At 65.9% G+C, this 56,964-nt stretch carries 49 protein-coding genes (2 of these 49 cut by a window edge); 18 read left to right on the top strand and 31 right to left on the bottom strand.

Features of this window, described 5'->3' with window-relative positions; all coding sequences use genetic code 11:
* The 3 genes in view from AC07U1_RS19035 to AC07U1_RS19025 are tightly spaced (at most 58 nt apart) and all read right to left on the bottom strand, a layout consistent with a single transcriptional unit that may run on beyond the window.
* On the bottom strand, nt 1–73 hold the 5' end (the start) of the coding sequence (locus AC07U1_RS19035; protein WP_495177891.1) for a flavin-containing monooxygenase. Its footprint begins 1,532 nt before the window's first position; 73 of the gene's 1,605 nt are visible here — the first part of the coding sequence; its start codon is at nt 71–73; the stop codon falls past the left edge of the window.
* Nucleotides 74–131: 58 nt separating this feature from the next.
* A complete protein-coding gene (locus AC07U1_RS19030; RefSeq protein ID WP_495177892.1) occupies nt 132–1,718 on the bottom strand; it encodes an AMP-binding protein in 1,587 nt (528 codons plus the stop codon).
* A 14-nt stretch (nt 1,719–1,732) separates the two neighbouring features.
* On the bottom strand, nt 1,733–2,497 hold the full coding sequence (locus tag AC07U1_RS19025; protein ID WP_056350400.1) for an enoyl-CoA hydratase/isomerase family protein: 765 nt from the start codon (nt 2,495–2,497) through the stop codon (nt 1,733–1,735).
* Nucleotides 2,498–2,791: 294 nt separating this feature from the next.
* On the opposite strand from AC07U1_RS19025, the gene AC07U1_RS19020 reads away from it, so the two are divergent.
* Both AC07U1_RS19020 and AC07U1_RS19015 read left to right on the top strand, forming a co-directional pair.
* Nucleotides 2,792–4,960, top strand: coding sequence for a TonB-dependent receptor (locus tag AC07U1_RS19020; RefSeq protein ID WP_495177893.1), 2,169 nt, complete (start codon nt 2,792–2,794; stop codon nt 4,958–4,960).
* A gap of 56 nt (nt 4,961–5,016) precedes the next feature.
* Nucleotides 5,017–5,775, top strand: coding sequence for an SDR family NAD(P)-dependent oxidoreductase (locus tag AC07U1_RS19015; RefSeq protein WP_495177894.1), 759 nt, complete (start codon nt 5,017–5,019; stop codon nt 5,773–5,775).
* Nucleotides 5,776–5,862: 87 nt separating this feature from the next.
* Here AC07U1_RS19015 and AC07U1_RS19010 read toward each other — a convergent pair whose 3' ends face one another.
* From AC07U1_RS19010 to AC07U1_RS19000, 3 genes are all read right to left on the bottom strand, one after another.
* A complete protein-coding gene (locus AC07U1_RS19010; protein ID WP_495177895.1) occupies nt 5,863–6,729 on the bottom strand; it encodes an SMP-30/gluconolactonase/LRE family protein in 867 nt (288 codons plus the stop codon).
* Nucleotides 6,730–6,824: 95 nt separating this feature from the next.
* Nucleotides 6,825–7,637, bottom strand: coding sequence for an IclR family transcriptional regulator (locus AC07U1_RS19005; RefSeq protein WP_187140389.1), 813 nt, complete (start codon nt 7,635–7,637; stop codon nt 6,825–6,827).
* Between the two features lie 161 nt (nt 7,638–7,798).
* Entirely contained in the window at nt 7,799–8,683 is an 885-nt protein-coding gene (locus AC07U1_RS19000) for an alpha/beta fold hydrolase (RefSeq protein ID WP_495177896.1), read from the bottom strand.
* 187 nt (nt 8,684–8,870) lie between these two features.
* On the opposite strand from AC07U1_RS19000, the gene AC07U1_RS18995 reads away from it, so the two are divergent.
* Nucleotides 8,871–10,199: a spinster family MFS transporter gene (locus AC07U1_RS18995; protein WP_495177897.1), complete on the top strand. Its 1,329-nt coding sequence runs from the start codon at nt 8,871–8,873 to the stop codon at nt 10,197–10,199.
* Nucleotides 10,200–10,333: 134 nt separating this feature from the next.
* Here the strand turns inward: AC07U1_RS18995 and AC07U1_RS18990 are convergent, their stop codons facing one another.
* Nucleotides 10,334–11,446 carry an acyl-CoA dehydrogenase family protein gene (locus AC07U1_RS18990; RefSeq protein ID WP_495177898.1) on the bottom strand — a complete coding sequence of 371 codons (1,113 nt, stop codon included), beginning with the start codon at nt 11,444–11,446 and terminating at the stop codon, nt 10,334–10,336.
* Nucleotides 11,447–11,458: 12 nt separating this feature from the next.
* On the bottom strand, nt 11,459–12,640 hold the full coding sequence (locus AC07U1_RS18985) for an acyl-CoA dehydrogenase family protein (protein WP_495177899.1): 1,182 nt from the start codon (nt 12,638–12,640) through the stop codon (nt 11,459–11,461).
* Between the two features lie 183 nt (nt 12,641–12,823).
* Here AC07U1_RS18985 and AC07U1_RS18980 point away from each other — a divergent pair, with 183 nt between their 5' ends.
* Nucleotides 12,824–14,476 carry a long-chain fatty acid--CoA ligase gene (locus tag AC07U1_RS18980; protein ID WP_495177900.1) on the top strand — a complete coding sequence of 551 codons (1,653 nt, stop codon included), beginning with the start codon at nt 12,824–12,826 and terminating at the stop codon, nt 14,474–14,476.
* Here the strand turns inward: AC07U1_RS18980 and AC07U1_RS18975 are convergent.
* A complete protein-coding gene (locus tag AC07U1_RS18975; protein ID WP_492743028.1) occupies nt 14,469–14,936 on the bottom strand; it encodes a DUF3237 domain-containing protein in 468 nt (155 codons plus the stop codon). The genes AC07U1_RS18980 and AC07U1_RS18975 overlap by 8 nt on opposite strands.
* Nucleotides 14,936–15,472, bottom strand: a complete 537-nt coding sequence (locus AC07U1_RS18970; protein WP_495177901.1) for a nuclear transport factor 2 family protein — start codon at nt 15,470–15,472, stop codon at nt 14,936–14,938. The genes AC07U1_RS18975 and AC07U1_RS18970 overlap by 1 nt, the downstream gene beginning before the upstream one ends.
* A 209-nt stretch (nt 15,473–15,681) precedes the next feature.
* Here AC07U1_RS18970 and AC07U1_RS18965 point away from each other — a divergent pair, with 209 nt between their 5' ends.
* Nucleotides 15,682–16,587 carry an alpha/beta hydrolase gene (locus AC07U1_RS18965; protein ID WP_495177902.1) on the top strand — a complete coding sequence of 302 codons (906 nt, stop codon included), beginning with the start codon at nt 15,682–15,684 and terminating at the stop codon, nt 16,585–16,587.
* A 27-nt stretch (nt 16,588–16,614) separates the two neighbouring features.
* Complete coding sequence (locus tag AC07U1_RS18960; protein ID WP_495177903.1) at nt 16,615–17,616, top strand: LacI family DNA-binding transcriptional regulator; 1,002 nt, start codon at nt 16,615–16,617, stop codon at nt 17,614–17,616.
* Between the two features lie 4 nt (nt 17,617–17,620).
* Here AC07U1_RS18960 and AC07U1_RS18955 read toward each other — a convergent pair whose 3' ends face one another.
* Complete coding sequence (locus AC07U1_RS18955) at nt 17,621–18,550, bottom strand: alpha/beta hydrolase (protein WP_495177904.1); 930 nt, start codon at nt 18,548–18,550, stop codon at nt 17,621–17,623.
* A gap of 154 nt (nt 18,551–18,704) precedes the next feature.
* Here AC07U1_RS18955 and AC07U1_RS18950 point away from each other — a divergent pair, with 154 nt between their 5' ends.
* Genes AC07U1_RS18950 through AC07U1_RS18935 form a run of 4 tightly spaced genes read left to right on the top strand, consistent with a single transcriptional unit; the run spans nt 18,705 to nt 25,091 of the window.
* Nucleotides 18,705–21,011 (top strand): TonB-dependent receptor, encoded by a 2,307-nt coding sequence (locus AC07U1_RS18950; protein ID WP_495197780.1) that lies wholly within the window; start codon nt 18,705–18,707, stop codon nt 21,009–21,011.
* A 4-nt stretch (nt 21,012–21,015) separates the two neighbouring features.
* The gene (locus AC07U1_RS18945) at nt 21,016–21,972 is read left to right on the top strand and encodes an alpha/beta hydrolase fold domain-containing protein (RefSeq protein WP_495177906.1); all 957 of its coding nucleotides are present in this window, start codon (nt 21,016–21,018) and stop codon (nt 21,970–21,972) included.
* An 18-nt stretch (nt 21,973–21,990) separates the two neighbouring features.
* Nucleotides 21,991–23,484 carry an alpha,alpha-trehalase TreF gene (gene treF, locus AC07U1_RS18940; RefSeq protein ID WP_495177907.1) on the top strand — a complete coding sequence of 498 codons (1,494 nt, stop codon included), beginning with the start codon at nt 21,991–21,993 and terminating at the stop codon, nt 23,482–23,484.
* Nucleotides 23,485–23,507: 23 nt separating this feature from the next.
* A complete protein-coding gene (locus AC07U1_RS18935; RefSeq protein WP_495177908.1) occupies nt 23,508–25,091 on the top strand; it encodes a long-chain fatty acid--CoA ligase in 1,584 nt (527 codons plus the stop codon).
* Between the two features lie 158 nt (nt 25,092–25,249).
* On the opposite strand, the gene AC07U1_RS18930 is transcribed toward AC07U1_RS18935, so the two are convergent.
* The 16 genes from AC07U1_RS18930 to AC07U1_RS18855 all read right to left on the bottom strand — a co-directional run bounded on the left by AC07U1_RS18930 (nt 25,250) and on the right by AC07U1_RS18855 (nt 41,365).
* The gene (locus AC07U1_RS18930) at nt 25,250–26,263 is read right to left on the bottom strand and encodes an alpha/beta hydrolase (protein WP_495197779.1); all 1,014 of its coding nucleotides are present in this window, start codon (nt 26,261–26,263) and stop codon (nt 25,250–25,252) included.
* On the bottom strand, nt 26,263–27,492 hold the full coding sequence (locus AC07U1_RS18925; RefSeq protein WP_495177910.1) for an MFS transporter: 1,230 nt from the start codon (nt 27,490–27,492) through the stop codon (nt 26,263–26,265). Before AC07U1_RS18925 ends, AC07U1_RS18930 begins: the two co-directional genes overlap by 1 nt.
* Nucleotides 27,493–27,859: 367 nt before the next feature.
* Nucleotides 27,860–29,200, bottom strand: coding sequence for a protoporphyrinogen/coproporphyrinogen oxidase (locus tag AC07U1_RS18920; RefSeq protein ID WP_495177911.1), 1,341 nt, complete (start codon nt 29,198–29,200; stop codon nt 27,860–27,862).
* A gap of 155 nt (nt 29,201–29,355) precedes the next feature.
* Complete coding sequence (locus AC07U1_RS18915; RefSeq protein WP_495177912.1) at nt 29,356–29,583, bottom strand: helix-turn-helix domain-containing protein; 228 nt, start codon at nt 29,581–29,583, stop codon at nt 29,356–29,358.
* On the bottom strand, nt 29,580–29,792 hold the full coding sequence (locus AC07U1_RS18910) for a DUF2274 domain-containing protein (protein WP_495177913.1): 213 nt from the start codon (nt 29,790–29,792) through the stop codon (nt 29,580–29,582). The genes AC07U1_RS18915 and AC07U1_RS18910 overlap by 4 nt, the downstream gene beginning before the upstream one ends.
* Nucleotides 29,789–31,030, bottom strand: coding sequence for a TraB/TrbI/VirB10 family type IV secretion system protein (locus tag AC07U1_RS18905; protein WP_495177914.1), 1,242 nt, complete (start codon nt 31,028–31,030; stop codon nt 29,789–29,791). The genes AC07U1_RS18910 and AC07U1_RS18905 overlap by 4 nt, the downstream gene beginning before the upstream one ends.
* Nucleotides 31,023–31,856 (bottom strand): P-type conjugative transfer protein TrbG, encoded by an 834-nt coding sequence (gene trbG / locus AC07U1_RS18900; protein WP_495177915.1) that lies wholly within the window; start codon nt 31,854–31,856, stop codon nt 31,023–31,025. The genes AC07U1_RS18905 and trbG overlap by 8 nt, the downstream gene beginning before the upstream one ends.
* Entirely contained in the window at nt 31,853–32,689 is an 837-nt protein-coding gene (gene trbF, locus AC07U1_RS18895; RefSeq protein WP_495177916.1) for a conjugal transfer protein TrbF, read from the bottom strand. The genes trbG and trbF overlap by 4 nt, the downstream gene beginning before the upstream one ends.
* Nucleotides 32,690–32,692: 3 nt before the next feature.
* On the bottom strand, nt 32,693–33,994 hold the full coding sequence (trbL, locus tag AC07U1_RS18890) for a P-type conjugative transfer protein TrbL (protein ID WP_495177917.1): 1,302 nt from the start codon (nt 33,992–33,994) through the stop codon (nt 32,693–32,695).
* Between the two features lie 126 nt (nt 33,995–34,120).
* Nucleotides 34,121–34,846 carry a P-type conjugative transfer protein TrbJ gene (gene trbJ / locus AC07U1_RS18885; protein ID WP_495177918.1) on the bottom strand — a complete coding sequence of 242 codons (726 nt, stop codon included), beginning with the start codon at nt 34,844–34,846 and terminating at the stop codon, nt 34,121–34,123.
* The gene (trbE, locus tag AC07U1_RS18880) at nt 34,843–37,326 is read right to left on the bottom strand and encodes a conjugal transfer protein TrbE (RefSeq protein ID WP_495177919.1); all 2,484 of its coding nucleotides are present in this window, start codon (nt 37,324–37,326) and stop codon (nt 34,843–34,845) included. The genes trbJ and trbE overlap by 4 nt, the downstream gene beginning before the upstream one ends.
* Nucleotides 37,320–37,589, bottom strand: coding sequence for a VirB3 family type IV secretion system protein (locus AC07U1_RS18875; RefSeq protein WP_495178465.1), 270 nt, complete (start codon nt 37,587–37,589; stop codon nt 37,320–37,322). Before AC07U1_RS18875 ends, trbE begins: the two co-directional genes overlap by 7 nt.
* Nucleotides 37,589–37,924 carry a TrbC/VirB2 family type IV secretion system protein gene (locus AC07U1_RS18870; protein ID WP_495177920.1) on the bottom strand — a complete coding sequence of 112 codons (336 nt, stop codon included), beginning with the start codon at nt 37,922–37,924 and terminating at the stop codon, nt 37,589–37,591. Before AC07U1_RS18870 ends, AC07U1_RS18875 begins: the two co-directional genes overlap by 1 nt.
* A 1-nt stretch (nt 37,925) precedes the next feature.
* Complete coding sequence (gene trbB, locus AC07U1_RS18865) at nt 37,926–38,945, bottom strand: P-type conjugative transfer ATPase TrbB (protein WP_495177921.1); 1,020 nt, start codon at nt 38,943–38,945, stop codon at nt 37,926–37,928.
* A complete protein-coding gene (locus AC07U1_RS18860) occupies nt 38,942–39,343 on the bottom strand; it encodes a CopG family transcriptional regulator (protein ID WP_495177922.1) in 402 nt (133 codons plus the stop codon). Before AC07U1_RS18860 ends, trbB begins: the two co-directional genes overlap by 4 nt.
* Nucleotides 39,344–39,346: 3 nt before the next feature.
* The gene (locus AC07U1_RS18855) at nt 39,347–41,365 is read right to left on the bottom strand and encodes a conjugal transfer protein TraG (protein WP_495177923.1); all 2,019 of its coding nucleotides are present in this window, start codon (nt 41,363–41,365) and stop codon (nt 39,347–39,349) included.
* Between AC07U1_RS18855 and AC07U1_RS18850 the strand changes: the two genes are divergently transcribed.
* The 8 genes from AC07U1_RS18850 to AC07U1_RS18815 all read left to right on the top strand — a co-directional run bounded on the left by AC07U1_RS18850 (nt 41,343) and on the right by AC07U1_RS18815 (nt 51,886).
* A complete protein-coding gene (locus AC07U1_RS18850; RefSeq protein ID WP_495197778.1) occupies nt 41,343–42,530 on the top strand; it encodes a DeoR/GlpR family DNA-binding transcription regulator in 1,188 nt (395 codons plus the stop codon). The genes AC07U1_RS18855 and AC07U1_RS18850 overlap by 23 nt on opposite strands.
* 98 nt (nt 42,531–42,628) lie before the next feature.
* Nucleotides 42,629–44,812: a TonB-dependent receptor gene (locus tag AC07U1_RS18845; RefSeq protein WP_495177925.1), complete on the top strand. Its 2,184-nt coding sequence runs from the start codon at nt 42,629–42,631 to the stop codon at nt 44,810–44,812.
* Nucleotides 44,813–44,844: 32 nt separating this feature from the next.
* Nucleotides 44,845–45,729, top strand: a complete 885-nt coding sequence (locus AC07U1_RS18840; RefSeq protein ID WP_495177926.1) for an alpha/beta fold hydrolase — start codon at nt 44,845–44,847, stop codon at nt 45,727–45,729.
* A 1-nt stretch (nt 45,730) separates the two neighbouring features.
* Entirely contained in the window at nt 45,731–47,191 is a 1,461-nt protein-coding gene (gene glpD / locus AC07U1_RS18835) for a glycerol-3-phosphate dehydrogenase (protein ID WP_495177927.1), read from the top strand.
* Nucleotides 47,188–48,690, top strand: coding sequence for a glycerol kinase GlpK (gene glpK / locus AC07U1_RS18830; RefSeq protein WP_495177928.1), 1,503 nt, complete (start codon nt 47,188–47,190; stop codon nt 48,688–48,690). Before glpD ends, glpK begins: the two co-directional genes overlap by 4 nt.
* Nucleotides 48,687–50,234, top strand: a complete 1,548-nt coding sequence (locus AC07U1_RS18825) for a class I adenylate-forming enzyme family protein (RefSeq protein WP_495177929.1) — start codon at nt 48,687–48,689, stop codon at nt 50,232–50,234. Before glpK ends, AC07U1_RS18825 begins: the two co-directional genes overlap by 4 nt.
* Before the next feature lie 11 nt (nt 50,235–50,245).
* On the top strand, nt 50,246–50,920 hold the full coding sequence (locus tag AC07U1_RS18820; RefSeq protein ID WP_495177930.1) for a TetR/AcrR family transcriptional regulator: 675 nt from the start codon (nt 50,246–50,248) through the stop codon (nt 50,918–50,920).
* 66 nt (nt 50,921–50,986) lie between these two features.
* On the top strand, nt 50,987–51,886 hold the full coding sequence (locus tag AC07U1_RS18815) for an SDR family oxidoreductase (RefSeq protein ID WP_495177931.1): 900 nt from the start codon (nt 50,987–50,989) through the stop codon (nt 51,884–51,886).
* A 167-nt stretch (nt 51,887–52,053) separates the two neighbouring features.
* On the opposite strand, the gene rlxS is transcribed toward AC07U1_RS18815, so the two are convergent.
* From rlxS to AC07U1_RS18795, 4 genes are all read right to left on the bottom strand, one after another.
* Nucleotides 52,054–54,039: a relaxase/mobilization nuclease RlxS gene (gene rlxS / locus AC07U1_RS18810; protein WP_495177932.1), complete on the bottom strand. Its 1,986-nt coding sequence runs from the start codon at nt 54,037–54,039 to the stop codon at nt 52,054–52,056.
* Between the two features lie 335 nt (nt 54,040–54,374).
* A complete protein-coding gene (locus AC07U1_RS18805; RefSeq protein WP_495177933.1) occupies nt 54,375–54,536 on the bottom strand; it encodes a hypothetical protein in 162 nt (53 codons plus the stop codon).
* 358 nt (nt 54,537–54,894) lie between these two features.
* Nucleotides 54,895–56,652 (bottom strand): ParB/RepB/Spo0J family partition protein, encoded by a 1,758-nt coding sequence (locus tag AC07U1_RS18800; protein ID WP_495177934.1) that lies wholly within the window; start codon nt 56,650–56,652, stop codon nt 54,895–54,897.
* Nucleotides 56,653–56,734: 82 nt separating this feature from the next.
* Nucleotides 56,735–56,964, bottom strand: the 3' portion of a protein-coding gene (locus tag AC07U1_RS18795) for a DUF2958 domain-containing protein (RefSeq protein ID WP_495177935.1). The gene runs 199 nt beyond the window's last position; the window shows 230 of its 429 coding nt (coding positions 200–429); its start codon lies beyond the right edge, outside the window; the stop codon is at nt 56,735–56,737.

Below are 56,964 nucleotides of genomic sequence, written 5' to 3'. Positions count from 1 at the left end.
GCAGCGCATACATGCCCCCGAACCCCGCGCCGATGATCAGCGCGTCGAGACGGCGGGGAGAGGTTGCGCTCATATTTTCAGCCTGTTGCATGATAGTCTTTCCGGGGATTCTTTGTCGGGTGCGGCGCGGGTCAGCCCGCGTCGGCAAGCTGCGCGCGGGCGATGTCCATCCCCGTGCGATAGTCGCTCTTGCCGCTGGCATGGCGCGGCAGCACGGCGACGCGGATGATGGTGCGCGGCTGCTTATAGGCGGCGAGGTCGTGCGACAGCGCAGCGCGCAGCGCCTCGTCGTCGGGGGCATCGCCCGCTTCGACCAGCGCGGTGACGACGCTGCCCCATTTCGGATCGGGCAGGCCAAACACCATCGCATCGGCGATGCCGTCGATACGCTTCAGCGCCTCCTCGACCTCCTCGACGAAGACCTTTTCGCCGCCGGTGTTGATGCACATGCTCCCGCGGCCGAGCAGCCGCAGCCGCCCGTCGGGCAGGCGTTCGGCCATGTCGCCGGGCACCGCATAGGGCTGGCCGTCGATGATGCGATAGACGCTCGCACTCTTTTCGGGGTCGCCATGATAGCCGGCACCGAACGGCGGACGCCGCGCGAGCCAGCCCGAGCCGACCTCATCGTCGCCGAGGACGCGGCCCCCGTCATGGTCGACGATCACCGTCTGCGGCCCCGGTTCGAACAGCCCGGTCGGGGTGGCGCGATCCTTGTTGGTGATCGCATAGCCGAAACCCGAGGCTTCCGACGCGCCGAGAATGTCGAGCAAAGTGAGCTGCGGCAGCGCCTCGAGCAGCGCGCCCTTCACCTGTTCGGACCACATCAGCCCGGCCGACGAAATCAGCCGCAGCGCCGACAGGTCCCAGCGTCCCGGATGGGCGAGCAAGGTGTCGGCCATCGGGCGGGCAAAGGCGTCGCCGACGATCAGGATGCGGGTGACGCCGTGGCGCGCCGCCTCACTCCACAATTCCTCGGCGCTGAAGCGGTCCGAGGGCAGCAGCACGGCGGTGCCACCGACGAGCAGTTCGGCGAGCGAGCTGTTGAGTCCCGCGCCGTGCATCAGCGGACAGGCGGGCATGACGCGGCCTGCTGCGCCTTTGAGCACCTGCGCGATATGGTCGTCCATGCTTGCGGGCGTGGTGACGGCGACCGGCGATTCGAGCTGCGAGCGCCGCGCATCGGCCGAACGCCACATCACGCCCTTGGGCCGCCCCGTGGTGCCGCCAGTGTAGAGCAAATAGCCGTCGTCGGGCGAACGCGCGATGCCCAGCGGCGACGCGTCGCCCTCCGCCACGATGCCGTCATAGGCCCCGTCGCTGCCGATCTGCACCGCATAGGTCAGATGGTCGAGCGCGCCGCCGATCAGCGATGCGACGACCGGCCCGAACTCGTCCTGATAGAATAGCCCCGCCGCCTGACAGTCACGCAGCACATATTCGATCTCGGACGTCGTGTAGCGATAGTTGAGATTGACGTGGGTCAGCCGCGCTTTGAACGCCGCGGCCGCGATCTCGATGAACTCGGGGATGTTGCGCGCCAGGATCGCGATACGCGCACCGGCGGAAAGCCCCGCCGCCCGCATCGCGCGGGCCAGCCGGTTGGTGCGGGCGTCGAAATCCGCCCAGTTGGTGACATGGTCGCCGCGAATGATCGCCGGGCGGTCGCCGGGCACATGCGCCGCGGTCGCGTCCAGCAGGTCGCCGAAATTCCAGTCCATGACGGCGGCTCCGCTCAGCGGCCCTGAAAGACGGGCGCGCGCTTTTCGACAAACGCCGCGACCGCTTCCTGCGCGTCATAGGAGGTCGACAGCTTGGCGGTGTTGCCCTGCTCATAGATATAGCCGTCGCGCAGCGTCATATTCTCGATCGTGCGCATGCTGTCCTTGGCGTAGCGCGTCGCGAGCGGGCTCTTGGACGCGATCACCGCCGCCATCTCCAGGCAATAGGGCAACAGTTCGTCGACGGGCAGACACGCCTCGATGATGCCGCGGCGATACATTTCGGATGCCGGGGCGCGATAGCCGGTGAGCATCATGCGCCGCGCCAGCGAGTGCGGGACGATCCGCGAGGTATGCTTGCCGCCGCCCATCAGGCCGACGTCGATCTCGGGCAGGCCGAAAACCGCATTTTCGGAGGCGACAATGATGTCGCAGCTCGCGGCAAGGCCGAAACCCGCGCCGAGCGCCGGGCCGTTGACCGCGGCAATCACCGGCTTGGCGCAATCGGCGATCGAGTAAGCGACTTCGCGGACGACGCGGTTGCGGTTCCAGCGCTTGCCGGGGATCGACAGGTCGGGCCGGTTCTTGAGGTCGGCGCCGGCGCTGAAGCATTTGCCCGCGCCGGTGAGGACGGCGACGCGCACATCGTCGCGGTCGTTGAAGCTGTCGAAGACGTCGGTCAGTTCTTGAAGCATGTCGAGCGCGGCGGCGTTGACCGGCGCATTGTCGAGCGTGACCAGCGCGACATGGTTTTCGACTTCGGTGCGAATGTTGCTCATATCCGTTTCTCCCAGTTGCCGTCTCCATGGCATCGGGCGGCGGCCACCGGACGCGAAAGCCGCCGGGCGGGTCGAAAATCTCATTCGCGATTGAAACACGCGCTTCCGGAATCGCGCTTGTGATATCGGCGCCGACCGGGCCGCCCGCATTGCCCTTCGCCCCGCAACCCACGAACGGGGCCGGGCAACCTGCCCGACGGGCTGCACCAAGACCTTTAAAACCCCGCGCACCCCCTTCGAGGCGAACGCCATCGAGGGATGACAAGGAAAGCGCGATTCATCAGGGAGTGGACGATGAAGAAGCACAGCATATTTTTGGCGGGCGCCGGTATCGCCGCCCTCCTGACCGCGGCCCCCGCCTTCGCGCAGGACGCATCGGACGACGTCACGCAGGACGAGGCGCAGGCCGACGAAGGCGGCCTCACCGCGATCGTCGTCACCGCGACCAAGCGCGGTTCGGCGCAGAATGTCCAGGACGTGCCGATCGCGGTCACCGCCTTCGGCAGCAACGAACTCGACAGCATCCACGCGCGCTCGATCGCCAGCGTCAGCTATGCGGTCCCCAACGCCTCGCTCGAAAGCGTCGGCACCACCCCGGGCTATGCGAACTTCTCGATCCGCGGCCTCGGTATCAACAGCTCGATCCCCTCGATCGACCCGACCGTCGGCGTGTTCGTCGACGGCGTCTATCTCGGCGTCAGCGCCGGCGTCCTGTTCGACACCTTCGACCTCGAGGGCGTCGAAGTGCTGCGCGGGCCGCAGGGTCTGCTCTTCGGGCGCAACGTCACCGGCGGCGCGGTACTGCTGCGCACCACCACGCCCACCAACCGCTTCCGCCTCGATGCCAAGGCCGCGCTGTCGAGCGGCCTCGAAAAGCGCGCGAGCATCTCGGTGTCGGGCCCGCTCGTCGGCGACGTGCTCAGCGGCAAGATCGCGGTCTATTACAACGACGACGCCGGCTGGTTCAAAAACGACTTCGACGGCAAGAAGCTCGGCGGCAGCGAAACGCTGATCGTCCGCCCTGCCCTGCGCTTCCAGCCCAACGACAGTTTCGACCTGATCCTGCGCTACGAACATGGCCGCATCCGCGGCGACGGCCCGGCGGTCACCAACCACGGCCTCTTCCCGCGCGACAGCTTCCGCGTGAACCAGAATTACGCCGGCTTCACCAAGACCGACTGGGATCAGGGCATCGCCGAGATCAACATCGACACCGCCTTCGGTGACGGCACGATCACCAACATCGCCGCCGTGCGCGCGCTCAGCAACGACAGCGGCGCCGACGTCGACGGCTCGCCCGTCACCAGCCTCCACTCGCGCAACAATATCGAACAGTGGCAGATCAGCAACGAGCTGCGCTACGCGGGCACCTTCGGCGCCTTCGACGTGACGACCGGGCTCTTCTATTTCGACCAGGACATCAACTACGCCGAACAGCGCCTGCTCTCGGGCGGCGCGCTCACCGTTTCGGGCGGCGGGCGTCAGAAGCAGAAGACCGGCGGCGTCTTTGCGACGATCGACTGGAACATCACCGACATGCTGACGGTCAGCGTCGGCGCGCGCTATTCGGCCGAGGAAAAGGCGGTGCAGGTCCGCTCGATCGGCGTCGGCGGCTGCAACCTCGACACGCTGCGCTGTTCCTACGACTTCGTCGATAAGGACAATTGGAGCGGCTTCACCCCCCGCGTCGGCGTCCAGTTCAAGCCGACCGAGGACACCTTGCTGTACGCCTCCTTCGCACAGGGTTTCCGCAGCGGCGGCTACAACTTCCGCAACCTCAACCCCAATGTCGCGCCGGGTCCGTTCGACCAGGAAAAGCAGGACGCCTATGAGGTCGGGCTGAAGCAGGAATTCGGCAATGTCGCGCGGATCAACCTCGCCGGCTTCTACAACCGCATCAACGGCACCCAGCGCGAATTCCAGGCGCCCTTCGCGCCCTTCGGCAACTTCCAGATCATCACCAACGCCGCCGATGTGTCGATCAAGGGGCTCGAGGGTGAATTGCTCGTCAAGCCCGTCTCGGGCCTGACGATCGCCGGCCAGTTCGGCTATACCAAGGGCAAGTATGAAAAGATCCTGTTCGATCTCAACGCCGACGGGGTGATCAACGACCGCGACTTCGCCCTGAAACTGCCGCGCCTGTCGCCGTGGAGCTACGGCGGCTCGATCACCTATGCCACCAATGTCGGCGGCGATTTCGATGCCGAAGCGCGTGTCGGTGCCAACCACCGCGATGCCGCCTTCTACAACGACCAGAACACCGGCCTGCTCCGCGCCGCGACGATGGTCGACGCCAGCCTCGCGGTCACCCATGGCCGGGTCAAAGTCTCGGTCTACGGCAACAATTTGCTCAACGAAGCGACCTTCGGCACCGAGGCACCTTTGCCCTTCTTCGCCGGTTCGACCTTCTCCCCGCTCAACAAGGGCAGGGTCTACGGGGTCGAAGTCGGCTACAAATTCTGATCTCTCTCCCACTGGAGCCCGCCCCAAAAGCGGGCTCCACTTTTATGGGCTCTCCTATGACCAAATCTCTCGAAGGGCGCGTCGCGCTCGTCACCGGCGCGTCGCGCGGCCTCGGCCGCGACATCGCGCTCAAGCTCGCCGCCAATGGCGCGGCCGTAGCGCTGCTCGACCGCAAGGCGCATTGGGCCGAAGACCTCGTCCAGCAAATCGCGGCCGACGGCGGCCAGGCCGTCGCGCTCGGCTGCGACGTGTCGGACCGCGACGCGCTGCATGAGGCGTTCGACAGCGCGGCGGCCGACCTCGGCGGCATCGACATCGTCGTCAACAACGCGATGTGGACCAAATATTCGCCGATCGACGGCATCGACGCCGAAAGCCTCGACAAGATGCTCGGGGTCGGCATCGCGGGCATTATCTGGGGCACCCAGGCCGCGGCGAAGCATATGCGCACGCGCGGCGGCGCGATCGTCAACATCGCCTCGGTGTCGGCGCACATGGGGCTGCCCAATGCGATGGTCTACTGCGGGATCAAGGCGGCGGTCGAGGGCATGACGCGCTCATCGGCGATCGAACTCGCCCCCTCGGCGATCCGCGTCAACGCCGTCGCCCCCTCGACCGTCGCGACCGAAGGCGTGCGCGCGATGCTCGACGACGCGACCTTCGCGGCGCGCGTCGCGAGCACGCCCCTCGGCCGTCTCGGCGAAACCTCGGACATCGCCGAGGCGGTGCTCTTCTTCGCCGACAGCGCCCGCTCGGGCTTCGTCACCGGCCAGTCGCTGCTCGTCGACGGCGGTATCTCGATCGCCTTGCGCTGAGGATATTACCGTAGCCCTGAGCCTGTCGAAGGGCGCTTCTCTGACAGGCGCCCTTCGACAGGCTCAGGGCTACGGTTCAAAACGCAGCTAAGCGTAAACCCCCTCGGCAATCCCCCGCGCATCGAGCCCGCGGATCGCCGTGATCCGCCCGGCATCGGGATGATCGGCGACCAGCCGATGCCCCGAATTGGCGATGCTCGTCAGGTACAGCGTGTCGAGGTCCGGCCCGCCGAACGCCGGGCACGACGGGAACGGCAGCGGCACCGGGATCGAGCGCAGCAATTTACCCGCCGGCGAATAACAGGCCACCGCCTGGGCCAGCACCAGCGCCGCCCAGATCCGCCCTTCGCTATCGACCGTCGCGCCATCGGGCCCCGATCCCTGCTCGCGGCAATCGACCAAATCCTCGCGCGGCCCGATCGCTCCGCTTTCGCCGTCATAGCGATAACGCCGCAAATGCCCATCAAGGCTGTCGGCGAAATAGAGCGTCGCGCCATCAGGCGAGAAACTGATCGCATTGCCGATCGCCACCCCGCGCTCGATCTCCGCCCAGCCGCCGTCGGCATCGAGGCGGAACAGCGCCCCCGCGTCATCGTCATAACCGGTCCGCATCGAAGCCGTCAGGAAGCGGCCGTGACGGTCGGCCTTGCCGTCGTTGAGCCGCGTCGCGGGTGCCATCACCGGATGCGCGATCGCGGTCACGCCCCCGCTTTCGGGATCGAAGCGGTAAAAACCGTCCGCCAGCGCGGCGATCAGGCCGTCCGAGGCTAGCCCGATGCTCCCAACCGGCTGCTCGAGCGTCCAGCGCCGCACATCGCCCCCTTCGGCATCGCTCGACAGGATTTCGGGCGCGATCGAATCGACCCAGTAGAGCCGCGCGCTACGATGGTCCCACAGCGGGCTTTCGCCCAGCCCGGCGACGCCGGCGGGCAACAGGTCGATGGCGACGGGCATGATCTTCTCCTCTTGTGACGGCAGAGGATAGCCGCTGCACGCGAACGCGCGGCGCCGGTCGGTCCGGCGCCGCCGCTTATTTCAGATGCGATTGTTCATTCCGCCGCGATGGCGAATTCCTCACTCTCGTCGGAGCTGTCATCGCCGCGATAATCCTGCGGGAAGCGATGGTGGAATTCGGCGATCGTCTCGCGCATGATCTCGACGAACTCGGCGCGGCGCGGCGACAGCCTTTCGGTCGTGCCGCCGATCCCGATCACCAGCGGGATGCCATGGCTGCTGTTGCCCAGCGGCATCGCGATCGACGCGATCCCCGGCACCGGATGCTCGGGCCAGTAACAATAGCCCGTGTGGCGGATCCAGCGGATCCGGCTCATCACATCCTCCAGCGTGATCGCCTTGTCGGGATTGAGCTCGTAATAATTGGAATAGCGATAGATTTTGTCGATCTCGCGGTCGCGCATCCGGCTCATCAGCGCCATGCCCGCGGTCGCGTCGAGCATCAGCCGCATCTCGCCCGGATTGGGCGGGCGCTTGTGCGGATGGTCGGGGGTGCGCATCGTCACATATTGGATGAACAGGTCGTTCTGCGTGACGAGGACGACGGTTTCCTCGGTCTTGCGGAACAGCTCGTCGATCAGCCAGTTATAGCCATTGCCATAGGCGACATGGCCGTAAAGCCAGCTGCCGAGCGAGGCGACCTGCAGCGTCGGCAGATAGGTCCGCGTCTTGCGATTATAGTTGAGATAGCCCTCGATCACCATGCTCTTGAGCAGGTTGGTCGTGCTCGACTGCGGATAGCCGAGCGCCGAATAAATCTCGTTGAGCCGCAACGGCTCGCGGCGGTCGCGGAACAGTTCGAGCACTTCAAAGGTGCGCGATGCCGATTTGACGGGTTTTCTCTTCATCTCTCCACCCCAACAACGACAGCGCTGAAGCCATCTGTGGCCGGTCAATCTGCCGCCTTGCGGGCGGTCTCTGCTGCGCGCACGATAGCGGCCCGCCTCCGCCGGACGGGCAAAAGCGTGACTTCGATCGGTCATATCACATATGTGATATCCGGTGAAGCTCAGGACATGGGTGGCAAACCCGCCAGATGCGCGGCGATCCGCGCCCCCCAGGCGGCGCGCAGCCGCGGCGGCCCGTCATGCGCCATCTGCTCGTCGATCTCGATGATCGCACCCGATATGGCCTCCGCCGTCTCGAGCGCGCGCGCGACCGGAATGACCTTGTCGTGGCGGCCATGGAGGATCAGCGTCGGCACGCGCAGCGCGCCGAGCGCGGCGCGCAGGTCGGGCGCGGCAAGGCTGGCAGCGAAATGGCGTGCGGTGCCGCCGCGATGCACGCCGTGGCGCCAGGCTGTCCGCGCCTCCTCGGCAACGCGCCCCGCGTCGAAATCCGCCGCCATGCCGTTCGCCTGCGCGACGCCGAGCTGGCGCGCGACATAGCTATTCTCGTCGGGGATATGGTCGGCAGCAAGCCGGTCGAGCGCGGCATCGGGAACCGCGTCGGCCATCGACCGGCTCATCGCCATCACCAGCGACAGGCTGAGCACGCGCCCGGGCGCCTGCACCGCCAGTTGCTGCGCGACCAGCCCGCCGATCGAGCGTCCGACCAGATGCACCGCACCGATCTTCTCGGCTTCCATCACCGCAAGCACATCGGCCGCCATATCGGCGATGCCATAAGGCGGCGGCGCATCGCCCTGCCCCAGCGCCGCGGCCTTGACCGCATGCAGGTCGGGCACATCATCGACCAGCGCGGTCGAACGTCCGGTATCGCGGCTGTCGATGCGGATCGGCACGAAGCCCGCCGCGACGAGCGGCGCGCAAAAGCCATAATCGAAATCGGTCGACGGACGCCCTGCCCCAGCCAGCAGGATCACGACGGGCCCGTTGCCCGCCGCCATGCGCTCATAATGGATGGTGATGGCACCGTTCGTCGCGAAGGCCATGGCTGCTTCTCCTCGCCCGCCCGTCTGCGCGCCGCACGACACCTCGGCGAGCGCGATGCGCGCGCGGGGTGACAAATCAGCATGGGGATAATGGCCAACCTTCGCGCTCTCGCCCAGTCGTCTTGCCAGCCTAAGCCTAGAGTGGCGCCTGCGAAGAACGGGCAAAGCGCCCGCCATGGAGAGGCCGATGACCAGCGACACGATCACCCCCGACACGGCCCGGCCCGCGTCCATGCCCTATGGCGCGCTGTTCCTGCTGATGACGGTTTACGCCTTCAACATGCTCGACCGCCAGATCGTGACGATCCTCGTCGAGCCGATGAAGGCCGACCTCGGCCTCGCCGACTGGCAGATCGGGATGATCAGCGGCCTCGCCTTCGCGCTCTTCTACACCCTGCTCGGCATCCCGCTCGCGCGCATCGCCGATCGCGGCAACCGCGTCGGCATGATCGCGATCGCGCTCGCGGTGTGGAGCGGCTTCACCGCGCTCTGCGGCCTCGCGCGCAACTTCACCGAATTGCTGCTCGCACGCATCGGCGTCGGGGTCGGCGAGGCGGGCTGCACCCCCGCCGCGCACAGCCTGATCACCGACTATGTCCCGCGCGAACAACGCGGCCGCGCGCTCGCGCTCTATTCCTTGGGCGTGCCCGTCGGCTCGCTCGCTGGCCTCGTCCTCGGCGGCATCCTGCTCGCCAGCCTCGGCTGGCGCGCCGCTTTCCTGATCGCCGGCGTCCCCGGCATCCTGCTCGCCATCCTCGTCTGGTTCACCCTCGACGAACCGCGCAAGCGCGCGATCACGCCGCAGACGCCCGCCGCGCCGCATATGCCGCTGGGTCAGGTGCTCGCGACCTTGCGCGGCCTGCCGAGCTTCTGGCTCATCTCCTTCGGCACCGCGATGGGCGCCTTCGGCTATTATGGTCAGGCCTCCTTCTTCGGCTCGCTCTACATGCGCACCCATGTCGCGGGCATCGACGCGCTGGCGGCGAGCTGGGGCGTGCCGCCGACGGTCTTCCTCGGCCTCAGCCTCGGGCTGATCGTCGGGCTCGTCGGCATGGTCGGCACCTTCGTCGGCGGCCAGCTCGCCGACCGCGCCGCGCGGCGCGGGATCAAGGGCTATACGCTCGTCCCCTCGACCTCGCTCGTCATCGCGGCGCCGCTGTTCGCGGGCGCCGCGCTCGCCCCGACCGTGTCTTTGTCCTTCGCCTTTTTGAGCGGTGCGATCTTCGTCCACGCGCTCAACTATGGCTCGGTCTTCGCCTCGGTGCAGACGCTCGTCCCCGCACACGTCCGCGCGATGGCGGCGGCGGTGCAATTGTTCGTCACCAACGCGATCGGCCTCGCCTTGGGGCCGCTGTTCGTCGGCATCGCGAGCGACCTGCTTGCCCCGTCGCTCGGCACCGAGCAAGGCCTGCGCGCCGCGATGGCGCTCGTCGCGCTGCCGCTCGCGATCGGGTCGCTGCTGTTCTGGCTGGCGGGGCGCCGGATCGAGGCCGACGAGGCGAAGCAGGGCGCCTAGAATATTGATGACATTGGATTAATACACCTCGTCATTGCGAGCGCAGCGAAGCAATCCAGAGCGGATTACGCCACTCTGGATTGCCGCGTCGCTTCGTTCCTCGCAATGACGATTCAATCTCATGCCATCGCGCGCTAGCGCGTCATCTCCGCAAACCGCGCCTTGTGATGATCGCGGTCGCCATGCGCCAGTTCGAGCATCATCTGGCGGCGCAGATGGTGGCTGACGATCAGTTCCTCGCTGGTGCCCACCCCGCCATGCAGCTGCACCGCCTGCTGCGCCACCGCGATGCCGCATTGCGCGACGCGGACCTTCGCTGCGGCGATCAGCGACCTGGCATCGCCCCCGCTCGCCAGCTGCGAAGCGGCGACCATCATCAGCGCGCGCGCTTCCTCGCACGCGACGCTCATGTCGACCACCTTGTGCTGGACGACCTGGAAGCTGCCGATCGCGACGCCGAACTGCTGGCGCGTGCGCACATAGTCGAGCGTCGCCTCGACCGCCGCCTCCATCGACCCCACCGCCTCGGCCAGATGCGCGACGATCGCAAGGTCGAGCGCCGCCTCGATGCGGTCCGCCGCGTCGCCCACTGTGCCGACCGGGATGCCCGCGACCCCTTCGAGGGTCAGGTTGCAATGGCGATGGCTGTCGACCGCGCGGAACCGCTGGACGCGCAGCCCCTCGGCGCTCGCCGGGACCAGGAACAGGCCGACGCCGTCGCGCTCGCCCGAAGTTCCTGCTGTCCGTGCCGACACCAGATACCAGTCGGCGTCGGCGCCATCCTCGACATGCGCCTTGGCCCCCGTCAGCCTGAAGCCATCGCCGTCAGCAACCACACGGGTCGAAATGGACGCGATATCAAAACCTTCCTCCTCGACCAGCGCCGCGGCGATGCGCACCTGCCCCGCCCCGACCTTCTCGAGCAGCGCCGCGCAATGCTCGCCCCCGCCCGCGATCAGCGCCGCCGGCAGCACGCAATGGCTGACATAGGCATCGGTCATCAGGTGCCGGCCGACAGCTTCCATGATCGCCATCACCTCGACCGGCCCGCCGCCGAGCCCACCGTCTTCCTCGGCGATCGGCAGCATCAGCCACCCCAGCTCGGCCATCTTGCCCCAACGCTGCGCGGCACCTTCGCCAACTTCCGCCAGCCGCTTCAACCGCTCGGCGGCATTCCATTCCTCCGCACCGAAGCGTTCGGCGCTGTCGCGCAGCATTTGCTGCTCGTCGTTAAAGGCGAACTGCATCGCTAATCTCCCTCAAAGCCCGAGCGCGCGGCGCGCGATGATGTTGCGCTGGATCTCGCTCGACCCGCCGTAAATGGTGGTGACACGCGCATAGAGCGCGCCTTTCAGCGCGAAGGGCATATCCTCGGGCAGCACGCTCGCATCGTCGAGCGCCGCGAAATGCTGTGCCTTCGGTCCCAGCGTCTCGACCCACAAAGCGGTCGCCTGCTGCGTCAGTTCGGACCAGCGCAGCTTGACCATCGATCCGCGCGGCCCGGAGTCGGCGCCCGCCGCGGCATCGGCCATCAGCCGCAACACCATCGCCTGCACCGCCAGTGCCTCGATCTCGACCTGCGCCAGTTTCGCCTTGAACTCGGGCTTGTCGATTAGCAGGCCGTGCGCGGTCTTGCGACGCGTCGCGGCCTCGCGCACCGCGCGCAGCGTCTGCGGCAGGAACATCGCGGTCGCCGCGGCGACCATGCGCTCGCGGTCGAGCAGCACTTTGCCGTAATTCCAGCCCATGCCCTCCTCGCCGACGACATTGGCGGCGGGAATGCGGACGTCGTCGAGGAACACCTCGTTGGTGTGATGCTTCTCATCGAGCGTGTGGATCGGACTCACCCGGATACCGGGCGTGTCCATGTCGACGAGCATCAGCGAAATGCCCTGCTGGCGCCGCCCCTCGTTCGACGTGCGCGCGAGCACGAACATGCGGTCGGCGACATGCGCATAGCTCGTCCACATCTTATGTCCGTTGATCACATACTCATCGCCTTCGCGATCGGCACGCGTACGCAGCGCCGCAAGGTCCGACCCCGCCCCCGGCTCCGAATAGCCCTGACACCACCAATCCTCGCCGCTGATGATCCGCGGCAGGTAGAAATCCTTCTGCGCCTGGCTGCCATAGGTGAAGATGATCGGCCCGATCAGTTCGAGCCCCTGGTGGAACTGCGCGGGCGCATCGGCCGCCGACGCCTCCGACCAGAAGATGTGAAGCTGCTGCGGCGTCCAGCCGGTGCCGCCATATTGCTTCGGCCAGGTCGGCGCCCCCCAGCCGCGATCGGCAAGGCGGCGCTGATAGGCGACCAGATTTTCGGGCGACAGGCGCAGCCCGGCGCGGACGGTCTTTTTCCACTCCTCGGGAATCGAGTTCGCGAAAAATTCGCGTAGCTCCTGCTGAAACGCCCGGTCTGCGGGTGCCAGGTCCAGATTCATGATCGCATCTCCCATCGATTGCGACGGACCTAGCCGCAGCAACGCGCGGCTGGCGCGCTAGCGGGGTGGGATCGTGCGACTTTCCCAAATGTGATTGTCGAGGTGCGCCGGTCGCCGCGCTTCGCGCCGCTCGCGGTCTGGGCAATCGTCGCGGCAATCAAGGGATCGAAAGGGAGAGAGTTGATGAACGGCCTGATGCAGGCGCAGCAGCTGACGACGGCGATGCTGATCCGCCATGCGGCGACCAACCATCCGCGGCGTGAAATTGTCTCGCGCGGCGCCGATGGCGCGCTCACCCGCTCGAACTGGCGGACGGTCGAACGCCACGCGCGCCACATCGCGGCGGGCCTTGCCGACCTCGGCCTCAAGCCCGGCGACCGGGTCGCGACGCTGGCATGGAACCGCCTGCCGCATCTCGAACTCTATTATGGCGTCAGCGGCGCGGGGATGGTTCTCCACACCGTCAACCCGCGTCTCTTCCCCGAGCAGATTCGTTACATCATCGACCATGGCGGCGCCCGCATCCTGTGCGTCGACCCCGACCTGCTGCCGGTCGTCGAACCGCTTCTCGCCGATCTGCCGAAGATCGAACGCGTAATCGTCCTCGCCGATCAGGCCGACATGCCCGAAACGCGCATCGCCGATCCGATATCCTATCAGAGCCTGATCGGTGGCCCGAGCGCGATCGCCGCATGGCCCGATATCGATGAGAACAGCGCCAGCGCGCTTTGCTATACCAGCGGGACGACGGGCAACCCGAAGGGCGTCCTCTACAGTCACCGCTCGACCGTGCTTCACGCGATGAGCGCGCTCGCGAACGACAGCATGTCACTCGGCGCCGCGGACTCGATCCTCGTCGTCACCCCGCTCTTCCACGTCAACGCGTGGGGTATCCCCTATTCGGCGGCGATGGCGGGATCGAAGCTGGTGCTGCCCGGCTCGGCGCTCGATCCCATCTCGCTCTATGAGCTGATGCGCGACGAAGGCGTGACCTTCTCGCTCGGCGTGCCGACGATCTGGTTCGCCTTTCTCGACCATCTCGAACGCGAACGCGCGATCGAGGATCGGCAGGCGCTCAAGCTCGACCGCATCTTCACCGGCGGTGCCGCCACCCCGCGCTCGCTGATCGAACGCTTCAGCACCCTGCTCGGGGTCGAGACGATGCAGGCATGGGGGATGACCGAGACCAGCCCCGTCGCCACCGTGTGCCGCCCTCTCGCGCACCATGAAGATCTGGGCGAAGAGGCTCAGATCGACCTGCGCGCGCTGCAGGGCCGCTCGGTGTTCGGCATCGAATTGCGGATCGAGGACGAGGACGGCAAGGAACTACCGCGCGACGGCGAAGCCGCGGGACTGCTCAAGGTCCGTGGTCCGTGGGTGCTCAATGCCTATCACGGCCAGCCAGCGGGCAGCGCGCTCGACTCAGGCGGCTGGTTCGACACCGGCGACGTCGCGAAGATCGACCCTGACGGTTTCCTGCAGATCACCGACCGCGCCAAGGACGTCATCAAGTCGGGCGGCGAATGGATCAGTTCGATCGATCTCGAAAATGCCGCCGTCGCGCATCCGAAAGTCGCCGAGGCGGCGGTGATCGGCGTCGCGCATCCCAAATGGCAGGAACGCCCGCTGCTGCTCGTCCAACTCCACCCCGGCGAAACCTGCACGAAGGAAGAGGTCATGGCGCATCTCGCCGACAAGGTCGCGCGCTGGTGGCTACCCGACGACGTAATTTTCGTCGAGGAATTGCCGCACACCGCGACGGGCAAGCTGCTCAAGACCGAACTCCGCAAGCGCCACGGCGATCATTTCGCCGCGGCAGCGGACGCGGTCAGCTGATCGCGAAGACGTGATACATCGGACCGTCGTCGGTGCGCATGCCATTGGCGACGGCGACGGTCCGGTTGAGCCAGTCATAATCGGGGTGGCCGGTGACGAAGCGCGGCGTCGTGCGCAGATAGAGATCCTCATAAGGCCCCGGCTCGCGCCGCGCGAAACGCGCCTCCGCCTCGGGCGAGGTCGGCGCCATCAGCCCGGTGTAGTGCATCGCGATCCGCGCGCCGTCGTCGGTTTCGAGCGAGGTGCGCACATCGATGATCATCGTGCCGTCACCGCGCCAGGTCACCCAGTCGGCGCCGTCGGGCATCACCCGCCCGCGCAGCCGCGGTCCCTCGAACGTTCCGCCATGTACCGGAAAAATCCCCATCCGGCCTTCGCCGCCGATTGGCTGCGCCTGATCATAGGCGACGTTCAGCCGCATCACGAACAGCGGCTCCCACGCCAGCGTCTCGATCCCCATCATGCCTCTCCCTTCGCACCCGTGCCGAACAGCTTGTAGACCGGATCGTCGGGCCACGGGCGCCCGACCGATTTGCGATGCGCAAACCGCTCGTCCTCGCTCTTGTCCGGCGCCGGGCGTTCGTCGACCCAGTCGAAAACGACGACCCGGTCGGCGACTCGCCATTCGTCACTGCGCTTTTCGAATCGATCAACATAGCGCCCCGCCATGTAAAGCTCGACCAGCCCGCCTTCGCCGCCCGGCTGGCGCTGCAACGCGGTGAAATAGCTTTCGACCGCCGCCTCGTCGCCGCGCAGCTCGATCAATATATTGTGGATCTGGTGAATGCCGCGCTCGATCGACGGCAGCGCCCGCATCGCCCAGTCGACAAAGCCGTCGGTGGTACCATTATAGGCGCCATGATCGTCGGTGCCGCCGGGCCAGCAGGCCGACCGCAACATCGCCTCGTCGCACCGGTCGATCCCGCGGCAATAACGAAAGAGGCAATCGCGGATCATCTCGCGATCCCAAAGCGCGGCAACCGTCTGCGCCGACATGTCCAATCTCCTCTTCGCACCAATCGGGCACCTCGCGCCCCAAAGGCCGACGCTAGACGCCGGCGCCGCGCCCGGCGAGCATCGCTCGCCCGCCACGCGCGATTATCGCGTGGATGATGGACCGAATCCGGCAGGCTGATGATCCGCCCCGAAAGGTCGTTGGACAAATGCCCTTCTCGTTGTTATCGATGTCATCGGAAGGACATCCGATGCTCGATCCCGATATTGCCGCCTTCGCCGGTCCGCCGCAGGAGATGCCGCCGCTCACGCCCGAACTGATTCCGCTGCTTCGCGCGAACATGGCGATGATGGCGGCGGCGATGCCGGGGACCGCTATCGATCGGGTCGAGGATTTCGACGCCGACGGCGTTCCGGTTCGCCTCTACCGCCCCGCGTCCGACGATCCCCTGCCGCTCCTCGTCTTTCTCCATGGCGGCGGCTGGATGTTCGGCGACCTCGATACGCATGACGCCATGACCCGTCACCTCGCCGCGGCGAGCGGCTGCGCGGTCCTCGGCGTCGGTTATCGCCTCGCGCCCGAGCATAAATTCCCGGCCGGACTCGACGATGCGATGACCGCCTTCGACTGGGCGCGCCGATCGGCGGCGGACCTCGGCTGCGACCCGGCCCGCGTCGCGCTCGGCGGCGAAAGCGCCGGCGGCAACCTGACCGCCGCGGCGACCCTGCGGCTCCGCGACGAGGGCAAGCCGCAGCCGCTTTTTCAGCTGCTCATCCACCCCGCGACCGATATGAGCTTTTCGCTGCCATCGTTCGCGGAAGTCGCGGCGCCGGGGCTGTCGAAACCCTATCTCGATGCGTGCCGCGGATATTATCTGGGCGATAGGCCGGAGTCCGACCCTCTCGTCTCGCCGCTGCTGGCCACCAACCATAGGGGCCTCGCGCCCGCGATCGTCCTCACCGCGTCCGAAGACCCGCTGCGCGACGACGGCGAATATTATGCCGCGGCGCTGGTCCGGAGCGGGGTCGAAACGCTCGCCTGCCGCCTTCCCGGCCTGCCGCACGGCTTTCAGTTTCTTCCCATCACCATCGCGGCGGTCGCGGCCGCCAATGACTTGATCGGAGGGCTGGTCCGCCGCTACTTCGCCTGTAGATAGGGGCCGGGTTTAAGGGGACGTGCAGCGATGAGCAGAATCGGCAAGGGCGAACGACCGACCATGGAAAGGGTCGCGGCGCTGGCCGGTGTCTCCAAGATCACCGTGTCGCGCGCGCTGCGCGGCAGCGACCTCGTCCGTCCCGAAGTGCGCGAACGCATTGCAGAGGTGGCGAAACAGGTCGGCTACCGCATGAACGTCGCGGCGCGCAGCCTGCGGACGCGCGAAACGCGGACGATCGCGGTGGTGATCGACCACCGCGACCCCGACCACCAGTCGCACACCGATCCGCTGATCCTCGCGATCATCGGCGGCCTGCTCGAGGCGCTGACCCCCGCGGGCTATTCGATCCTGCTGACCACAAACGAGCATTTCCTGTCGTCCAACGCGGTCGGCGCCGACGGCGCGGTGATGCTGGGTCAGGGCGAAGGCGCGCAGCGGGTGACCGAGGTCGCCGCGATGAACCTGCCGATCGTCGCCTGGGGCGAGCCGGTGCCTGGCGTCGGCATCAAGGTCGTGGGCAGCGACAACCGCATGGGCGGCAAGCTCGCCGCCGAGCATCTCGTCGCACGCGGCGCATCGCGCCTGCTGTTCCTCGGCGACATGCAGCATCCCGAGATCGCCGCCCGCCTCGAAGGCTTTCGCGAGGCGCTGGCGGCCAGCGAAGCGCGGCTGGTCGGTGCGCTGCCCTGCCCCTTCACCCCCGAAGGCGCGGCCGATGTCGTCCGCCGCGCGCTCGACGACGGCACGGTGTTCGACGCCATCTTCGCGGCGAGCGACTTCATCGCCGCCGGCGCGTGCGACGCGCTGCTGGCGCATGGCACGACGGTGCCGGGCGACGTCGCGATCGTCGGGTTCGACGATGCGCCGATCGCCAGCGTCCACCGCCCGTCGATCAGTTCGATCCGGCAGGACGGCGCCGCCGCGGGCCGCACCCTCGGCGCGGCGATCGTCGCGCTGATCGAGGGAAATACGAGCACGACCGCGCATGCGCTTCCCGTCGAACTCGTCGCGCGCGAAACGAGCCGCTGACGTCTCAGCCGAGATATTTGCGGAAGAAGCCGGCGACGATCTTATAGGTCTCGACCGATTCGGGCAGGTCGACGTCCATATGATGCGCGTGCCACAGCCCGTCGAACAGGACGAAGCTCGCCTCGACACCCGCCGCGAGCAGGCGGCGGTGCATCACCGACACCGCGCTCGCGGCAAAATCGCGCGTCGCCGAGATCAGCAGGCTCGGCGGGAAATGCGCGAGCAGTTCGGGGTGCCCGGCCGCCAGCACCAGCGGATCAGAAAGGTCGGCGCCCGAGAAATATGGCAGGTCTTCGATCTTCGGGGTCGCACCCGAGCGGACGCGCGGATCGAATAAGGCCTGCGCCAGCGCCGCATCGCCCGCAAAGGGGACCGGCGCGCCATGGAACAGCCCGATGGCGCCGGGCGGCGGCAGGCCCTGATGAAGACAATGCGCCACCGCCTGCGTCGTCAGCACCGCGCCCGCCGAACAGCCATAGATGCCGATGCTCGCCGGATCGACCGTTTCGGTCACCGCGCGATAGACCGCGACGATATCGTCGACCGCGGCGGGGTAAACATGGTCGGGCGCCAGGCGGTAATCGATCGCGAGCACGCGCATGCCGGCGACCGCTGCGATCGGCACCGCCTCAAGCAGCGCCCCCGGCCCTTCGCCCCACATGAACGCGCCGCCGTGCAGGCAGAGCAGCACCGGCGATCCGGAGGCGCCGCCCGACGGCACGACGTCATAAACCTTCACCCCGGCGATCTCGCGCTCGGCAATATCGACGGCATATCTGGCCGTCGCCTTGTCGAGCAGGCGCTGGTTGTAGGCGGCAAAATAGGGACGCGCTTCCGACAGGTCCGCCGGAGTCGCGGATTCGGTCAGGAAAGCGGCAAACCGCGCTTTCGCTTCCGTGCTGACCCACGGGCCGAATTGCTCGACATCGCTCATGACATCCCCATCCTGCTATCGATATCAGTTATCGACTTGCCCTATTTATAGCGCCCCGGCGGCTTGAAGCAAGAGCTATTGACATCGATATCATTTTCCTTCATCCGCTGTCTCGACCGGATGAATCCGGCTATCCTTTGGGAGGGAAGAGATGATGTCGATGCGTTCCGCCTTTCTTGTCGCACTGGCTTGCAGCGCCAGCTTGCTGCCCGCCGCCGCGTTCGCGCAGGCCGATGCGGCGCCCGCCGACCAGCCGGACACGTCGGCCGAAGACGGTCGCGGCCTCAATGACATCATCGTCACCGCGCGGCGCCGCGAAGAAAAGCTGCAGGACGTGCCGATCGCCGTCACCGCCTTTACCGACGAGGCGCTCGAGCAAAAAGGGGTCACCGACCGCACCTCGCTCGCCGACAACACGCCTTCGCTGTTCACGATCAGCGGCGGCTACCCGCGCGAGTTCGCCTATTTTGCGCTGCGCGGCCAGGGGCCGGCGTTCGGCTCGACCCCCGGCGTGGTCAATTATTTCGCCGAGGTCCCGAACAGCGTCAACGTCGACGGCCGCGTCGGCACCTATTTCGACCTCGCCAACATCCAGGTGCTCGCGGGGCCGCAGGGTACGTTGTTCGGCAAGAATGCGACCGGCGGCAACATATTGTTCGAACCGGTCAAGCCGAAGGACGAGTTCGAGGGTTATGTCCGCATCCAGCTCGGCAATTATGACGACCGCCGGATCGAGGGCGCGCTCAACACGCCGATCGTCCCCGACCGCGTGCTGCTGCGCATCGCGGGCGAGGTCGGCCGCCGCGACGGCTATACCAAGGACGTCGGCCCGTTCTTCGCGGGCAAGGATTACGACAATCTCGCCTATGAAAGCTTCCGCTTCGGGCTGACCCTGCGCCCGACCGACAATGTCGAACTTTATACGATGCTGCGCTATTATCACTCGGACAACAATGGCGGCGGCACCGTGCTCGGCGCGTACAACCCGGCGGCGGGTTTCGACGCCACGCCGCTGGGGCTGGGCTTCCTGCCGGTGGCGGCCTTCTATCCAGGCGTGCTGACCGCGGTCGCCGAACAGCAGGCGCGCGGCCCGCGCCGCGTCTCCTATGACCTCGACCAATTCTCGGAGACGAAATATTGGCAGGTCATCAACCAGGCTTCGGTCCAGCTGAGCGACACTATCAAACTGCGCAACATCGTCAGCTATTCGGAGCTGCGCACGATCTACGGCTATGATTATGATGCGATGCCCTTCCCGATCGCCGGGCAGCGCGGGCGCATCCCGACCGTCGCACCCAATTTCTTCACCGAGGAACTGCAATTGCAGGGCACGCTGTTCGACGACGCGGTCGATTTCTCGGTCGGCGGCTATCTCGACCGCCAGAGCTGGAGCGATCCCGCGGGGATCGAACAATATACTTTCTTCCCCATCGGCACCCTGCTTCCGACGATCTCGGGCTTCTTCACTCAGACGAACAAGAGCGAAGCGGTCTTCGGTCAGGCGACCGTCGACCTCGGCAAGCTGTCCCCCGCGCTCACCGGGCTCAGCATCACCGGCGGGCTGCGCTATACCTGGGAGCATAGCTTCACCTCGCAGACGATCGGCGGCCCGCCGGCGGTCTCGGGGTCGGTCGACAGCGATTATCCGAGCTACACCGCGACCCTCGACTATGATGTGACACCCGGCGTCCATGTCTATGTCACCGCGCGCGACGCCTATAAGTCAGGCGGCGTCAACGGCCCGGTGCCCGTCGGTTCGGCATTCCGCACCTATGCACCCGAACGCCTCTCCGACATCGAGGTCGGGCTGAAATCGCAATTCTCGCTCGGCGACGTCGACGTTCGCGCCAATGTCGCTGCCTATCGCGGCATCTACGACAATATCCAGCGCACCACCGCGGAGGCGGTGCAGACGCCGGCCGGCACGGTGCTGCTCAACGTCACGCGCAGCGCGGCGAAGGGCAAGATCCAGGGGATCGAGCTGAACCTCGCGGTCATGCCGGTGCAGGGGCTGACGCTCAACGGCAGCTATTCCTACATCGACGCGCGCTACACCGAAGTGGCGGATGCGAGCGCGGGGGCGATCCTGAACGGCGCGCCCTTCCCTTACACCCCCAAGCATAAATTCTCGGTCGGCGGCTCGTACGAGACCTCGCTCGGCAGCGTGGGCGACCTGGTGCTCGCGGCCAATTATGTGCGTCAGACCAAGGTTTCGACCGCGCAGACCAACAGCAGCTTCTATAATTTCCTTCCCGCCTATGGCCTGCTCAACGGCAGCATCGGACTGAAGGACGTCGGCGGGCGGCCGATCGACTTCACATTCTTCGTCAACAACCTGACCAACGAGGCGAAGCCGGTCGGGGTGCTCGACCAATATGCCCAGTCGTCGGGCATGGTAGGGCTGACCTATAGCGAGCCGCGGATGTACGGGGTGCGGATCGGCTATCGGTTCGGGAACTGATCCGATGGCAGACCGCCCCGTGCAACCGCCCTTCGCGCCGACCGTCAGCGAAGAAGCGCGCGCCGCCATGGCGCCGCTCCTTGCCGCCGGCTCGGCGCCCGAGATGACCGCGACGCTGATGCGCAACGCGATCACGCGCAAGGCGGTGCGCGCCGCCGCGGCCAATCATCTGAGGCCGCTGAACAAGAGCCGCGCCAGGCGGTTCGACGTCGCGGTGAGCAAGGACAAGGTCGCGGGCGTGCCGGTCAAGCTCGTCCGGCGCCGGGCAAGCGATGCGGCCGCGGACCAGCGGCTGCTGATCAATTTCCACGGCGGCGGCTTCATGGTCGATTCGGGGTCGGAGACCGAGACGATCCCGATCGCCGGGCTGACCGGGATATCGGTCGTCACGGTGATGTACCGCATGGCGCCCGAACACCCCTTCCCCGCCGCGGTCGACGATGCGCTGGCGTTCTACACCGATGCTCTCTCGCAGCGACCGGCAACCGCGATCGGTATTTACGGCACCTCCGCCGGCGCGGTGCTGACGGGACAGCTTCTGGCACGGATCAAGGCCGAAGGCCTGCCGATGCCCGCAGCGGCGGGCGTCTTTTCCGGGTCGGCGGACCTCGCGCTGGTCAGCGATTGCGAGGCGTTTCTGCCGTCGATCATGGGCGCACGGACCGCGCCCGACACATTGGCCGACTATAGCGCCGGGACCGAGCGCACCGACCCGCTGTTATCGCCGCTCTATGGCGACCTGTCGGGGCTGCCGCCGACGCTGTTGATGACCAGCACCCGCGACCAGTTGCTGAGTCAAACGGTGCGCTTCCATCTCGCGCTGCGCAAGGCCGGGGTCGACGCCGACCTGATGGTCTACGAAGGCATGCTCCATGCCTTCTGGGCTTATATGGAATGTCCCGAAACCGACGACGCGCTCGCGGCGCAGGCCGCCTTCTTCAGCCGCCATCTGGTCCGCTGAGCCTTGACCCGATCGCCCATGCGCCCCGACCCCAGTCCCGCCGACCTGTTCGGCCCGCTCCTCGCCAAGGTGCAGGAGCGCGCGATCCTGCCCGACGGCAAGACCTTCGTCGACGCGCTGCCGAAGCGGCCGGTCGCCGAGATCATGCGCGACTTCGCCGACCTGCCCGCTGGCGACGACGCGCTGCGTGCCTTTATCGCGGACAATTTCGATCTGCCCGCGACCACCGAAACCGCAGGACGCACCGCCTCCGCCCAGCCCGTCCGCGCGCGGATCGGCGCGATGTGGAAAGAACTGGCGCGCGCACCCGATGACCTTGTTACAGGCGGGTCGGCACTGCCCGTCCAGCACCGGCACGTCGTACCGGGCGGACGCTTCCGCGAAATCTATTATTGGGACAGCTTCTTTACCATGCTCGGCCTCGTCCGCGACGGCGAGCTCGAACTCGCCAACGGCATCGTCGACGCGATGACCGACCTGATCGAGGCGCATGGCCATGTCCCCAACGGGACGCGGACCTATTATCTCGGCCGGTCGCAGCCGCCGCTGTTCCACATGATGGTCGAACTGCTCGACGACCGCCGTCCCGATGTCGCCGCGCGGCGATTGTCGGCGATGAAGCGCGAACATGGCTGGTGGATGGCCGGCACCGACGAACTGGTGCCCGGTCAGAGCGCGGCGCGCGGCGCGCGGCTGGCGGACGGCCGCTTGCTCAACCGCTATTGGGACCCCCGCGACACGCCGCGCGACGAAAGCTGGCGCGAAGATGTCGCGACCGCCGCAAAAAGCGGCCGCCCCGCCGGCGAGGTCTATCGCGACCTGCGCGCCGGGGCCGAAAGCGGCTGGGATTTCTCGTCGCGCTGGTTGGGCGACGGCACCCTCGCCTCGATCCGGACGACGGCGATCGCCCCGGTCGACCTCAACGCCTTTCTGTTCGGCCTCGAAACCGCGATCGCCGCGAGCCCGGACGCCGAGGCCGGTCGTTATGCCCGACTGGCGGAGCAGCGGCGCGACGCGATGAACCGCCACTTGTGGGACGCCGAGGGCGGCTATTTCGCCGACCATGACATCGACAGCGGCGCATTGCGCACGCCGCTCACCGCCGCCGCGCTCGCCCCGCTCGCCGTCGGTGCCGCGACGCAGGAGCAAGCCGACAGCACCGCCCGCGTGGTCGCAAGCCACCTTCTCGCGCCCGGCGGCCTGCGCACGACGCTCGTCGAGACCGGCGAGCAATGGGACCGCCCGAACGGCTGGGCGCCGCTGCAATGGATCGGCGTCGCGGGGCTGAAACGCTATGGCCATGACGCGCTGGCACGCGACATCGCCAGCCGCTGGGTCGACACGGTCGGCGCGACCTTCGCCCGCACCGGCTTGCTGTTCGAGAAATATGACATCGAAGCGGCCACCGTCGGCAGCGGCGGCGAATATGAGGCGCAGATCGGTTTTGGCTGGACGAACGGCGTGACAGCCGATTTTATCGACGGCTACGCGCTCCTGCCCTCCGGCAAGTGACGCACTGCGGGAGAGAAACGACGATGCTGCCCGGCTTGATGCAGGACGCCCCGCTGCAGATCAGTTCGATCCTGACCCACGCCGCCCGCGCCCACGGCGCGCGCGCGATCGTCTCGAAGTGCGTCGACGAACCTTTGTGGCGCTACGATTGGGCCGGCTGCGAACGGCGGTCGCGGCAGGCGGCGCAGATGCTCGGCACGCTCGGGATCAGCAGCGGCGACCGCGTCTCGTCGCTGGCGTGGAACACCCACCGGCACCTCGAGCTTTTCTATGCCGTCCCCGGCATCGGCGCGGTGCTCCATACGGCGAATCCGCGGCTCAGCGACGAGCAGATCGCCTTCACGATCAACCATGCGGGCAGCCGCATCCTCTTTTTCGAAGCGAACCTCGCCGACCTTGTCGACCGGCTGAAACCGCTGCTTCCCGCCATCGAACATTTCGTCCTGCTGGGCGATCCATATGAAAATCTGATCGCCGCCGAGGATGGCGAATTCGACTGGCCGCGCTTCGACGAAAAGGCCGCGGCCTTTCTCTGCTACACCTCGGGCACCACCGGCGATCCCAAGGGCGTGCTCTACAGCCATCGCTCGATCGTGTTGCACGCGATGGCGGCGGGGCTGAGCAGCGCCTTCGGGTTCAGCGCCTTCGATACGATCATGCCCTGCTCGTCGATGTATCACGCGACCGCCTGGGGCCTGCCCTTCGCCGCCGCGATCAATGGCTGCAAGCTCGTGCTGCCGTGCGACCGGATGGACGGCGCCAGCCTCGCCGAACTGATCGCCGACGAGGGCGTGACCTTCTCGGGCGGCGTCCCGACGATCTGGACCATGTATCTCGCGCATCTCGAGGCCAGCGGCCAGGGCGTCGGCGATTTGAAGCGCCTCGTCATCGGCGGATCGGCGGTACCGCGCGCGATGGCCGAGACCTTCCGCGAAACATATGGCGTCACCGTGCTCCAGATCTGGGGCATGACCGAGACCAACCCGCTCGGCGTGATTTCGACCCCGACCCCGCTGCTGGCAGCCGAGGGCGAGGACTATGCGACCGAGACGATCCTGACGCGGCAGGGCCGGATGCAGTTCGGCATCGAACTGCGCATCATCGACGACGACGGCGCGCCGCTGCCGTGGGACGGCGAGCAAGCCGGCGCGCTGCAGGTGCGCGGGCCGTGGGTCGTCGATCGCTATTATCCCGACTTACCCGCCGCCCATGCCGACGGCTGGTTCGACACCGGCGATATCGGCACGATCGACCGCTTCGGCTTCCTGCGCCTGACCGACCGCGCCAAGGACGTCATCAAATCGGGCGGCGAATGGATCAGTTCGATCGACCTGGAGAATGCCGCGGTCGGCTGTCCCGGCGTCCGCATCGCCGCGGTCATCGGCGTGCATCATCCGAAGTGGGAGGAACGACCGTTGCTCGTCATCGAGCCGCACGACGGTGAGCGGGTCACCGCCGCGCAAATCCGCACCCATCTCGAAAGCCGCGTCGTGCGCTGGTGGATGCCCGACGATATCCTGTTCGACACCGTCCCACTCACCGCGACGGGCAAGATCGACAAAAAGACGCTGCGCGACCGCTACCGCGACCATCTGGCGAAGGGCTGATCGCGGCCTCCAATTTGCCGTCACCCCGGGCTTGACCCGGGGCCTGCCTTGTCTTCGATCGACGCGACGGAAGGAAGGCGGGTCCCGGGTCAAGCCCGGAATGACGACGGGACATGAGGCTACGCCCGCGTCCCATCCCAAAGCCGCCGCCCCGCGCGCTATTTCGCGCCCGCCAGCCTATCCTTCAAAAACCGCGCAACCAGCTCGTTCGCCTGATCGCTCTCGGGCGCCGCCATATAGGCCCAGAAGGCGTGCGGCAGCCCGTCGAACACCACCAGCCGCGCGTCGACGCCCTTTTCGGTCAGCGCCCGCGCGAAGATCGCTGTCGGGCTCAGCAAGAAATCGCGCGAACTGGTGAGCAACAGCGTCGGCGGAAATTTCGACACGTCGCCGCGGATCGGCGACAGGATCGGGTCGGTCATCGCCGTCTTGCCCGCATAGGCCGCGACCCAGTCGAAGCCCGGGCCCGGCATCCAGCTTTCGGAATCGCCGCGCACCCCCAGGTCCGCGCTGCCCGAGAGAAAGCCGAGCGCCGCCGGCATCGGCCGGCCGCTGCTCGCGAGCTTCGCGACGAGTTGCCCCGACAGGACCGCGCCCGCCGACGTCCCGAACACCGCGATTTGCTTCGCGCCCCGCTCCTTCTCAAGCGCCTGATACACCGCTAGCGCATCGTCGAGCGCTGCCGGATAGGGGTTCTCGGGCGCCAGCCGATAGAGCACCGCGACGACCGGCAGGCCCGTGCGCGCGGCAATCGGGATCGTCTCGGTCAGCGATCCCGAATCGATCGCGAAACCGCCGCCGTGCAGGTTGAGCAGCACCGGCCCCTTGCCGAGCGCGCTCACTCCCTTGGGATAGATAATGCGCACCGGCACCCCGGCGATCGTCGCTTCCTCGACCCTCACTTCGTACCGCTTCTGAAGCGCGGCCCCCATGCTCGCCTGCATCGCACCGATGAAGGCGCGGATGTCGGGGAGCGGCGGCAGCGGATCGGGCATCGCCTGCGCCGCCGCGGCGGCGGCCGCCGCCTTGCCTTCGGGGCTCAATGTGTCGGGCAGCGGCCAGTTCTGCAGGCCCAGCGTCGGCAGAGCGGCGGGCGCGACCTGCGCGGCGACGGAAGTCGGCATCGCGCTGGTCAACAGTGCGGCGAGAAGGATCGTTATGCGGCGCTTCATCATTCGGCTCCCGATATGGACATGGCGTCCTGATTGGGGTGGGTGTCGATGGCGGTGCGCCGCGGCCAGGCGCAGAGCGCGCCGAGCAGCGCGAGCACCGACATGGCCAGATAGGCGACCGCCAGACCCTGGTTCCACAGCAGCCCCGACCCGACCATCGCGACCGCGAGAACAGCGCCGAGCAGGACCGCGTTCATCCCCTGTGCGGTGGCGGTAAGATGGCCGGGTACCCGGCGCGCGATCACCAGCATGATCCCGAGGATCGTCCCGGTCGCGGTGATGCCGTTGAGAAGCTGCCCCACGACCAGAACCGGCAGGCCGGGACTCGTCGCCATGATCGCCCAGCGCAGCGCGCCGGCAATCGCCCCCGCCACGATCAGCAGGCGCGGGTCGCGGTTGCCGAGCAGCTTCGCGCCGAACCAGAAGGCGCCGATCTCCGCCGCGACCGCCAGCGCTTGCAACAGGCCGATCACCGTCGTCGAAATGCCCTGCGCTTCCCACTGAATCGCACCAAAACTCGTCAGGACGCCGTGGCTGCCCATGATCAGCGACGCCGCGACCATCGCGAGAATCAGGCCCCCGTCGCCGATCAGGTCGCGCCAGCGCCCGCCGACCGCCGCATCGACGACGGTCAGCTTGCGGTCCGCGGGCAGCAGGACCGCGACGATCGCCGGAGCGATCAGCAGTGTCGCGACCATCAACGGCAACATCTTAAGGCCGAACATACTGATCGCCCAGCCGGCGGCGGCGTTCGACACCACCACCGCGATCGATCCCCAGACGCGCAATCGCCCGAAATCGAGCGACCGGCTGCGCACCGCCATCACCGCATAGGCGTCGGTGAGGACCGGAATCTGGTCCCACATGATCGAAAAGATGATGACGATGCCGATACGCCCGGCATGATCGGGCTCGCCGAGCAGCAACAGGATGATCGCGGCCGAGGCGAGCGAGGTATAAGCGATCGCATTGCGCACCCATCCGCGCCGCCCGACGAAGGCCGCAAAGGGCGCGACGGTCAGCAGCCGCAGGATCATCGGGATCGCGAGCAGCACGCCGATTTCCTCGGCCGAGGCACCGGTGGATTTCAGCCACAGCGGCAGGAAGGCGAAAAAGCCATAATGGACATAGAGCGCGAGATAGAGGCCCGACACGCCGAACCCGAGCCGGCCCGGATCAGCGCCGCCGGAAACCGTTCGCGGCGACGCGCTGCCCTGTGTCGAATCCATCGCTCTCTCCCGTTATGGGCCGCGCATAATCAAAATTGATATCGATGTCATTCAAATTCGCATCGAACGAAAGGCGGCACGCCTCGCAATCCGCGCGAAGCGGGGCGGGGAAGCTATTCTGTTGGAAATGGTGGCAGGGCTGGTTTCGAACTGGATTTTTTATTGTTAAATATCAATATTTTATTCTGTACATACAAATCCTTCCCCCACAGTTTCCCCCACACTGTTCCGCGCGACCCTAACTAAAAATCGAACCGTGGTTTAGCGGGATCAAATCCCAACCGCGACGACCTCTCCCACCATAGCGGTGACGAGAGGTCGCTCGGGCAGCAGTTAACGGAGGAGAAGGCGATCGCTGAGCGGTTGTTCAAACCGTCTCGGAAAGACTGGCGACCGCATGCTCGGCTGCCCTCTTGCCCGTGATCACGCCAGACTCCAACGCGACGAGGCTATAGTCGGCATTGGCGAAGGAGAGGCCTTCGTGGCGCGTCGCCTCGGCCTTGAAATCGATGAGCCGTTTCCAATCGCCGGGCTTCTGCAACGCATAACCCCAGTCGTGTCGGATCACTTCTGAATGCTCGACCCAATCCGGCGAAAGGCCAGGATAGAATAGCTTCAGTTCATCGAAAGCCCGCGCGAGAATCTCCTCGTCCGACTTGGCGAGCATTTCCGGCGCGCCCGGAAAGGCAGTCCACGCGGAGATGATCGCTTTCCCACTCGGCACGAGAAACGGGCGGGTGACGCTGTGATTAATCGACATGTTGAAATAGCGCTGCCCGAGAGACACGATGCCGAAGCTGACCGCAGCGCTATCGAGCGGCCGGTCCAGATGGAAAAAGGCCAGTGCGAGCCGCGTATGATGGAAATCGTCGAGGATTTCTTTCGCACGCGGGAAAAGGTTGGGCGTGATCTTGGCCGCTGCGCCGGGCGCCGTGCACAGGATGACATGTCCCGCCTCGATGATGCGTCCATCCGCGAGCTTAACGCCGCTCACGCGGCTGTCATTCATCGACAACTCGGCGACTTCGGCATTCAGCATAACGGGGACATGTTCTGCGAGCTTACGCGGAAAGGAGATGTTCCCTTCGCGAAAGCCATATTGCGTCGGCTGCTTCAGATGGCTGCGGAACAAGCGCACAGCATCAAACAGGCTGAGGTGATCGAGCGATGTCCCCGCGTTTCCGTAACACATGGGGCGCAGAATGAAGTCGCGAAATTTCTCGCCGGCCCAGGCAAACCCCTCTTCGGCGGACACATTGTCGTACTCCTCGACATAGGCATCGAAGTCATAGCTTGGATAAGCCTTGCCCATCGTCGAATATTGCAGCGTCGCGCGGGCAAGGTCGGCCGCGCCGCGGACCCCGAGGAAGCGTAGCAGTTCCGCTTCGCCGTCGATGACGTGCGATTTGCCCTTCTTGTCGATGTGCTGAACCACTCGGGCCTTTTCGACGACAAGATCGCCGGTCATCCCGAGCTCGTCGACCAGCGCGAGCGCATTGGCGTAGGTCGAAAGGAGATATTGCTGGCCAACCTCGACCTTATCGCCCTTCCACTCATGCGTCATAATACGTCCGCCGACTTGCCCGGACGCTTCAACAACGAGGACGCTGCGCCCCGCCTTCTGGACCGCATAAGCGGTCGAAAGACCGGTGATGCCCGCGCCAACCACGACCACATCGGCTTTATTCGCATCGGAAACGATCGGCACAGCTCATCCTCCTGGGTTCTGGGGAACGGCCATTTTCGCCTCACCGACGAGCTTCCGCCGTCCCGCGTTGTTCGCCGACTCGCAGTCTTACTGATCGGCCACGTTTAAGGCAACACTCGTTATGTGAATACGTCGGACGATCGCTATCGACGCGTCTAACGCCTTCGGAGAAGGCGTTTCAGGCTTTCATAAATGATGAACGTCGAGCGACCGATCTTCACTGTCTCGATTTCGCCAGCGGCGATCAACTCGTAGAGCGTCGATCGGCCGATGCCGGTGAGCTTTACAGCCGCCGCTATCCGGACACTGATGGGTTCCACCGGCAGCGAGCGAATTCCCTCGTCGGCTTTCGGGGCGCCATCGGATTGCTCGCGGATGGTCATTTTTGGCGGCGCCGCGCAAAACCGCGGTCATTGCCGATAAAGGCTTCGAGCATCGCCGGAATGAGGTCGGCAACGGATTCATCCTCGCCATAAGTCTCCCGATACGCTTCGGCATAAGCGCGAAGCCGGCTGTGGAGATCGGGCATAACGCTGATTGTCAGTTTGACGGGCGTGCGTTCGGGCAGTTTGGGAAGCTTGAGATCGGTCATTGCGAGCTGTCCTCCTTCCACGGAGAAAGCACGATGTCCTTGTGAACCACGACGCGAAGCGGTGCGCCGGGACGAACCCGCAATGTCGGCTGAACGTCGAGTTGCCGCGCGACGAGCTGATCCCCGGCTCGCGCGCCGCCCTGCTGCGCCGCTTCGCGAACGGCGCGCACCAGATCGCTCTCGTTGGTGCCGGAGCCGAGTTCCGTACCGACGCCAAGCAAGGTCGAGAGCGCCACACCTTTGAGAAGCTGCCAGCTGTGACGGTCGATCCGGTCCGTCAGGCCCGCATAGCCCTGCGTATCGGTCGCTGGCACATTATCGATGCGGATGGAGGAGCCATCGGGCAGAATGATCCGTTGCCAGACGACCAGGGCGCGGCTTTGTCCGAAAGCGACCACGCTGTCATAACTGCCGATCAGCCGCGAGCCCTGCGGAATGAGCAGGAACTTGCCGGTGACGCTATCATAGGCGTTCTCGGTCACCTGCGCCGTCACCAGTCCCGGCAGGTCCGAATTCAGGCCGGTCACAAGGCTCGCGGCGATGACGCTTCCAGCCTGCAGCGTCCAGGGAGAAACGGGCGGAAGCAAGCTGTGCGGGTTGATGTCCTCGTTGCGGTTGGCGCGGCCCGTCATTGCGTTCTTGCGACGCTGCCCGTTTGGGTCCGGTGTGGGGTCGAAGTCCCCGCCCGCGATCACCGCGCCGGGTGTGTCATTCGTGTCGACGCCCTCTGCAGGTCTCGTCGCCATGCTCGGTGAAACGCGCGCGATGGGTAGCATCACGCCAGACTGGCGCGCCGCACGCTGCTCGGCCGCGACGCGCTGGCGCTCGGCCACCGCGTCCTGCTCGGCACGGCGGGCTGCGTCGATGGCGCTGTCGGTCGGAAGGCCACCGCCCTCCGCCGCTCGCTGATGGTTCAGAAGCGGTCGCCCGAGATCGCCGGGAAGCGCCGCACCGAGCTTCGGCACATCATTGTAGCTCGCGGGCGCGCCCGCCAGCGCCTCGCGCGGCACCTTCGCCGCGACCGGCCTGTCGTCGCCCGCCACGACCAGGCCGAGCGTCGCGGGTTTGAGGGCGAGCCAGGCGACCCCGACGATCGCGGTGGATCCCGCCGCGGCAATGGCGACGACCGCTCCGCGCCGGAAGCGCGTGACACGACCGGGCGAGGCACGAAGGACAAGCGTTTCGGGATCGGCCTTGGCCGGCGCGGCCGTGCCGACCGGGTTCGCAGGATCAGTCATGACGCGCTCCAGCCTGCTTCCGGGCGGGCCTGGACGAACGTTCGACGCGAACGACCTTCTGGCGCTTCGCGCCCAGTCGCAGCTCGGCGGTTTCGAAAAGGCGGTCGACGACATAATAGCGCCCGGCGACACGGTAGTTGACGAGCGCTGCCTCGCCTTCTTCGCCGATGACGAATAGCGGCGGTGCCTCACCGACGGCGATCGACGGCGGGAATTCGATGAAGGTTTGCCGCCCGTCGTCGAACACGCGGATTGGCCGCCACGCCGGCTTGTCGCCCGAGATGGCATAATGGAAGTTCAGGTTTTCGGCCGCAATGCCCGCCGCGATCGGCATCGAGACGCCGGCGGCCTGCCGGTCAGGACGTAGCGCAATCAGATCGTCGCCGGGGTAGGTCCAGGACAGCGCCGCCATAGCGCTGCCCGACCGGCTTTCGAGTTCGATGTGATAGACGCGCCGGTCGGTCGTTATGACGAGATTGGTGCGTAGTCCTGCCGCGAAGGGCTTCACCAATATATGGGTTCGCTTGCCTTCCCCGCTGCCACTGCTGGTGTCGCCGACGGTCCAGCGCGCGGTATCGCCTGCGGCAACCGAGGTGATCGTCTCGCCGGGCTGCAGCGCGATATCGGTCACCCGCTCCGGCGCGGCATAGAGACGATAGAGCGCGCCTTCCGACCAGGGATAGACCTGCACCGCGTTGATGTAGCCCGCCTTGGTTGGCTCGCGCAGTGCCGCACGGTTGGCGGCATCGACGCGCGCGGCGGTCTGCGCTGCTCCAGGAGAGGCAAGCGCGATCAGGCTCGCGGTCAGAATGAAGGCGCGGATCATGGCATGTTCCTTTCGGGGGACGAGGCGGACTCGGGTCGCGCAAGGTTCGGATCGATCGGTGAGCCCGCCCGAGCATCGGCGGACGGGGCGGTCGCCGGTTCTTCGCCGGATTGCGGGGAGATGGGCTGTCGCGCCATCCGTTCGGGGGATGTCTCCAGTTCGCGGCTCCAGTCGATCGCATCGACGTACAGACCGAGCGGGTTCCTCCTCAGCACCTCGGCCGAACGCGGTGCCCGGATTTTCACCGTGAGCATTGCGGTCCAGCGCGTCGTGCCGGCGAGACTACCGCGCTCATATTCCTCTTCGGTCCATTTGACCTGGAAGCTGTCGTCCGACGCGCGCACGACGCTGGTTACCTGCACCGACACCGTCTTGCGGCCGACGTCTGCGAAGGGATCGGCGGCGCGGGCGTATTCGCCGAGGAACAGCGCTGCGCGCTCGGTGGCAAGGTCGTAGGCGAAGAGCCAGTTTTCGCGCATCAGCACGGGATCGAGCGACCGGGCACGAATATTCGCGATGAAGCGGCCGAGATGCCAAGCGATCTGCGGATCGGTCGGCCGATAGCCGGTCGCCGCGGGCGCGACGCTGCGCGCCTCGCCGAGGCGGTCGACCTCGACCACATAAGGGACGACGCGGCTTTGCAGCGATTGCCACACCAGCGCGGACGAGAGGCCGATGGACAGGAAGAGACCGCCGAAGGCGATCAGCCGCCAATTGCGCGCCTGCACGCGCGCCGATCCGATCCGCTCGTCCCATAATTGCCCGGCACGTTGATAAGGCGTTTCGGGTTCAGCCGTTCGTCCATAGCGCTCGACGGCACGCTTGAATCGCATGATCTAGTCCCTTTCCCTGATGTCTGGGGTGATACTGCCGCCGCCCTGGTCGCCACCCTGCACGGTATGGATCGCCATCTGGCGGCGGTGGCGCGAAGTCTGCGTCGATTGAAGCTTTTGCGCCCATGCGGGCATGGCGTCGGCCGGCGCGGCGCCGGTCGCACTGCCTGCCGATCGCGTCGGTGCGCTACCTGCCGCCCAGGCTGCGTGCTGGCCACGCTCGGCGGCCGCGCCGAGATCGAGGCTCGCGCGCATCCGATTGGCGGCGGCGCCTTTCGCTGCGGTCGCCATGCCGCCGACACCCGCACGGATGGTCGTGGAGCCCGATGTCTCCTGCCCGAGCCTGTAAGCCGTCGACGCGGCCGATCCCATCGAGGTGCCCGCGCGGATCGCGCCGAGGCCGGCGCCGGCGGCCCCGCGCGCGGCGGCAACTGCGCCTGCGCCGCCCATGGCGATGCCGCCTGCGGCGAGCGCGGTCGTGGCGATCGCCGATCCCGCGCCGAGTTGCGGCCCGCCCGCAACGAGACCCGACGCAATTCCGGGTCCGAAGATGGCGAGCCCGAAGATCACGAGGCTCGCGAGCATGAGCGACACCGCCTGCTCGATCGACATCTCGTCGGTGATCGCGCCGGTGAAATCGGCAAAATAGTTCGAACCGATACCGACGATGACCGCGAGCACCATCACCTTGATGCCCGAACTTACGACATTGCCGAGCACGCGCTCGGCCAGGAACGCGGTGCGATTCCAGAGCGCGAAGGGAACCAGCACGAAGCCCGCAAGGCTCGTCAGCTTGAACTCGAGGATCGTGATAAAGAGCTGGATCGCCATGATGAAAAAGGCGGCAATCACGACGATCCACGCGATCACCAGCACCGCGATCTCGACGAAATTGTCGAAAAAATCGATAGGACCAACGAGATCCATGGCCTGCTCGAGCAGCGGCCAGGCCGCTTCAAAACCGGTTCCCGCCAGACGCCCCGGCTTCAGCAGGTCGTCAGCCGTGATCGCGCTGCCGCCCGCGGTGAGGCCAAGCCCGGCGAAACTGCGAAAGACGATGTCGGACAACGTCGGGAAGCTGTTCAGGATGAGCGCGAAAACGCCGACATTGAGGATCTTTTTGAGGAATTTGGCGATGACGTCGTCTTCGCCGCCGAGCGCCCAGAACAGGCCGACAAGCGTGATGTCGATGCCGATCAGGACCGTTGTGAGAAATCCCACGTCGGGGCCGAGGAGTCCGAACCCACTGTCGATGTAGCGGATGAAGGCTTCCATGAACCGGTCGATGACATTGAGATCGTCCATGTCGGATTCCTGCAGAGGTGACAGATGTCGCGGGCGCCATGGGCCGAGCTTGGAGGGGTGCCTTGCGACGCCCGCGACGAAGGAAGGACGGCCTCGACGGAGAGGGGAAGCCACCCTCCCCTCAGCTCATGGGTGCGGGGTGTAGGCCTTGCCGTCGCCGAGAAAGCGCTTCGTGCGCTCGCGTGCTTCGCGCGCGCTCTGCCCCCGCCGCGCCGCTTCGAGCGATTGGCTGCGGAACTGCGCCGCCATCAGATTCTGGATCTGAAACTGCTGCTTGGCGGTGAGCGCGAGGAGCTGGTTGGTGGCTTGGGCGACCTGGAGCGAACCTTGGGCGCCCTGGCTTTTTGCCACAATCTGTCCGAGTGCCTGCACGTCGTCGCGGACATTGTCGACGATCTGGCTCTGAACCCCCATGGTCTGACGGAACGCCGCCATCTCGTTGTCGAGCCGCTCTCTGGCCGCTGCGACGCGCCGATCGCGCTTCACGAGACGATCGAAGTCGGACGGAAAGTACTGGCGATAGCGTTCGTCGAGCTGATCAACACGAAAGTCGACGCCTTGTGCCTGCCCCATCAGCCGGTCGATGGCGCCGAGCTTCTCGCGAAGCCGGTCGAGTTCGGGAAAGTCGATGCGGCTGAGATTCATTTCCATGCCCTCGAGCATCCGCGCCTCGTTCTGGAGCGATTGAATCTGCTGGTTGATCTGTTGCAGCGTACGTGCCGCGGTGAGCAGGTTTTGCGAATAGTTTGCGCTGTCGAACACCGGCATCGCATGGACGGCAGGGCTGGACTGCACCAGGCTGACCGCGAGCGTGGCGGATGCGAGCAATGCAGCCATCAATCGGTTTTTCACGGGTTTTCTCCTTCGGGGGTTGAGGGGTCAGGGAAATCGAACATGAGGTCGGCCGCCCATGCGAAGCCAGCGCCAGCGAGGAAGCGCCGCGCGAAATCCGTCGGATCGCGCCATCCGGCGCCGGGCCGGTCGATGTCCGACAGGATGGCGTCGATCTGCTTCTGTGTGTCGGGATCGGAGGCGCCGCAGAGCGCGAGCGCGATCGGGCCCAGCGCGAGTTCGAACAGCCGGTTGCCGCGCGCCGATTGCAGATAATATTGGCGTTTGGGCGTGGCCCGGCTGACGAGCTCGATCTGGCGGGCGTTGAGGCCGAAGCGCTCATAGGCTGCGCGCGACTGCGGCTCTGTGGCGCGGTCGTTCGGCAACAATATGCGTTGCGGGCAGCTTTCGATGATCGCCGGCGCAATGCTGCTATCGGCAATGTCCGCCAGACTCTGCGTCGCGAACACCACCGCCACGTTGCGCTTCCTGAGCACCTTCAGCCACTCGCGGATACGCGCCGCGAACAGCGGATGATCGAGAAAAACCCAGGCCTCGTCGAGGATCAGCAACGTCGGCTTTCCGGTGAAGCGCTCCTCGAGCCTGTGAAAAAGATAGGTCAGTACCGGCGCGACGACGCCGCCCTGCCCCATCAGCGCCTCGGTTTCAAAGCACTGCAAATCGGCGATCGCGAGATCGTCCTCCGCCGCATCGAGCAGCTGCCCGAAGGGTCCTTCGAGCGTATAGGGCGCGAGCGCCGAGCGGATCGGCGCCGATTGCAACAGCAACGACAGCCCGGTGAGCGTCCGCTCCTCGACCGGTGCGGTCGCGAGGCTCGTCAGCGCCGACCAGACGGACTCCTTGATCTCAGGCGTGACCAGCAGCTTTTCGTGCGCGAGCAGCGCGCCGATCCATTCGGCGGCCCAAGCCCGTTCGTCCGGGCGATCGATCCGCCGGAGCGGCTGGAAGGCTATCGCGCGGCCGCCATCGCGATCCTCGCCCCCGAGGCCGAGCGCATGATGCACGCCGCCCATCGCCAGGACCGCGGCGCGCGCCGAGGAACCCTTGTCGAAGATATAGATCTGCGCCCCGGGGTAGCGCCGGAACTGGAGCGCAAGCAACGCGAGCAGCACCGATTTCCCGGCGCCCGTCGGACCGACGATCAGCATATGACCGACGTCGCCGACGTGGGTCGACAGCCGGAACGGCGTCGAACCGCTGGTTTCGGCGTAGAGAAGCGGCGGTCCGTCCAGATGGGCGTTCCGCGCCGGTCCGGCCCACACCGAAGAGAGCGGCATCAGATGCGCGAGGTTGAGCGTGTGGACCAGCGGCTGGCGAACATTCGCATAAACATGGCCCGGAAGGCTCGAAAGCCATGCCTCGACGGCGTTTACGCCCTCGCGGATGCAGGTGAAGCCGAGCCCGTTGACGATCCGCTCGACGCCGCGGACCTTCTCTTCGATGCGAGCGCCATCCTCGTCCGCGACGGTGATCGTTGTCGTCAGATAGCCGAAGGCGACATGATCGCCTCCGAGCGCCTGCAGCGCCAGATCGGCATCGACGACCTTGTTGTCTGCGTCGCTGTCGAGAAGCTGCGCGGGCTGGCTGTACAGAACCTCGCGCAGGAGCGCGGTGACCGATTTCCGCTTGTTGAACCATTGGCGCCGAAGCTTGGTGAGCGCCTTGGTCGCCTGCTGTTTGTCGAGCGGGATGAAGCGCGTGACCCAGCGATAGCCGAAATCTTCGTGATTGAGCGCATCGAGGATGCCGGGCCGGCTCATGTTCGGGAAGCCGAGGATCGTGAGCGTGCGAAGATGCGAGCATCCCAGCATCGGCTCGAGCCCGCCGGTCAGCGGCGTGTCGGCGAGCAGCCCGTCGAGATACATCGGGGTATCGGGAACGGCGACGGGATGCCGGCGCCCGGATATCGTGCCGTGCAGGAAAGTCAGCGTTTCGGCGTCGCCGAGCGCGCGTACCTCGGGCATGAAGCCGGACATCAGGTCCAGCGCGCGATCGGTTTCCGCGACAAAGGTGCCCAGCGCCTGGCGCCAGTCACGGCCCTTCAGATCGTCGCTACGCTCGACGAGCAGGCGGCCTGCCGTATCGGCCTGGTCGGGCGCCGGCAGGAAGGTGAGCGTCAGATGATAGCGGCTCTCGAAATGAGCACCCGCGCTCTCGAAGCCCGCGCGCCGCTCCGCATCGACCAGCCGCGACACCGGATCGGGGAACTCGCTACCCGGATAGCCTAGCGCATCGCGGCGCTCGGCATCGAAATGCAAGGCCCAGCCCGAACCGAAGCGCTTGAGGACATTGTTCGCGCGCGCGCAGGCCGCGACCAGCTCGGCATCGGTTGCCGATTCGAGATCGGGTCCGCGAAAAGCAAGGGTTCGCTGAAAACTGCCGTCCTTGTTCAGGACGACACCCGGCGCGACCAACGCCGCCCACGGCAAATGATCGGCAAGCCGGTCGGCGCGACCGCGATATTCGCGCAGGTTCAGCATGCAAGATATCCCTTCTGGCGAAGATGGCGCGCGAGGACGGCCGCGAGATCGGGATCGCGCTTCGCCGCGAAAACGGCGAGCGTGTGTCCGAACGCCCACAGGGCGAGCCCGGCGATCCATTGCTGGAGTCCGAGGCCGAGCGCCGCGGCGACGGTCCCGTTGACGATCGCAATGGCGCGCGGCGCTCCGCCGAGGAGGATCGGTTCGGCGAGCGCAGGGTGCATAGGCGCCTCGAAGCCCTCGATATGTCCGCTGGCGTGCATCATGCGACGAGTGCTCCGCCGCCGAACGAGAAGAAGGACAGGAAGAAACTCGACGCCGCGAAGGCGATCGACAGGCCGAAGATGATCTGGATGAGCCGACGAAAGCCGCCCGAGGTCTCGCCGAACGCCATCGTGAGCCCTGTCACGATGATGATGATCACCGCGATAATCTTCGCGACGGGACCCTGGACCGATTCCAGCACCTGCTGGAGCGGCTCCTCCCACGGCATGCCCGAGCCGGCGGCGTGGGCGGTCGCGGCGAGCGCGACGCCTAAGGCCGCTGCGATGGCGGCGGGGCCATAGGCGTGAAGCCGGAAGGTGCGGAACGGGCGCATGTCATTCTCCTTCGAAAGGGCCAGTCGGATCGGTAAGGTCGAGGACGGCGTAGTTGCCTTGCGCGTCGAGACCGGCGACCCGCGCGGCGGCGTGCACCCGGCGCGCAAGTCCGCGTCCTGAAATGAATATGATCATGTCGATCGCCTCGGCGATGAGGCGCCGCGGCACGGTGACGACGCTTTCCTGCACGAGTTGCTCGAGCCGGTAGAGCGCCGCGATAGCGCTGTTCGCGTGGACCGTCGCAATGCCGCCCGGATGCCCCGTGTTCCATGCCTTGAGCATGTCGAGGGCCTCCCTCCCCCGGACCTCCCCGACGATGATGCGGTCGGGCCGGAGCCGGAGGGTCGACCGGACGAGATCGGCCATCGTGACTCCGCCGGACCCCGCCGCACCTGTCGGGCGCGTGCGGAGTGCGACAACGTCGCTCGCGGCGCATTGCAGTTCGCGCGTGTCCTCGATCAGGACGACGCGCTCGTCGAGATGCGCCATTTCGGCGAGCAGCGCGTTGGCGAGCGTCGTTTTGCCCGACGAGGTGCCGCCGGCGACGAGAATGTTCTTCCGCTCGACCACCGCCATCGACAATTGCCGCGCGGTGTCCGGCGACATGATGCCATCCTTTACATAGTCGAGCAGCGTGTGGATTTTCGACGCGGGTTTCCGGATCGAGAAGCAGGGTGCGAGGCTGACGGGCGGCAGGATGCCTTCGAAGCGTTCCCCCGCCCCGTCCCCATGCGGCGGGAGTTCCGCGGACACGATCGGCGATGTCGCATGAACCTCGGTGCGTGCGTGGCTCGCAACGAGACGGATGATCCGCTCGACCTGCGCGGGATCGTAACGCGTCCCGGTATCGATCCGTCCTTCGCCCAGCCGGTCAAGGCGCAGAATGCCGTCGGGATTGACCATGATCTCCTGCGTCGCGGGATCCGCCAACGCGGCCGCGATGCCCGGACCCATCGCGGTGCGCAACATCGCGCGCCGGCGGCCCAAGGAGTTATCGGCGTCGGTGATCGGCTTGCTCATGATCCGGCCTCGGCGAGGTTGGCCCCGAGCGTGCGCTTGCCGCCTGCTATCTGGCGGCCGAGCTGCGCGATGAAGCGCTCGAACCGGCGGTTGCCGGTCGCGAGCGCGGCCGCGTCGGCCTCGGGGAGCGGCGCGGTGACGGTGAGCTGGTAGCGGACGAAGAGCGACAGCGCCTCGAGCACCACCTCGATGTCGCGCCGGCCCATCGCTACTTCGCGCGAGATGCGGTCGAGACGGACCTTGAGGAGGTCGTCGACCTCCTTGGTCGCGCGCCGGGCAAGCCAGCTCTTCAGCGCGTCGTTGACGACGCGCGACTTGTTACCGCCGCGGCGGACCACCAACGCGTCGAGGGCGTCGCTGAGTTCGCGATCGATATAGAGGTTCTGCCGGACCTTCATCGTTCAGAGCCCCGGCAAGAGGTCTTGGGCCTGCGACTGGTTCATCGCGTGGCCGCGCACCACCGACGCGCGCACCCGATCCATCACGCGCTTGTCGGAAGCTGCGTCGGTGTCGTCGCGGTCGAGGTCGGGCAGTTCGAGCTGCCTGGCGGGCTCGGCCTTGGCCGGCGCCTCCTCGAGACCGGGATGCCGCTGTTGCTCGCGGCCCCCATCGTCAACGGGTGCGCCCTCGGCCGGTTCGGCATCGAGGCGGATATCGATCCCGCGCGCGCAACCGTTCCAGTCGTCGGCGCGCGGGCGCGGGCGGTCGGGATATGCTGCACCAGAGAGAGTCGGCGGCGGCAGCACGCGGCCCCGGAAGTTGCCGTCCTCGAAATAGCGCAGCTTCTTGGCGCGGATCGGAGCCATGCCCGCAATGAGCACCAGTTCGTCGGCCGGCGGCAGTTGCATCACCTCGCCCTGCGTCAACAGCGGGCGCGCGGTCTCCTGCCGGCTGACCATGACATGCGCGAGCCAGGGCGCGAGCCGGTGTCCGGCATAGTTGCGCATCGCCCGCTGCTCGGTCGCGACACCCAGCGCTTCGGAGATGCGCTTTGCGGTCCGCTCGTCGTTCGTCGCAAAGGCGACGCGGACATGGCAGTTGTCGAGGATCGCGTTGTACTCGCCATAGGCCTTCTCGATCTGGTTCAGCGATTGCGCGATCAGAAACGCGCGCACGCCATAGCCCGCCATGAACGCGAGGCTGGTCTCGAAGAAATCGAGCCGCCCGAGCGCAGGAAACTCGTCGAGCATCATGAGGAGCTGGTGTCGACGCCCTGCAGCCGGACCAGCATCGAGCTTTTCGGTAAGGCGACGCCCGATCTGGTTGAGCACGAGGCGGATGAGCGGCTTGGTGCGCGAGATGTCCGACGGCGGAATGACGAGATAGAGCGACACGGGATGATCGGCCTCGACGAGGTCGGCGATGCGCCAGTCGCAGCGCGAGGTGACTTCGGCGACGGTCGGATCGCGATAGAGGCCGAGGAACGACATTGCGGTCGAGAGCACGCCGCTGCGCTCGTTTTCGCTCTTGTTCAGCACCTCGCGCGCCGCCGATGCGACAACCGGGTGAACCTGCGGTGCCTCTTTGGTGCCGAGATGATTGGTCGACATCATGCGCCGGAGCGTCGCGACAAACGGGCGCTGCGGGTCGGAGAGGAAGGAGGCGACACGCGCGAGCGTCTTCTCTTCTTCGGCATAAAGGATGTGGAGGATCGCGCCGACCAGCAGCGAGTGCGACGTCTTTTCCCAGTGGTTGCGCTTCTCGAGCGCCCCTTCGGGATCGACGAGGATGTCGGCGATATTCTGGACGTCGCGAACCTCGTGCGCGCCGCGGCGCACTTCGAGCAGCGGATTATATCGGGCCGACGCGGCGTCGGTCGGGTTGAACAGCAGCGCGTGGCTGAAGCGCGAGCGCCACCCCGCAGTGATCTGCCAATTCTCGCCCTTGATGTCGTGAATGACCGCCGAGCCGGTCCAGCTCAAGAGCGTCGGGACGACGAGGCCGACGCCCTTTCCCGAACGGGTCGGCGCGAAGGCCATGACATGTTCGGGCCCGGCGTGGCGAAGATACCTACCGCCGTGGCGTCCCAGAAACACGCCTGCATCGCGGAATAGCCCGGCCCGACCGATTTCGCGCGCGGTTGCCCAGCGCGCGGATCCATAGGTCGTTACATGCCGTGCTTGCCGTGCACGCCAGAGCGATCCGCCAATCGCGGCGGCGCAGCCGATAAGGCCGCTCGCACCGGCGAGCGTACCCGCCTTGTCGAAGACATGCGGGGCATAGGCCTCGTAGGAATACCACCACCAGAAGATCGCCCAAGGCCGATAGACAGGAAGATCGCCGATCCGGAACCAGGCCACGCCGAGTTCGGACTGATAGCCGAGCATCGCCGCACACCATTGTGTCGCCGCCCAGACGCCTGCGATGACGATCGCGAAAACGACGAAAATCTGGCCGATGAGTAATTTGGTCGGGGTCATGACGGGCTCCGCCGATCGGCGGAAATCGCCGCGGTTCAGGCCCGACAAGATGGGCAAAATGGCAATCCGCGAACACTACGCTCTTAGCGCGCCCCAGCGCGCCACTCCCTGCTGCCAAGCAAGTGTTGCGTCCGATAACGGTCCGCGCAGCGGGCTTGAGAAGCGCCCGAAAGCGGTCGCTGGATTTGGTGAGAAGGACCGTCTGCCGAGCGGATTCTTGCCTCCGCCAAGCAATTTCGCGCGGTGGGTTCGAAGCAAATCCTCAAATGATCCGCGCTCGCTCCATCACCAAGCCTGCGAAAGATGCTGTCGCTCCCATGGGCAGCGCATTACAGACGGGTTCCTATCGGGAGGCGAGATCATGGCTAAACCTCTACTGCAGCGTCATAGGGCGATCCTCGCTGAGGCGCGCCGTGCCGGGCGGGTGACCGTCGAGGAACTCGCCGCGACGCTTGGCCGCACGCCGCAAACGATCCGCAAGGACCTCAATCAGCTTTGCGATGACGGTCATCTCAACCGGACACATGGCGGCGCCGAACTGCCCACGGCGCTCGACAATGTCCGATATGCCGAACGCCGGAGTATCGCCCACGAAGAGAAGGAAGCTATCGGTCGTGCCGTTGCCGCGATGATCCCCGATCGCGCCTCGATCTTCATCAATGTCGGAACGACGACCGAAGAGGTCGCGCGCGCGCTTGCCGAGCGAAGCGGGCTGCTCGTCATCACCAATAATCTCAATGTCGTCGATATTCTCGCCTCGTCGGACATCGAGGTGGTAGTCGCGGGCGGGCGCTTTCGCGCCGCCGACCGCGCGATGATCGGTCCTTTCGCGGCCGAGTTCATTCGCAACTTCAAGGTCGATGTCGCCATCGTCGGCGCATCGGCTATCGATGCCGACGGCACGCTGCTCGACTATGATGTCAACGAGGTCGAGGTCGCCCGCGCCATCATCGCCAACGCACGCTCGGTCGTTCTGGCAAGCGACAGTGGCAAGCTGACCCGCTCTGCGCCGGTCCGGATCGCCAGCATTTCGGATGTAGACCACTTCGTGACCGACCGAATCGACGACCCGGATTTTCGGGATCTTTGCGAGCGGGAGAGCGTAAATCTGGTCGAAGCCTATCAGGAATCCGGCCTATCGGCTCCGTTGAAAACGAAAAAATAACGAAAATTTCGCGCCTTCATATTTTCGTTTGACAGAATTGTTTACGCCGTAATAAATACTGCCCAACGGCGCTGGAACGCCGGATGGGGAGAGGATTCATGGAAAAAGGGTTTCGTCGTATCGCACTTTGTGCCGCCGTTTTCGCGGTTGGCACGTCCCTGCCGTCCATTGCCTTCGCGCAAGTTGCTGACGAAGCGGCGGCGGCGCAGGACGATACGGCTCCTGCCGCAGGTGACATTATCGTAACCGCGCAAAAGCGCAGCGAGCGCCTTCAGGACGTGCCGGTTTCGGTCACCGTCTTCGGTTCGGACCAGCTCGCGTCGTCGAACATCGACAGCGGAACCGAAATTGCGCGCCAGACGCCGAACCTCCGCGCCTCGGTGCTCGGCAATGAATCGCAACCCAAATTCGCGCTGCGCGGCATTTCGACCTCCGAGTTCAACCTGAACGCGGTGTCGCCGACGGGCATTTTTTACGACGAAGTCTATATCGGCGCACAATATCTCGGCGGCGCACAGACCTTCGACATCGAGCAGATCGAGGTGCTGCGCGGGCCCCAGGGCACGTTGTTCGGCAAGAACACGACCGCGGGCGCGATCAACTATATTTCGCACCGCCCTACCTTCGACAATGAAGGCGAAGTCAGCGTCGGTTATGGCTCGCACGACTATTTCGAGGTCAAGGGTGTGGGCGAGGCGCCGCTGGTCCAGGACCGGCTGACGGTGCGCTTCGCGTTCGATGTTGCGCATTCGGACGGTTATATCGAAAGCCGCAACCCGGCGGTCAGCGACCGCTCGAACATCGATCGCAAGGCTGGGCGCCTGACGATCGGTTACAAGGACGACGACGGCTTCAAGGCGACGCTACGCGTGTTTCACAACGAATCCGATGCCAAGGCGATCGGCGTCATCAACACCGGCACTGGGCCCGGCGGGCTCAACGCCTATGGCCGCGACCCGCGCATCGACCCGTTCACCGGCGAGCGGATGACGCGCCACCAGGACGCGCTCGACCGTGACGGGCGGTTCGAAGTGCGTGGCACCGGCGGCTATCTGACGCTGGAGAAGGATCTCGGCTTCGCGACGCTCACCTCGATCACGTCGCATCTTTGGGGACGGTTCCTCAACAATGTCGATGCCGACGGCACGATCGACAATCTGCTCCACATCGACTTTGCCGCCAAGAACAAGGAAACGAGCCAGGATCTGCGTCTCGCGACCAACGGGTCGGGCCCGATCAAGGTGATCGCGGGCCTCTATTATTTCCGCGACGATATCGACATCGATACGACCTACACGATCTTCGGCGGCCCGCCGGTCCTGCCGATCCTGACGCAAAGCTATGATCAGCGTCGGACCTCCTATGCCGCCTATGTCGACGGCACGTGGGATCTCAGCCAGATGTTCACCCTCTACGGCGGCCTGCGCTACACCAAGGACAAGGGCCGTCTCTCGAACTTCCAGGTCACGCCGATCATCGCGCCGCAGCCGACGCTGCGCTACAATGACGGCAAGCCAACGGGACGCATCGGTCTGCGGGCGAAGGTCGCGGACGATGTGATGATCTTTGGTCAATATGCGCGCGGGTATCGCAGCAGCGCCTTCAATGGCGGTGCGCTCACCAACCCCGCCGACCTCAACGTCGCCGATCCCGAAAAGCTCGACGCCTATGAGCTTGGCCTGAAATCGCAGTGGTTCGACCGGCGCGTGACCTTCAACGTCTCGGCCTTCCTCTATAATTTCAGCAACCAGCAGTTCATCAACCTGGTCGGGATCAACAACCAGCAGCTCGTCAACGCGGGCAAGTCGCGGATCAAGGGGCTCGAGTTCGAGCTTGTCGCACGCCCCACCGACCGGCTGACCTTCAACGCGGGTCTCGGTCTGCTCGACGCCAAATATCGCAAGCTCACCCTCAATGGCGTCGATCTGTCGGGCAACGACCTCATCGAAGCGCCCGATTACAGCCTGAACCTCGGCGGCGATTATCGCATCCCGATCGGCGACGAGGGAGCACTCACCTTCCATGCCGACGCGACGCGGGTCGGGTCGCAATTCTTCCAGGCGAGCAATTCGCCGCTGTCCAAGGCCGAAGCCTTTTGGGATGTCGGTGCGCGCATCGCATTCCGCGAACCTTCGGGGCGTTTCGAGATCGCGATCTACGGCAAGAACCTCACCGACAATCGCGAGCTGACCGGTATCGTGGTAGATCCGACCAGTCAGACGCGCTTCGCGACGGTTCCTTATCCCCGCCGCTTCGGTGTCGAACTGACGACGAAGTTCTGAACTGAAAAAATTCTGCTCGGGGAGGTTCGCACATGGATATCCGCTTCACATTATCCCGGCCCGATGGGCAGTCGCTCGCCTGCTATCACTGGTCGAACGGCGAAAGTCCGAGGGCCGTGGTGGTGGTGGCGCATGGCATGGGCGAACATGCGCTGCGCTACCGCTCCGCGCTTGACCGGCTGATCGAGAGCGGGATCGCGATCTACGCGCTCGACCACCGCGGCCACGGTGCGACGATCGCCTTGTCGGACCGCGAAGCCGGGGATTTCGGTCCCGGCGGTTTCGCGGCGGTTGTGGATGATCTCGCGGCGCTGGTCGAGACGGCGCGGTCGGAAAATCCGGACGTGCCGCTTTTCCTGCTCGGCCATTCGATGGGGTCGTTCATCGGCCAGGCGTTCCTCATCGACCACGGCGCGCTGGTCGACGGCGCGGTGCTCGTCGGCACCACCGCCGTCGATCTCTTGGCCGAGGCCATGGCGAAGGAACCCGACGCGCTCGCCGCACTCAACCGGCCGTTCGAGCCCGCCCGCACGCCGTGCGACTGGCTGAGCCGCGACGAGGCTGAGGTCGATGCCTATATCGACGATCCGCTGTGCGGCTTTTCGCTCGTGCCGGATTCGATGGTGTCCTTGCTCTCGCAAGGCGCCCGGCTTGCCGATCCGGCCGAGCTTGCCCGGCTTCCCGATGGGCTCCCGCTCTATATTCTCATTGGCGCGCGCGATGTGCTCGTCACCGACTTCGGGCGCCTCGAACCACTGGTCGATCGCTACCGCGCCGCCGGGCTCGACCCGGTCGTCATGATCTATCCCGAAGGCCGTCACGAGATATTGAACGAGATCAATCGCGGCGAGGTGGTCGGCCATCTGCTCGACTGGCTGAATGCGCAGATTGCCGCGATGCGCAGCATAGACGCCTGATATGCCCGACATTGCTGAAGCCTATGACCTGCTGGTGGTCGGCGGGGGGGTCAATGGCGCCTCGATCGCGCGCGCCGCGGCCGTCGCCGGCAAGCGTGTGCTGCTCGTCGAACAGGGCGATCTCGCCCAGGCGACTTCCTCGGCTTCCACGAAGCTCATGCACGGGGGGCTGCGCTATCTCGAATATTATGAATTCAAGCTCGTGCGCGAATCGCTTGCCGAACGTGCGATCATGCTCAGGACCGCGCCGCATATCGTTCGCCCGCTTGAGTTCCGCCTGCCGCACGCCCCTTCGATGCGGCCATGGCCGATCGTCCGCCTGGGTCTTTGGCTATACGATCTCTTCTCGCTGGGCGGCGGCTTGCCGCGTTCGCGGACGATCCGTCTCAAGGATCCGTACTTGCAGAGCGAAGGCCGCCGGGGCTTCAGCTATTGGGACGGATGGGTCGATGACGCACGGCTCGTCGTTCTCAATGCGCTCGATGCCCATGAAGCCGGAGCGTCGATCGCGACCCGGACGCGGCTGCTATCGGCGCAGCGCGGAACGGACCATTGGACCGCGCGTCTGGAAGAGGGCGCGCGCCAATATAGCGTGCAGGCGCGAGCCATCGTCAATGCCGCCGGCCCCTGGGTCGAGGAAGTGCTGCATGAACGCCTCGGCGCGAACGACGGCAGCCGGACCCGGCTCGTACGCGGCAGCCACATCGTCGTGAAGCGTTGTCTTGGCGGAGACCATGCCTGGCTGCTGCAACAGCCCGATGGCCGGATCGTCTTCGCCATACCCTATCTCGACGATTTCACGCTGATCGGTACGACCGACATCGCCGTGTCGAATGCCGGGGAAGATCGAATTTCGCAGGAGGAAGTCGACTATCTTCTGGGGGCCGCCAATCGCTATCTTCGTACCCCAATTAACGCCGATGCGATCGTCGGCGACTATGCCGGCATTCGGCCCCTTGTCGATGACGGCACCGACGCAGCGAGCGCCGTGACCCGCGATTACCGCCTCGAGCTCGACGAGGACGGCGCTCCCCTGCTCAGCATCTTCGGCGGCAAGATCACGACCGCGCGCCATCTTGCCGAAGTTGCGATGGAGCGGCTCGGGATCACCGGCGGCACGACACGCGAACGCCCGCTTCCCGGCGGTGAATTCGGAAATTTCCCGGCGCTTCTCCATGAAGTGTGCCGCCGCTGGCCGTTTCTGGGCGATCGCACGGCAAAGCGTGTGGTACGGGCTTATGGCACGCGTATCGCCAATATTCTCGGCGATGCTGCAGCGACCGCCGATCTGGGGCAGGACTTCGGTGCAGGGCTGCACGCGCGCGAAGTCGATTATCTCGTGCAGCACGAGTGGGCACGCAGTGCCGACGACATTCTCTGGCGCCGGAGCAAACTCGGCTACGCCCTGTCGAGCGAGCAAATCTCGGCCCTCGATGCCTATATCCAGGGCTCTGCGGCATGAGTGCGCGCAGCATCGTCGCGATCGATCAGGGCACGACCTCGACGCGCGCGATCCGCTTCGCATCGGACGCCCGGATTGAGGCGATCGCGTCGCGCGATCTCGCCCAGCACTATCCGAGGCCGGGCTGGGTCGAACAGGACCCCGAACATATCTGGCAGGGCGTGCTCGGGACGCTGCGCGATATTCTCTCGGCGGACGTTGCCGCCATCGGCATCACCAACCAGCGCGAGACGATCCTGCTCTGGGAGCGCGATAGCGGGCGTCCGCTGCATAATGCGATCGTCTGGCAGGATCGCCGCACCGCGGATCGCTGCGCAGCGCTGCTCGCGGAGGGTGCCGAGCCGATGGTGCGCCGTAAGACCGGGCTACTGCTCGATCCCTATTTTTCGGCAACCAAGCTAGCCTGGCTCCTCGACACGATCCCCGGTGCGCGCGAACGTGCCGGACGCGGCGAATTGGCGGCAGGCACGGTCGACAGCTTCCTGCTCTGGCGGCTGACCGGCGGCCGTGTCCATGCGACCGACGTCACCAATGCATCGCGGACCTTGCTTTACGACATCGCCGAACGCCGATGGGACGACGATCTGCTGCGGCTGTTCGGCATTCCGGCCCCGTTGCTTCCCGAAGTGCGCTCCAACGCCCATATCTTCGGCACGACCGACCCCGCGATCATTGGGCGCGCGATCCCGATCGCCGGCATGGCGGGCGATCAGCAGGCGGCGCTCATCGGGCAGCGCTGCTTTTCGCCCGGTGAGATCAAGTCGACCTATGGCACCGGCTGCTTCCTGCTCGCCAATATCGGCGCCGAGCCCGTGCTTTCGGACAAGAGGCTGCTGACCACGATCGGCTATGAGATCGGAAGCAGCCGCGCTTATGCGATGGAAGGCTCGATCTTCATCGCGGGGGCCGCGATCAAATGGCTGCGCGACCGCATGGGACTAATCGCGAATGCGGAAGAGACTGCCGATCTCGCTGCTTCGGTCCCCGCCAATCACGGCGTCCATCTCGTGCCGGCCTTTGTCGGACTAGGGGCGCCGCACTGGCGTACCGATGTCCGCGCCTCGATCACCGGCATGACGCTCGATACCGGGGCGGCGCAGATCGCACGCGCTGCGCTCGAGGCCGTCGCCTTCCAGACATGCGACCTTATCGACGCAATGGCTGACGATCGGATGGCGCCGCGCACGATGATCCGCATCGATGGCGGCATGGCCACCAACGACTGGTTCGCGCAGTTCCTCGCCGACATGATGGGTCTACCGGTCGAGCGTCCCGCCAATCACGAAACAACCGCGCTCGGCGCGGCCTTTCTCGCAGGGCTTACGGTCGGTGTCTGGCCCGACATCGCATCGCTCGACGCGCTTCCTCGTGCCGTGACAGGCTTTTCGCCGGCGATCGAAGCGCAGGATCGAACGCGATCGCTGGGCCAATGGAGGAAGGCCGTCCGACATGCGCTCGCCGCCAGTACGCAAGATGAGGTAGAGGAACTCCCGAGATGACGACCGGCTGGAAAGAGCCTTCACGACTCTGCGACGTCGCTCGCGTCCAGCCTGGATTTGGCGACAGGATCGCGCTTTCGGAGGGCAATGCGCGGCTGAGCTATGTCGCGCTTGATCGCCAAATTCAGGTCGCGCGCGGCGCCTATGCCGATCTGGGACTATCTCCGGGTGATCGGGTCGTTCTGCTCCTCCCCACCTCCATCCAGTTCGTCATCGCCTATCTCGGCGCGCATCGCGCCGGGCTCGTCGTGATCCCGCTCAATCCCTTGCTCGGTCCCGATGAGATAAGGTTCATCCTCGCGTCCATGCGGCCGGCGATCGTGCTTGCGGACGCCGCCGATGCGCCCTTTCCCGTCATGGCGGAACTCGACAGCATCGTTGCGGGAATCGAGGGCAGGACGGAGCTCGTGCGCGTTGGCGGCGAAACGGGGTTCGAGGCTCTTATGGCGCGTGCCCGGGCCGATCTGCCGGCGATGGAACGAGCCGACGATGAGGAGGCGTTGATCCTCTTCACCTCGGGCACGTCGGGGAGACCCAAGGGAGCCTCGCATCGCGAAGGCGCCATCATCACCAATGTCCGGCACAGCAATGCGGCGTTCCGCATCACCCCTTATGATGTGATGCTTTGTCCGCTTCCGCTGTCGCATGTCTTCGGTCAGATCGTGCTGATGCTGGGCGGCCTGGTGGAGGGCGCGGAACTGGTTCTCGTCCCGCGCCCCGCGCCCGAGACCGTGTTCGCGGCGATGACCGATCATGGAGCCAGCGTCCTGGCGGCGGTGCCGACAACCTTCGCCGCGCTCGCCGAGCATGGGCGCAGCGACCCCGTGGAAGCCGCCGCCGCATCGCGCCGGCTGCGCTTTGCGCTGGCCGGCGGCGCTCCTTTGCCTCCGGCCACGGGCGAGGCGTTCGGGCAGGTGTTCGGCGTTCCGGTGCACCAAGGCTATGGCATGACCGAGGTCGCTTGCTGCATCGCGATCGAGACTCCGGGGGCGGCGCCATCGGGCGGTGTCGGCTCGATCTGCAAGCCACTCGATTATCGTATCGTTTCCGTCGGTGACGACAATCCGGATGAGGGCGAACTCGAGATCGCGGGCCCCAATCTCATGCGCGGCTATTACATCAATGGCGAGTTCCAACCGAGGCCGTCCGACCAATGGTTTCCGACGGGTGACGTCGTGCGCCGCGACGACCGGGACAATATCTTTATCTTCGATCGCAAGAAGGAGATGGTCATCCGCAATGGCTACAATGTCTATCCATCCGAGGTCGAAGCTGCTCTTGCCAGCCATCCCGCGGTTCTGTTGGCCGCGGTGGTCGGTATCGACGACGCGGCGGTCGGCCAGGAAATTGCAGCTTTCGTATCGCTTCGCGAGGACCAATCCGCGACCCCGACCGAGCTGGCCGAATGGTGCCGCACGCGCATCGCCCTTTACAAATATCCCCGATTGCTGGCTATCCTGCCCAAGCTACCCACCAACCCGACTGGAAAAATCCTGAAACGCGCCCTTGATCCGACCCTTCTCCAGCGCGTCGGCGTCCATTGAGGACCGGCGCGATGTCGATGGAGGCAAACCCCCAGCCAGTTCTCAAGCGCCGCGGCCGTCCGCCGTCGAATCCCGCGGCGCAAATGGCGAGCGCCGAGGAAACGCGTAACGCCATTTGCGAGGCAGCACTGGCGCTCTTCCAGGTCGGAGGGGTCGACGCGGTCAACATGCGCGACATCGGCAAGCTGCTCGGCACCTCGCAGATGATGGCCTATCGCTATTTTCCCAGCAAAGACCATCTGCTCATGGAATTGCGTATCCGCGCATTCTCGCGCTTCACAAGGTCGCTCACCCGCTGGCGCCGCCGCGCGCGCAGGCCGGAGGACGCACTGGGTCTCGTCTGCGGCGCCTACCTCGTTTTCGCCTATGCCAATCCGCACGATTATCGCCTGATGTTCGACATGTGGGCGTTCGAGAGTCCCGAGACGATGAAGGCCGAGTTCGGCGAGAAGGTCCGCCGTCAATCTGCTTCCTGGCTCGAAATTCAGGCATCGATCCGGGACTTTCTGGGAGAGCGTGCCGACAAAACAGACCTCGGCGAGGCCACCGATATCGTCTGGGGCAGTCTGCATGGCATGTGCTCGCTGCACCTTGCTCGCAAGCTCGTCTTCGGCCGCACGCTGAAACAGCTCGGCCGGCCCGTCATTACCGCCATCATCGCAGGTCTGCGCGCTCGCGTCACCTGATCACGGGACGTGTCGGATGACGCGCGGACGGATTGTTTACACTGTAATATTTAATTGGAGCAGCCCATGCAGTCGACTCTGGAAGGCAAGACCCTCTTCATCAGCGGCGGATCGCGCGGTATTGGTCTCGCGATCGCGCTTCGCGCGGCCCGCGACGGGGCGAATATCGCGATTGCTGCCAAGACCACGACCGCGCATCCTTCGCTCCCCGGCACCATCCATACCGCCGCCGAAGCGATCGAGGCCGCGGGTGGCCGCGCTTTGCCGATCCTGTGCGACATTCGCGAAGAGGATCAGGTCGAGCAGGCGATCGCATCGACGGTCGAGACGTTCGGCGGGATCGACATCTGCATCAACAATGCTAGCGCCATTCGCCTGACGTCCATTCTCGACACGCCCGTCAAGCGCTTCGACCTGATGCACGGGGTCAACGCGCGCGGCACTTATCTCGTCACGCAAAAGGCGCTTCCCCATCTTCTGAAGGCCGACAATCCTCATATTCTCGCTATCTCGCCGCCGCTTCTGATGGAGGAGCGCTGGTTCGCGCCGCATGTCGCCTACACCATTGCCAAATATGGCATGAGCCTTGTGATCCTGGGCGTTGCCGGCGAGTATCGGGGTCGTGTCGGCGTCAATGCGCTCTGGCCGCGCACTGCCATCGATACCGCCGCGATGGCCGAGTTCGAAGGGCACATCGGCCAAGGCGCGCTACGCTCGCCCGAGATCGTCGCGGACGCTGCTTATCGGATCATGACATCCGACGCGCGCTGCACGACCGGAAACTTCTTCATCGACGACGAATTGCTGGCGTCTCATGGCATGACCGATCTTTCGGGCTATGCGCCGCCGGGCGTCGCCGACATCGATCTCATGCCAGACTTCTTCGTTGCGTCTCTGCGCGAACTGCGCGGACTGCCGGAAGCTGACAATCCCTATGCCAATGCTGCGACCGACTTTGGCTCCTGAACGCCTCACATCGGTCGTATATACTGTTACAAGACAGCATCCAAAGCGGACATGAGGGATTTGCGACAGCGTTTCGCTGCGTTACCGATCAGGCATAGGCTGCCGCTGCGACCTCAGCTTTGAGGACACAGTGCATAAAGCGGGCCTGCTGCAATAGGTCAGTCAGGTCAGGAAATGCTCGGCCCGCTGCGCTGGCGTCCGAGCGACCAGCTGATCCCGCCATCGCGCATGATGCCCGACACCGATTTGCTCACATGGCGATCAAGCACCGGGCGCCAAGGAACCAAAGTAAAGTCGCGCGACCTTTGGACCAGCGCGTAGCGTCCGCCCACCATATCGACCGGTCGTCGATAAATACCATCGATCCGTTCGCCGGTCTTCGCCTCAGCAAATGGCAATCCCAACTCACCCGACAGGGTGTTCGCGACCCGCAACAATTCGCGCCGCCGGAGCGCAGCGATCATGTCGCTTCTATAGGAGAACTGCCCTGCCTTTTCCTCCGCCAGCCCCTCGGCCACCAGCCATTGCCGCCGCTGCGCCTGCGCTTCGCGCACGTCGTGCCCGAAACCCGCATCGCGCAGCGGCACGGGAGAGGATGCAACAAGTTCCCGGTCGAGCCAGGTGGCCGCATCGGCATCGACCAGCTTTTCAAGCGGCAGCGGCGACAGGGTCTCGACGGTTACGGGACGATCCTTCGCGCGGGCGTTTTCATAGGAGGCCGCGCGGTCGAGATGATCGGGTGCGATGACCCAGCTTCCGTCGGGTTCGCGTTCGACGTTGCGCGTCAACCGGCGCATCGCCTCCAGCCGCCGAACATGCGTTTCGGCGAAGGCTTCGGTCACACCCGCATCGTGACGAAGATGCGCGTCGACCGAATAGCGCCCGCCGTTCGCCGCGGCGACCTTGGCAATCGTGCGGTCCGAAGCCCGAACGCCCGCTTCGACGGGCGCGATCCGGACGATGGCGCCGGACACGTGGCTCTCGGCGTTCTCGCCCTTGCCGATGTCGACATAGTAGGACCGCCCGTCGGTCGCCTCGACGATGACAAAATGGCGATCGGCGAATTCATCCGAGAGACCGCGATGAACAACACGTCCGACGAGCGGGCGCGCCCCGCCGGCAGTCGGATCATATATCAGCTGGTCGGCGAGCGCCGGGGCGTTCCCGCGCGCCGCATAGGTTCGCTGCATGGTGCGGATGATGTCGCCGCGCTCGCCCATGCGCCGCAGCGTGTCGGCGAGGTCCGGCGCGAGCCGCCAGTGCGACGCGCCGACCTGCGTCGCAAGCCCGAGCCGCTCAAGCGTCGTCAGCCGCCCGGTCCGGATCGCCTGGTCATATACGCCGCGGGCCTTGCTGCTCGCGAGCACATTGTCTTCGGCATCGCGGATCAGCGCGCGGTCGATGCCGGTCAGCCGCTCCTGTCCGACCTCTGCGCGGAGCCGCTGTTCGATGGCATCGTCGGTGCGCGGGCCGAGATCGAGATCGACCAGTTCGCAGGCGCGCTCGCGCAGGCCATGGCTGATATAGTCGCGTGCGATGATCAGATCGCTTCCGCGCTCGTCCTTGCCGCGCACGATGATGTGCGTGTGCGGATGGCCGGTATTATGATGATCGACCGCAACCCAATCGAGCCGCGTCCCTAGATCCTCCTCCATACGCGCCATCAACCGCCGCGTCAGCGGCCTGAGGTCGTCATAGTCCGCGCCATCCTCGGCGCTCACGATGAAGCGGAACTGGTGACGATCGGCCTTTGCCTGTTCGAGCCAGGCGCTGCGATCGATCTTGTCGCTGGCCGCGCCATAGAGCTGGCCGCGCCCGCCCTCGCGCGTCGTGCCGTCGCGCTCGACATAACGAAGATGCGCTTTCGCGCCGTCGAAACCCCTGCCTTTGAACGATATGAGCCGCGCCTTGACGATCACGCGGCGCTGCCGGAACGCCGCAAAGCGATCGCGTGCCGACAGGACGCGTCCAACGCCGGCGCCGCGCCCGATCCGGCTGCCGGTAAAACCGCTCCGGCGCGATCGCGCGGGCGCACCGCCGCGGGCAAGGTTCGTGGCGGCCAGAACGCGGTGCAGGAACTTGCGCGCAGACGGTTGCCCGCCCCGGCTGCGAAGGCGCCCCAGTTCGGGTTCGAAATCATCGTCGTCGGACATGCACCAAGGCTCGCGGGAGGGAGGAAGCGGCGATCATGCGCGCTTGCCCGCCCATTGAAAATCGGTGCCGCCAAAGGCTACGGAATTCCGTCGCTTTTGAGGGTAGCGGCACCGGTCACGGCCGAACGGCACTGTTCTTCCGCCTATAAAAAGGATGTGCAGACAATCGCTTACGGCAACCAGCGGTGCCGTAGCTTCTCTATCTTGCCTTACGCCGCATCGCCCTCGACCTTCCGTACGCCCTCCCCCGCCACCCTCCTCCAGCGCGCAAAAAAAGGGAAGCAGCGCCCATCGGCACCGCTCCCCTTGTCGCACCTTCATGATGGCGCAGCGGCCTAAGCCGGTCGCGCCTCGCGGCTTCCGCGCCCGGTCCGATTGCTACGCCGCCATTGCCGTTCGGCAGCGCGCAACTCGGCCTCGATCTGGCGCCGCTCGGCCGCGTCGTCGCACCATGAAAGCTCCGCGCGCAGTTCCTCGATTTGCTGTTCGATGCTCATCGTCCGTCTCCTGATCTTGTGAAAGACAGGTGTCCCGCCCGGCGGCGCGCGGGCCGGGTCAGGGACCGCGAAGCGGCTGCGCCAGCGGCGATGGGGGTCACGATTTTGCGCAGCAAAATGGTGGGGCCCCGTCGTCCTTGACGCGGCCCGCGCGCCGCCGGATGCTCGGCCTATCCGAGCAGACAGCCCTCCCCCGACGACGAGATTTCGGACGGTGGCGAAGCCGGCGGATGCCGGTTCGGCACCCTGTTTCCGCGCCATTTCCAGGCACAAAAGAAGCCGCCCGAACCGCGAAAGCGGCGGGCGGCAAGTGGGTTTCAGGAGGCGGGCGGCGGCGCGCCGCCCGCCCGCCAAGGGCTCACGCGGCCTGGCGTTCGCCCCCCTGTTCGGGCTGCTGTTCGGCGCGCGCCGCCTGCACCCGCGCGTGCGCCGCGACGGAGCCGACGCCGCCGCGCGCCGTGTAGGCCGACGGCGGGAAGGCCATCCATTTCGGCACCCAGCCCTCGACCTTCGCGCGACCGTTCGCGCCGTCGAGATGATCGCAGACGATCTGTTTCAGCGTCTTGGCCTTCTCGCCCGTATTGGCGGCTGCGACCTCCTCGCCCGCAACCTCGGCGACGATCCGGCCCAAGACCTCCCTGTCGCGCAAGCATTCGAAAAAGGCGTCGTCGGCCTGCCAATAGCCCGCCACGTCGAGGCCGATTTCGAGGCCGACGGCATCGATCGCCGCGCTGCCCGACGCGAGCGTCTCGCCCATGACGATGGCGATCACGTCCATGACCGCGCGGTCGGGAAGGTCGAGCAGGCGCAGGAACAGCCCGACGAGACCATAGCCGTCGCCGTTACCGCCGGTCACGGTCGGCTCCTCGGCGGAGAAGCCGAGAAGATCGAGCACGGCACGGCGCTTGAGGTCGAAGTCCGTCTCGCCCTTGCAGGTTTCGACGGACTCGCGAACCGCGTCGTTGCGGCTCGTCTGCGGCTCGGGCTGCACCTTCCAGAGATGCGATCCGGCGATGGCATGCGCGACCATCAAACGGAGTGCGACCTTGGGATGGCCGGTCAGCGCGGCGCGCACGGCGGCGTGACGATGGAGGTCGACATAGGTCTGCATCGTGCTCGTCACTTCGGGGCGCGGCAGTTTGGGGCCGGTGTCGATGGCCTCGCCCGCGTCGATGCGCCTTGCTTCCTTCGCGGTCACATAGCCCTCGAAGACGTCGACCTCGCCGCTCTCGCGGACATGGATATAGACGCGTCCGCCCTTGCGTTTGGGGGCCTTGCGATAGTCCCATGACGGAAAATATTCGCCGCGCGGGACGATGACGACGTCGGGCCATCCGGCGTCGAGATAATCCTCGCGCCGCGCCGCGATGGCAGCCTCCTGCGCTTTCCAGAAGGCGTCGGAATCGGCGAAATAGCGGTCCTCGCCGAACAGGTCGGAGACGACCGCCAGCCCGCTCGCCGCGATATCGAACAGCGCATGTTCAGCCTTGATCGACGCGCCGCCGAACAGCCATGCTTTCAACTGGTGGCCCGTCGGACAATAGGCGTCCGCGTCGTCGTAGAGCGCGAGCCATGCCTTTTGCTGGCTCTTGCTCGCGAGCGTGAGATGGCGAACGGTCGCGGCGTCGATCTCGGCGCGGCGATAGAGGTCGCGGACACGCGGCAACAGGCCGCCGAGCGCGAGGATGCGCTTCACGCCCTGTTCGGGAATGCCGAAGGTTGCCGAAATATCCTCTGCGGTGCGGCCCTCGCGGACGAGGCGGGTGAAGGTCTCCCAGCGCGTCACCTCGTCGGGTGCGAGCCGTGCGACATTCTCGATCAGCGACGCCTCGATGGCGGCGGCATCGTCGCCGTCGTCGAGGATCGCGCACGGCAAGGGATCGGTGCCCGCCGCGCCGCGCTCGCCCGCGACGATCTGCGCGGCGGTGTAGCGGCGCGCGCCCGCAACGATCTCATAGGCGCCGTCGGCGCAGTTCGGGCGCACGATCAGCGGCACGAGGACGCCGCGCGCGCGGACGGTGGCCAAAATGTCGGACACGTCGGGCGCCTTTTTCGCGTAGCGCATATTGGCCTTGCTGATCGACAGCTTGCCAAGGTCGATAAAGTCGAGTTTCATAGCATTGCTCCTTAAGAGCGCCGGTCCGTCGAGTTTCGCGATTGGGCGGACCGGCTTCGATTGCGGCGGGACGCGCCGCGCGTCATCCACCGCCCGAGACTTCGGGAGGCGGAAGCTCGTTAGCGCCGCGCACCGCGCGGCGAAGTTCGCTTTCGGCGGCGATGATCGAACCGAGACGCCGCGCGGCAGCGGCCCAGACCGAGAGCGGACGCATGGACATGAAATGCTCGTCGCGCTCGATGGCGAGGCCGAAGGAAAGCCGCACGCTCGCGATTTCGCGGAGCGAGAAGGAGCCGAGTTCGGGGCAGCCGA

Source organism: Sphingopyxis sp. GW821-FHT02C12 (assembly GCF_059421785.1).
This window is presented reverse-complemented; position numbering and strand designations above follow the sequence as displayed.

What these genes read in the sequence shown, in the direction of transcription:
- AC07U1_RS19030 (WP_495177892.1), bottom strand. Translation starts at nt 1,718, where the DNA reads ATGGACTGGAATTTCGGCGACCTGCTGGACGCGACCGCGGCGCATGTG.
- AC07U1_RS19025 (WP_056350400.1), bottom strand. Translation starts at nt 2,497, where the DNA reads ATGAGCAACATTCGCACCGAAGTCGAAAACCATGTCGCGCTGGTCACG.
- AC07U1_RS19020 (WP_495177893.1), top strand. Translation starts at nt 2,792, where the DNA reads ATGAAGAAGCACAGCATATTTTTGGCGGGCGCCGGTATCGCCGCCCTC.
- AC07U1_RS19015 (WP_495177894.1), top strand. Translation starts at nt 5,017, where the DNA reads ATGACCAAATCTCTCGAAGGGCGCGTCGCGCTCGTCACCGGCGCGTCG.
- AC07U1_RS19010 (WP_495177895.1), bottom strand. Translation starts at nt 6,729, where the DNA reads ATGCCCGTCGCCATCGACCTGTTGCCCGCCGGCGTCGCCGGGCTGGGC.
- AC07U1_RS19005 (WP_187140389.1), bottom strand. Translation starts at nt 7,637, where the DNA reads ATGAAGAGAAAACCCGTCAAATCGGCATCGCGCACCTTTGAAGTGCTC.
- AC07U1_RS19000 (WP_495177896.1), bottom strand. Translation starts at nt 8,683, where the DNA reads ATGGCCTTCGCGACGAACGGTGCCATCACCATCCATTATGAGCGCATG.
- AC07U1_RS18995 (WP_495177897.1), top strand. Translation starts at nt 8,871, where the DNA reads ATGACCAGCGACACGATCACCCCCGACACGGCCCGGCCCGCGTCCATG.
- AC07U1_RS18990 (WP_495177898.1), bottom strand. Translation starts at nt 11,446, where the DNA reads ATGCAGTTCGCCTTTAACGACGAGCAGCAAATGCTGCGCGACAGCGCC.
- AC07U1_RS18985 (WP_495177899.1), bottom strand. Translation starts at nt 12,640, where the DNA reads ATGAATCTGGACCTGGCACCCGCAGACCGGGCGTTTCAGCAGGAGCTA.
- AC07U1_RS18980 (WP_495177900.1), top strand. Translation starts at nt 12,824, where the DNA reads ATGAACGGCCTGATGCAGGCGCAGCAGCTGACGACGGCGATGCTGATC.
- AC07U1_RS18975 (WP_492743028.1), bottom strand. Translation starts at nt 14,936, where the DNA reads ATGGGGATCGAGACGCTGGCGTGGGAGCCGCTGTTCGTGATGCGGCTG.
- AC07U1_RS18970 (WP_495177901.1), bottom strand. Translation starts at nt 15,472, where the DNA reads ATGTCGGCGCAGACGGTTGCCGCGCTTTGGGATCGCGAGATGATCCGC.
- AC07U1_RS18965 (WP_495177902.1), top strand. Translation starts at nt 15,682, where the DNA reads ATGCTCGATCCCGATATTGCCGCCTTCGCCGGTCCGCCGCAGGAGATG.
- AC07U1_RS18960 (WP_495177903.1), top strand. Translation starts at nt 16,615, where the DNA reads ATGAGCAGAATCGGCAAGGGCGAACGACCGACCATGGAAAGGGTCGCG.
- AC07U1_RS18955 (WP_495177904.1), bottom strand. Translation starts at nt 18,550, where the DNA reads ATGAGCGATGTCGAGCAATTCGGCCCGTGGGTCAGCACGGAAGCGAAA.
- AC07U1_RS18950 (WP_495197780.1), top strand. Translation starts at nt 18,705, where the DNA reads ATGTCGATGCGTTCCGCCTTTCTTGTCGCACTGGCTTGCAGCGCCAGC.
- AC07U1_RS18945 (WP_495177906.1), top strand. Translation starts at nt 21,016, where the DNA reads ATGGCAGACCGCCCCGTGCAACCGCCCTTCGCGCCGACCGTCAGCGAA.
- treF (WP_495177907.1), top strand. Translation starts at nt 21,991, where the DNA reads ATGCGCCCCGACCCCAGTCCCGCCGACCTGTTCGGCCCGCTCCTCGCC.
- AC07U1_RS18935 (WP_495177908.1), top strand. Translation starts at nt 23,508, where the DNA reads ATGCTGCCCGGCTTGATGCAGGACGCCCCGCTGCAGATCAGTTCGATC.
- AC07U1_RS18930 (WP_495197779.1), bottom strand. Translation starts at nt 26,263, where the DNA reads ATGAAGCGCCGCATAACGATCCTTCTCGCCGCACTGTTGACCAGCGCG.
- AC07U1_RS18925 (WP_495177910.1), bottom strand. Translation starts at nt 27,492, where the DNA reads ATGGATTCGACACAGGGCAGCGCGTCGCCGCGAACGGTTTCCGGCGGC.
- AC07U1_RS18915 (WP_495177912.1), bottom strand. Translation starts at nt 29,583, where the DNA reads ATGACCATCCGCGAGCAATCCGATGGCGCCCCGAAAGCCGACGAGGGA.
- AC07U1_RS18910 (WP_495177913.1), bottom strand. Translation starts at nt 29,792, where the DNA reads ATGACCGATCTCAAGCTTCCCAAACTGCCCGAACGCACGCCCGTCAAA.
- AC07U1_RS18905 (WP_495177914.1), bottom strand. Translation starts at nt 31,030, where the DNA reads ATGACTGATCCTGCGAACCCGGTCGGCACGGCCGCGCCGGCCAAGGCC.
- trbG (WP_495177915.1), bottom strand. Translation starts at nt 31,856, where the DNA reads ATGATCCGCGCCTTCATTCTGACCGCGAGCCTGATCGCGCTTGCCTCT.
- trbF (WP_495177916.1), bottom strand. Translation starts at nt 32,689, where the DNA reads ATGCGATTCAAGCGTGCCGTCGAGCGCTATGGACGAACGGCTGAACCC.
- trbL (WP_495177917.1), bottom strand. Translation starts at nt 33,994, where the DNA reads ATGGACGATCTCAATGTCATCGACCGGTTCATGGAAGCCTTCATCCGC.
- trbE (WP_495177919.1), bottom strand. Translation starts at nt 37,326, where the DNA reads ATGCTGAACCTGCGCGAATATCGCGGTCGCGCCGACCGGCTTGCCGAT.
- AC07U1_RS18875 (WP_495178465.1), bottom strand. Translation starts at nt 37,589, where the DNA reads ATGCACGCCAGCGGACATATCGAGGGCTTCGAGGCGCCTATGCACCCT.
- AC07U1_RS18870 (WP_495177920.1), bottom strand. Translation starts at nt 37,924, where the DNA reads ATGCGCCCGTTCCGCACCTTCCGGCTTCACGCCTATGGCCCCGCCGCC.
- trbB (WP_495177921.1), bottom strand. Translation starts at nt 38,945, where the DNA reads ATGAGCAAGCCGATCACCGACGCCGATAACTCCTTGGGCCGCCGGCGC.
- AC07U1_RS18860 (WP_495177922.1), bottom strand. Translation starts at nt 39,343, where the DNA reads ATGAAGGTCCGGCAGAACCTCTATATCGATCGCGAACTCAGCGACGCC.
- AC07U1_RS18850 (WP_495197778.1), top strand. Translation starts at nt 41,343, where the DNA reads ATGAGTAATTTGGTCGGGGTCATGACGGGCTCCGCCGATCGGCGGAAA.
- AC07U1_RS18855 (WP_495177923.1), bottom strand. Translation starts at nt 41,365, where the DNA reads ATGACCCCGACCAAATTACTCATCGGCCAGATTTTCGTCGTTTTCGCG.
- AC07U1_RS18845 (WP_495177925.1), top strand. Translation starts at nt 42,629, where the DNA reads ATGGAAAAAGGGTTTCGTCGTATCGCACTTTGTGCCGCCGTTTTCGCG.
- AC07U1_RS18840 (WP_495177926.1), top strand. Translation starts at nt 44,845, where the DNA reads ATGGATATCCGCTTCACATTATCCCGGCCCGATGGGCAGTCGCTCGCC.
- glpD (WP_495177927.1), top strand. Translation starts at nt 45,731, where the DNA reads ATGCCCGACATTGCTGAAGCCTATGACCTGCTGGTGGTCGGCGGGGGG.
- glpK (WP_495177928.1), top strand. Translation starts at nt 47,188, where the DNA reads ATGAGTGCGCGCAGCATCGTCGCGATCGATCAGGGCACGACCTCGACG.
- AC07U1_RS18825 (WP_495177929.1), top strand. Translation starts at nt 48,687, where the DNA reads ATGACGACCGGCTGGAAAGAGCCTTCACGACTCTGCGACGTCGCTCGC.
- AC07U1_RS18820 (WP_495177930.1), top strand. Translation starts at nt 50,246, where the DNA reads ATGTCGATGGAGGCAAACCCCCAGCCAGTTCTCAAGCGCCGCGGCCGT.
- AC07U1_RS18815 (WP_495177931.1), top strand. Translation starts at nt 50,987, where the DNA reads ATGCAGTCGACTCTGGAAGGCAAGACCCTCTTCATCAGCGGCGGATCG.
- rlxS (WP_495177932.1), bottom strand. Translation starts at nt 54,039, where the DNA reads ATGTCCGACGACGATGATTTCGAACCCGAACTGGGGCGCCTTCGCAGC.
- AC07U1_RS18805 (WP_495177933.1), bottom strand. Translation starts at nt 54,536, where the DNA reads ATGAGCATCGAACAGCAAATCGAGGAACTGCGCGCGGAGCTTTCATGG.
- AC07U1_RS18800 (WP_495177934.1), bottom strand. Translation starts at nt 56,652, where the DNA reads ATGAAACTCGACTTTATCGACCTTGGCAAGCTGTCGATCAGCAAGGCC.